This is a genomic window from Streptomyces sp. NBC_00019, assembly GCF_045041015.1.
Classification (GTDB): domain Bacteria; phylum Actinomycetota; class Actinomycetes; order Streptomycetales; family Streptomycetaceae; genus Streptomyces.
The window spans coordinates 7,727,518-7,785,188 of sequence record NZ_CP108302.1 but is presented as its reverse complement, the minus strand read 5'-3'; the positions used below and the strand labels follow the sequence as shown (position 1 = coordinate 7,785,188).

Below are 57,671 nucleotides of genomic sequence, written 5' to 3'. Positions count from 1 at the left end.
GAGGTCGGGAGATGGAGCGGCGACGCGTCCGTGAAGGGATTCGCGACCTGGCCCCTCGACACGGCCGGCGACGGCTGGAGCGTCGACAAACCCCTTCAGTCCCTGAAGAGGAACCGCAGCTACCACCTGTACGGCTGGACCCGCGACAACTCCTGGTCGACCGGCAACGTGACCTTCACCCCCGCGGATCTGGCCACCCTCACCCCCGGCCGGGTCCGCTACTGGAGCGGCGAAGGAGACGCTTACGAGACGGGCTCCGTCGAGGACTTCCGCTCCCGCGCCTGCCAGGGCCGATGACCGTCTCCCGCTGATTGCCCCGCACCGCTCCGGGTACCCGAAGCGCACCTTGTCGCAGGCCACAGCGGAGGAGGGGTCCATGGGCGGGTCGCAGCTGCCCGCTCCCGTCGTACGACGAGGGGCGACCGTCGACGCGAAGTCCCTGGAGGCCGCCCTGCGCGACCGTGTCGACGGCGAGGTCCGTTTCGACGACGGAAGCAGGGCCGCCTACTCCACCGACGCCTCCCACTTCCGGCAGACGCCGATCGGGGTGGTCGTGCCGCACACGCCCGAGGCGGCGGTGCGGGCGGTGGCCGTCGCCCGGGAGCACGACGCGCCCGTGCTGTCGCGGGGCGGGGGGACGAGCCTGGCCGGACAGTGCACCAACACAGCCGTGGTGATCGACTGGTCCAAGTACGGCAACAGGCTGGAGTCCGTGGACACCGAAGCCCGTACCTGTGTCGTCCAGCCCGGCATCGTCCTCGCCGAGCTCAATCGGCAACTCGCCCCGAGCGGGCTGCGGTTCGGCCCCGAACCCGCGACCCACGCCAACTGCACGATCGGCGGCATGATCGGCAACAACTCCTGCGGCGCCACGGCACAGGCGTACGGCAAGGTCGTCGACGGCGTCGCCCGTCTGAAGGTGCTGCTCTACGACGGCACCCGGTTCTGGTGCGGCAGGACGAGCGACGAGGAGTACGCCGAGATCGAGCGGCAAGGTGATCTACGGGCCGCCGTCTACCGGCAGTTGCGCGCCCTGCGCGACACCCACGCCGACGAGATCCGCCGCCGCTACCCCGACATCCCGCGCCGCGTCTCCGGCTACAACCTCGACTCCCTGCTCCCCGAGCACGGCTTCGACGTCGCCGGGCTCCTCGTCGGCAGCGAGTCGACGCTCGGCACCGTCCTGCGGGCGGAGCTGAAGCTGGTGCCGGTGGTGAAGGAACGCGCGCTGGTGGTCCTGGGGTTCCCCGGTATCGACCGGGCCGCCGACGCCGTACCGGAAATCCTGCCGTACGAGCCGATCGCACTGGAGGGCCTCGACTCCTACCTCCTGCACGACGAGCAGCTCAAGCACCTCAACCCGAAGGCGCGCGCCCAACTCCCCGAGAGGCAGGCCTACTTGATGGTGCAGTTCGGCAGCGACACCGTCGAGGAGGCGGACGAGCGGGCGCACCGGATGCTGGACGCGCTCCATGAGTCCGAGCACGACCCGGAGGTCGCCTTCCTCGACGATCCCGCGCACCAGGAGGAGTTGTGGCAGGTGCGGGAGGCCGGGCTCGGGGCCACCGCGCATGTGCCCGACCGGCCGGACACCTTCGAGGGCCGGGAGGACTCGGCGGTGCCGCCCGAGCGGCTGGGCGACTACCTGCGCCGACTGCGGGGCCTGTTCGAGGAGTTCGGCTACCAGAGCGACACGGGGCCGAGGCGGTACAGGACGCGCTCGACCTGTGCCTGGCCTGCAAGGGGTGCAAGAAGGACTGCCCGGCCGATGTCGACATGGCCACCTACAAGGCTGAGTTCCTGTCCCACCACTACAAGGGCCGTTGGTGGCGCAGGCCGCGCGCACATCTGTCCATGGGCTGGCTGCCCCTCCTCGCCCAGACCGTCGGCCGCGCCCGGCTCGGGCCGGTCGTCAACGCCCTCACCCACACGCCGCCGCTGTCGCGGGCGGCCGTCGCGGTCGCGGGCGTCGAGGACCGGGAGGTGCCGCTGTTCGCCGACCGGACACTGCAGCAGTGGTTCGCGGGGCACGAGCCGTACGGCGCCGGCGCCCGCGGCAGCGTCCTGCTCTGGCCGGACACCTTCACCAACCACTTCCACCCGCATGTCGGCCGGGCGGCCGTGCAGGTGCTGGAGCACGCGGGCTGGCGCGTCGAACTGCCCGACGAACCGCTGTGCTGCGGGCTGACCTGGATCTCCACAGGACAACTCGGCGTCGCCGAGCGGGTGTTGGGCCGTACCGTGCGCCGGCTGGCCGGGCATCTGCGCGAAGGCGGCCTCGTGGTCGGCCTGGAACCGAGCTGCACGGCCGTGTTCCGCTCGGACGCGGGCGACCTGTTCCCCGGCGACCCGGACGTACGGCGACTGCGCGCACAGACCGTCACCCTCGCCGAGCTGCTCACCGCGCACTCCCCCGGCTACGAGCCGCCCCAGGTGCCGGACCGCTCCGCGCGGGCGCTCGCCCAGGTGCACTGTCACCAGCACGCGGTCCTGGGCTGGGACGCCGACCGCGAGCTGCTCCGCCGCGCCGGGGTGGACGCCGAGCGGCTGGACTCCGGCTGCTGCGGACTCGCCGGGAACTTCGGCTTCGAGCCCGGGCATCTCGACGTCAGCGAGGCATGCGCGGAGCGGGTACTGCTGCCGCGTCTGCGGGAGGCGGACGCGGGCACGGCGTACTGGCCGACGGGTTCAGCTGCCGCACACAGATCCACGAGTTCGACAGCGGGGGCCATGAGGCGGTGCATCTGGCGGAGCTGCTGGCCTGTGGACTGCCCGGGCCGGCCGGCAGTGCGTACGGAGTCGCCCCCGACGCCCGGCCGACGGCTCCAGGACGCCGGGTGCAGAGCATGACGCTTGCGGCCGTGGGGCTGGCCGCGGCAGGGGCAGCGGCGGGAGCCGTACGCCGGTCGCGACGCTGAGGGCGAGGGCAGGCGGGAGACCACGCAAGGTGAACGCACGGCAACACGACACCGCACAGAGTTGGAACGAATCCATTTCTTGAACCATTCGTGTTTATGGGGGTAGGTTGACCCCCATGACTTCACCGCAGCCTCCGACCACCGCAGGGGATCTGCGGGGGGCCGGCCTGCGGGTGACGGCCGCCCGCGTCGCGCTTCTGGAGACCGTCCGCGCCGGTGACCACCTCGGGGTCGACGCCCTGACCTCCGGGGTCCGGGACCGGGTCGGCCACATATCAGTACAAGCCGTCTACGACGCCCTCCACGCGCTCACCGCGGCGGGACTCGTCCGCCGTATCGAGCCACCGGGCAGCCCCGCCCGGTACGAGGGCCGGGTCGGCGACAACCACCACCACCTGGTCTGCCGGGAATGCGCGGCTGTCGTCGACGTCGACTGCGCGGTCGGGCACGCGCCCTGTCTGACCGCTTCGGACGACCGGGGCTTCGCCATCGACGAGGCCGAGGTCATCTACTGGGGCCTGTGCCCCTCCTGTTCCACCGCCCGCAAGGCTTGAGCACCAAACCCCGGAAGGAATTACCCCTCATGTCCGAGAACAACGCCGCTGAAGGTAAATGCCCGGTCGCGCACGAGCGCGCCGCACACCCCACCCAGGGCGGCGGAAACCGGCAGTGGTGGCCGGAGCGACTCAACCTGAAGATCCTCGCGAAGGACCCGGTCGTCGCGAACCCGCTCGGTGCGGAGTTCGACTACGCCGAGGCGTTCGGCAATCTCGACCTGGCTGCCGTCAAGCAGGACATCGCCGAGATCCTGACCACCTCGCAGGACTGGTGGCCGGCGGACTTCGGCAACTACGGCCCGCTGATGATCCGGATGGCCTGGCACAGCGCCGGCACCTACCGCATCAGCGACGGCCGTGGCGGTGGCGGCCGTGGCCAGCAGCGCTTCGCGCCGCTGAACAGCTGGCCGGACAACGGCAACCTGGACAAGGCCCGCCGTCTGCTGTGGCCGGTGAAGAAGAAGTACGGCCAGTCCATCTCCTGGGCCGACCTCATGATCCTCACCGGCAACGTCGCCCTGGAGACGATGGGCTTCGAGACCTTCGGCTTCGCCGGCGGCCGCGCCGATGTCTGGGAGGCCGACGAGGACGTGTACTGGGGTCCCGAGACCACCTGGCTCGACGACCAGCGCTACACCGGCGACCGTGAGCTGGAGAGCCCGCTCGGCGCCGTTCAGATGGGCCTCATCTACGTCAACCCGGAGGGCCCCAACGGCAACCCGGACCCGATCGCCGCGGCCCGCGACATCCGCGAGACGTTCCGCCGTATGGCGATGAACGACGAGGAGACCGTCGCCCTCATCGCCGGTGGTCACACCTTCGGCAAGACCCACGGCGCCGGCCCGGCGGACAACGTCGGCGCCGACCCCGAGGCCGCCCCGATCGAGGCCCAGGGCCTCGGCTGGGCCAGCACCCACGGCACCGGCAAGGGCGGCGACGCCATCACCTCCGGTCTCGAGGTCACCTGGACCACCAAGCCCACCCAGTGGAGCAACGACTTCTTCGACATCCTCTTCGGCTACGAGTGGGAGCTGACCCAGTCCCCCGCCGGCGCCAACCAGTGGGTGGCCAAGGACGCTCAGGCGATCATCCCCGACGCCCACAGCGACTCCAAGAAGCTGCCCACGATGCTCACCACCGACCTCTCGCTGCGCTTCGACCCAATCTACGGTGAGATCTCCAAGCGCTTCCACGAGAACCCGGACCAGTTCGCGGACGCCTTCGCCCGCGCCTGGTACAAGCTGACCCACCGTGACCTGGGCCCGAAGTCCCTGTACCTCGGCCCGGAGGTCCCGGCGGAGACCCTGCTGTGGCAGGACCCGCTGCCGCAGGCCGAGGGCGAGGCCATCGACGCCGCCGATGTCACGGCCCTCAAGGCCAAGCTCCTCGACTCGGGTCTGACCGTCTCGCAGCTGGTGTCGACCGCGTGGGCGTCCGCGTCCACCTTCCGCAGCAGCGACAAGCGCGGCGGCGCCAACGGTGCTCGTATCCGTCTGCAGCCGCAGGCCGGCTGGGAGGTCAACCAGCCCGACGAGCTGGCCCAGGTCCTGCGTGTCCTGGAGGGCGTCCAGTCGGAGTTCAACTCCGGCGCCAAGAAGGTCTCCCTGGCCGACCTGATCGTCCTCGGCGGTGCCGCCGCGGTCGAGAAGGCCGCCAAGGACGCCGGTCACGCCGTCGAGGTGCCGTTCACCCCGGGCCGTGTCGACGCGACCGAGGAGCACACGGACACCGAGTCGTTCGCCGCCCTCGAGCCGACCGCGGACGGCTTCCGCAACTACCAGGGCAAGGGCAACCGCCTCCCGGCCGAGTACCTGCTGCTCGACAAGGCGAACCTGCTCGGCCTGAGCGCCCCCGAGCTGACCGCCCTCGTCGGTGGTCTGCGCGTCCTCGGCGCCAACCACGGCGGGACGTCCCTCGGTGTCCTCACCGAGACCCCCGGTGTCCTCACCAACGACTTCTTCGTCAACCTGCTCGACCTGGGTACGGAGTGGAAGTCGACCTCCGAGGACCAGAACCACTTCGAGGCCCGTGACGCCTCGGGCGCGGTCAAGTGGACCGGTACGCGTGCCGACCTCGTCTTCGGCTCGAACTCCGAACTCCGCGCGCTCGCCGAGGTCTACGCGAGCGACGACGCGAAGGAGAAGTTCGTGAAGGACTTCGTCGCGGCGTGGGTCAAGGTGTCCAACGCGGACCGCTTCGACCTGGTCTGAGCCCGATCCGAGCCTGATCCGATCACCGGGACGCCCCGGCCGGCCCTCACGGGTCGGCCGGGGCGTTCCCCGTTTCTCCGCAGGTGGGCCGCGCCCTCGTACAATTTGACTCCGAACGATCAAAGGAGCGTGCCTGTGCCCGGCCAGCGGTCCATCACCGAAGCGGAGAAACTGGCGGCGGCGAAGCTCGGGGGAATCCCGATCCACCGCGATCAGATGGCGGTGGTCGCCAACATCCACCGCGCCGCCTCGGCGGTACGTCAGCACCTGGAGAACTCCGTGCTGCGCGGCGCCGACCTCACCTGGACGGCGTTCGTCGTGCTGTGGGTGGTGTGGGTGTGGGGCGAGTCGGAGACCCGGCATGTCGCGGAGGAGGCGGGCATCTCCAAGGGGACGCTCACCGGGGTCTCGCGCACGCTGGAGGGGCGCGGGCTGCTGAAGCGGGCCGGTCATCCGTCCGACGGTCGCCTGGTGCTGCTCAGCCTCACCGAGGAGGGCGAGGCGCTGATGCGGCGGCTGTTCCCCGCCTTCAACGAGGAGGAGGCCTTCGTCGCCTCCCGCCTCACCGGCGAGGAGTGCCGCGACCTCGCCGACGGCCTGCGTCAGGTGGTGCTCCAGGTCGAGGAGAACGGCGAGGAACGCCGCCTGGAACTCCTCGACGGCGCGGAACCGGCGCCGAGGCGGAGCGGACGGCGAGCGAAAGGCTGAGCCACTGCGCCACTCGGCCACTCGCCGCGGCTAATGGCTGAGCCACTCCGCCCCCCAGCCTCTCCACCACCTCACGCCGCCGTGTACCCCAACTGCCGCCGCATATAAGGCGTCATCAGCGTCTTCGCCTTCGCCAGCACCGACGTCCGTCCTCCCAGCACCGCGCTCTCCCCGCCCGGCACCGGCAGCAGGGTCATGCCGTCGGCTGCCCCGAACGGGACGATGAGCGGGGTGCGGTGGATGGGCTTGTAGAAGCGGGGTTCCTTGCGGTGCTTGCCGGAACTCTGGAGATGGGCGCGGATGTTGTGGAACGCCAGGTCCGCCTGGGCCAGCGCGACGGGGGTGATCTTCAGCTCCGTGGCGTCGTTGACGTCGCCGACCGCGAAGACGTCCGGACGCCCGTCGACCCGGAGCGTGCGGTCGACCTTGACGTGTCCGGAGTGGTTCAGCCAGTCGCCGTGGCCGCCCAGCCGTAGCCAGAGCGTGTTGGGTGTGGTGCCGGTGGCCCAGAAGGAGAGGTCGGCCTCCATGACGTTGCCGTGCGCGTCGCGATAGGTGCCGAAGTCGAAGCCGGGCGACATGAAGGAGTTCAGCCGCACGTCCACGTCATGCGCCTCCAGCCAGGCCAGCGCCTTGCGCCCGGCCCGCTCACTGCCCGTGCCGTGCAGCAGCGCCGACCCGGAGTGGGCCAGGGTGACGCGGGCGTCCGGCCGGGCCAGCCGTATCTCCGCGCTGAGCTCCACGCCGGAGGGCCCGCCGCCGACCACGAGGACGTGCCCGGCACGGGCGACTGCCTGCTGATGCCCGGCGAAGGCCTTCACCGCCTCGTCCGGGGTGGTGCCGTTGAAGCGGGCCGGTTCGGGATAGTCGGCGCCGGTGGCGATCACCACCACGTCGTACGGCAGCCGCTCCCCCGTCGCCAGGACGACCTGCCGGGCCTCCGTGTCGATGCGCAGCGCCTTGCCCAGCACCACCCGGCCGCTGTTCAGCAGCCGGTCGTACGGGATGAACGGCGTCACCGACCACTCCGGCCGGATCCCGGCGCGCAGTGAGGCGATGCGGTGGAAGAAGACCTCCTTGCGGTCCACCAGCGTGACCCGCGCCGTGCCGTCCAGCTTTTTCGCCAGGCGGACTCCCGCGTAGCCGCCGCCGATCACCACTACGTCGCCGTCGCTCACACGACTCTCCTGTGCCTGTGGGGGGAAGTGAGCAGCGCGGCGCGTGGGCTCCGTCGCCCCCACTCGACTGGCGAAGAGCCTATCGCTTGAACTTTAAAGCTAACGGGTGAGGTATGTGTGCGTTCCGTGAAACGACGCGCTACCGCAGTGCTGCGACGAACTCCCCCAACCGGGCGATCCCTTCGCGCAGTTCCCCGGCGGAGGCCGCGTACGACAGGCGTACGTGCGTCTCCGCCGTGCCCACCCCGAAGTCCCGGCCCGGAGTGAGCGCGACGTGCGCCTCCTGGAGCGCTCTGGCGCAGAACTCCCACGAGGTGAGCCCGGTGCCGCTGACGTCGAAGTAGACGTAGAACGCCCCGTCGGGCGGCACGGGCACCGGCAGTCCGAGCTGTGCCAGGCCGTCGAGGACGAGCGCGCGCCGGCGCCCGAACTCGGCTCGGCGCTCCTCGCAGACGGCGAGGGAGTCGGGGGTGAAACAGGCGAGAGCGGCGTGCTGGGCGGGGGTCGAGGCGCACAGGAAGTAGTTCTGGGCCAGGCGTTCCAGCGCCGGTACGAGGATCTCCGGGACGACGCACCAGCCGAGCCGCCAGCCGGTCATGCCGAAGTACTTCGAGAAACTGTTGATGACGACGGCGTCGGGGTCGAACGACAGCGCGCTGCGCGGCGGCCGGTCCTGGTCGTCGTGGTCGCCGAGGTCGAGGTAGATCTCGTCGACGATCCGCCACGCGTCCCGCTCTCGGGCGAGGTCGCACAGCGCGGCGAGTTCACCCTCCGGGACCGAGGTGCCGGTCGGGTTGGACGGGGTGGCGACCATGATCCCGCGCGTGCTGTCCGTCCAGTGCGACCGCACGGAGTCCGCGTCCAGCTGGAAGCGGGAGGCCGCGCTGGTCGGGACGAGCGTGACCCGGGCGCCGAAGCTCTCCATGATCTGCCGGTTGCAGGGGTACGACGGGTCGCCGATCAGCACCTCGTCCCCGGCGTCGACGAGCGCGGCCGCGCCCAGCACCAGGGCGGCCGAGGCCCCGGCGGTCACGACGACACGGCCCGGGTCGACGTCGACGCCGTGCCGCTCCCCGTAGAACCCCGCGATCGCCTGCCGCAGGGACGGCATCCCGAGCGCCTCGGTGTAGCTCATGGGCCGCCCGTCCATGGCCGTCCGCATCGCCTCGACGACGGCAGGGGGTGCGCCGAAGTCGGGCTCCCCGAGGCTGAGCTTGACGACATGGTGGCCCTGGGCTTCCAGGGCGGCGGCATGCTTGCCGAACTCCATGGCGTAGAACGGGGCGACGGACTGGGCCCGCTGCGAGATCCGCATGCGGCGACCTCCGGCTCGACGAGGGACGGAACGCCCTCGACCCTAAGCGGTCACGAAGGGGGCGGGCCCGCGGGCCCGCCCCCTGACTGCCGTGCGACCGTCGGGCCCGATGTTCAGGCCCTGGCGTACTCCCAGCCGCCGCAGTCGTACGGGGTGCCGCTGGACCCGTCCTGGAGGCAGGCGCGGATCTGGAGGGTGGTGCCCTCCGGGAAGGACAGGTTCCAGTCGTGGGAGACGGCGTAGCCGTAGCCGTTGTAGTACGAGTGGGTGGCGGAGCTCGAGTTGTAGCGCCACTGGGCGGCCGTGCCGTGGCCGTCCTTGTCCATGTCGAGGGCGGTGAGGATTTCGCCGTCCTCGGCGAAGTACGTCATCGCGGTCACCTCGGACGAGATGATGGAGTTGGAGGCCTCGAAGACATTGCCGGCGGCCTGGGCCGGGGCGATGCCCAGGGCGAGCGCCGACGCGGAGGCCGCGGCGATCCCGAGAACGGTCGTCAGTCGGCGATGGGGCTTGCGCAAGACAGCGTTCCTCTCTTCGAACAACTGGTCGCGCCCGAACCTACCTCAGGGCAAAGGAAGTTGATCCTGAATTTCCGTGCCACCGGGCTAGGCGTCGGGCAGCGACGCCGCGAGGTGCTCCCACGCCGCGTGCACCTGTTCCCCCACGATCCCGAACTGTGTGACGACCGCGGCGCAGCGGCCGTCCGCGTCGTCTAGTTCGAGCGCCGAGGTCGGGCCGTGGGCCGCCGTGGAGCGGACGAGCCGGCAGGCCCGGACGCCCGCGAGGTCGATCTCCACCGAGCTCTGCGCGATCGCCGCGAACACGCGCCCGCCGGTGGTCCGGTCGGTGACGTGGACCGGGCCGGCGCATGCCTGCATGGCCGAGGGGGCGAACACCGCGACGCCGATCGGCAGCCCGACGGAGCAGACGTGGTCCAGCACCGCGGGCACGACATCGACGTCGATCTCCCGGTGCTCGCCCCGATACCGGTTGAACGCCGCGCGCCGGGCCGGCCCGCCGTCCGCGAGGATCGCGTCGAGCTGGGCGAGCTGATCGCCGTTCTCCCAGGCCGATACGTCACGGACCCGGGAAGGTGTCACGGCCGTCGACCCGGCGTGGACCGTGGGGGCGAGCCCGGCCAGCAGCCGGTCCCCGTCGGAGAGCAGCCGCCCCTCGTGCACGATCCGGCCCTGCGCGTCGAGCAGGCGCACGGCGACCGAGCCCTCGTCCCGCGCGACCACGGCCGTGTCCACACCGGCCGCGTCCAGACGCAGCGCGATCTCGCCCGGGTGCACGGCGAAGGCGTCGCCGCGCAGGCTCGGGACCGCGTAGCTGCCGGCCTGGTCGATGCGCGCGACAGGCCCTCCGGTGACGGCCTGGACGTACTGGAAGAGCGTCAGGCAGCGCGCCAGTTCCGGCATGCGTGGGTCGATCAGCCGAGCGCTGGTGTTGCGCCCGGGGCAGCTGCCCTCGAACGCGCAACCGTGCTGGTCCGTCATGCTCAGTACACGTCCCGTACGTAGCGCTTGGCCCGGCGCAGCTCCGCGAGGTACTCCGCGGCGTCGTCCTCCCCGCGTCCGCGCTGCTCGGCGATGACGCCCAGCAGGGCCGTCTCCACGTCCTTCGCCATGCGGGAGGCGTCGCCGCAGACGTAGAAGTGCGCGCCCTCCTCCAGCCACGCGTAGAGCTCCCGTGACCGCTCCCGCATCCGCGTCTGTACATAGATCTTCTCGGCCTGGTCGCGCGAGAAGGCGAGGTCCAACTCGGTGAGCACACCGCGCTTCTGGAGCTCGGTCAGCTCGTCCTCGTAGACGAAGTCGGTCTCGCGGTGCTGGTCGCCGAAGAACAGCCAGTTCCGTCCGGAGGCGCCGCGCGCGGCCCGCTCGTGGAGGAAGCCTCGGAAGGGGGCGATGCCCGTGCCGGGGCCGATCATGATCACGGGCGAGTCGTCGTCCGCCGGGACGCTGAAGGAGGCGTTCGGCTGGAGGTAGATGCCCACGGTCGAGTCCGCACCGACCCGATCCGCCAGATACGTCGACGCCACCCCCTCGTACCTGTCGTACCGCACGGACGCGACGGTGAGGTGGATGCTGCCCGGGTGGGCCAGCGGACTCGACGAGATCGAGTACTGGCGTGCCTGCAACGGCCGGAGGAACGGGAGCAGTTCGGCGAGGCCGGGTGCGGTCGGACCGGCGTCCCGGAGCAGGTCGAGCAGGTCCCGGCCCCAGAGCCAGGAGTCGAGGTCGCTGCGGTCGCCGTGGGCGACGACCGAGGCCAGCTCGCTTGAGGGCGCCCGCTCGACCAGGTCGGCGATCAGCTCCTTCGACGGCGTGCGGATCTCCCGTTCCGTGCGCAGGAGTTCGGCGGTCTCCTGGTCGCCGCTCGCGCCCAGGTGCTCCAGCAGCGCTCCGACCAGTGCGTCGTCGTTCACCGGTACGACGGCCAGCGCGTCGCCCGCCTCGTAGGTGATGCCGCTGTCGCCGAGGTCGAACTCGTAGTGGCGGATCTCCTTCGCGCTGTGCGGGGCGGACAGGAGCCGGTTGGTGGCGAGCCGGGACTGATACGGGGTGCGCTTGTTCCACTGGGAGCGGGGCTTCTTCGGTGCCTCCGCGGCGCCCGTGCCCTTCGCGCCGGTCTCGGCGGCGACCAGGTCGAGCACCGCCGTCGTCCACTCCCCCGCGGGCTCCTCGAAGTCGACGTCGCAGTCCACGCGTTCGTGCAGCCGGGTCGCCCCGAGCTGCTCCAGACGTGTGTCGATGAGCTTCGCGGCCTGGCAGAAGTCGTCGTAGCCGCGGTCGCCGAGCCCGAGGACCGAGTAGCGCACGCCCTCCAGGCGCGGGGCCGTGTCGGACTGGAGCGCCTCCCAGAACAGCCCGGCGTTGTCGGGCATCTCGCCCTCGCCGTACGTCGAGGTGACGACGATGACGTGGGACATCGCGGCGAGCGCCTCGGGGGTGACGTCGTCGAGGGCGGTGGCCCGGCCGCCGAGGCCGCGGGCGCGGGCACCGGCGACGATGTCGTCGGCCACGAGTTCGGCGTTGCCGGTCTGGGTGCCGATCAGTACGTCGATGGTCGCCGCGGGCGCGTCGGCGCCGGCACTGTCCCGGCGTCCGGCGGCCGCGATGCCGGCGATGAACCCGGCGAGCCAGGACTCCTGCTGGGCGGAGAAGGGCGCGTCGGCCGGGATGAGGGTTCCGGTCGGGGGCATGACGGTCATGCGGTCACCGCCTCGGTCGGGGCCTGCGGGGCGCGGCGGGAGGCGATGTCCTCCAGCGCGGCGTTCGCGAGCAGTTCGTCGAACCGGGCGGCGCGGACGCGACCGGCGTTCTTGGTGGTCTGGTGGATGATCCAGCCGTAGGTGCCGGGGGCGTCCACGCTGAGGTTGTTGCGCTGCTTGAGCGCGCGCTTGTAGTCGTCGAGGCGCTTGATCGCGATGAGGGTGGCGAGTTCGCCGTCGTCGAAGCGGTCCAGCGTGCCGCGCAGGTACTTCACCACGCGCTGCTTGACGAAGAAGTCCTCGGTGAGCACGAGGTTGCGCACGGCTTCGGCGATGCGCGGGTCCTCCGGGCCACTCGCGCCCGGCACCCGCTGGAGCGCGAGGTCCTGCGCGACGCCGAGCACCGTGTACGAGGACAGCAGCGAGAACATGTCGTCGCTGCCCTGGTCGCCGAAGGCCGGGGCCCGGCCGTCGAGCACGGTGCGGCGGTCGCGGTAGTCGACCTTGAACGCGCGGAGCTTGTCGGTCGCGATGGAGGTCGCCAGCTCGTCGAGGAGCTGGGACCGGGTCGCCGCGGCGAGGATCTCCGTGGAGTCCTGGTAGAGGAGCAGCGCGCGGGGCATCCCGCAGTACACGTGCTGCCGCTCGGAGTCCCAGTCGTGCAGGAGCCGGGCCGCCAGGTCGGAGCCAGTGGCCTCGACATGCCAGGCCAGCAGCAGTCGTACGGCCTCCTCGTGGAAGGCACCGCGCGCGGTGTCCGTCACCGGGAACACCAGCAGCGAGTCGGCGCTCACCCGTCCGGCCAGCTCGCCCGAGGGGTCGTACTGGTACAGGAACCCGCCGCTCATGCCGTTGCCGAGGCCCTTGCCGAAGCCGCCGAGGTTGAGCACGGTGCCGCCGGTCATGTACTCGCAGCCGAAGTCGCCGACGCCCTCGACGACCGCGGTCGCGCCGGAGTTGCGCACGGCGAACCGGTCACCGGCCTCGCCCTGCACGAACGTCCGCCCGCCGGTCGCGCCGAACAGCGCGAAGTTGCCGATGAGCACGTTGCCGCCGCGTTCGGCGCTGCCGCCGCCGGGAGCTCGGACGATGATCCGGCCGCCGCTCTGGCTCTTGCCGACGCCGTCGTTGGCGGTGCCGGTGTGTTCGAGGGTGATGCCGTCGTTGCAGAAGACGCCGTACGACTGACCGGCGGACCCCGTGGTGCGGATGCGGACCGCGTCGTCGACGAGGCGACGGCGGCCGCGGTCGTCGGTGGTGACGGCGGGTACATCCGAGGCGCTCTCATGGTTGAGCAGCCGCTCGATGTCGATGCTCAGCTGTCCGCCCACCGACTTGTCGCTGTTGCCGAGGCGGATGCCCTCGACGAGCAGGGACGGCTCGCGCCGGTCGAGGAGCGCCGCCCGCACCCGCTCGATGAGGGCGTCGTCGGTGGTGAAGTCCTTCTCCAGGTACTCCGGGTCCGCCACGACCTTCTCGGGCACGCTCGCCAGCAGCCGGCGCACGTCGAGACGTCCGACGCTCGCGGGGTGGTCCAGAAGCTGGAGCAGGTCCGTGCGGCCCCGGGCCTCGCGGAGGGACCGCAGACCGAGGCGGGCGAGGATCTGCCGTACGTCGTGGGCGATGTTGAGCAGGTACTGGGCCAGCGCGCGCGGGTCGCCCTCGAAGACCTCGGGGTTCGTGGTGAGTCCGGCGGGACACTTCACGTTGCAGTTCTTCGCCATGACACAGCCGAGCATCATCAGCGCGGTCGTGCCGAACTCGAAGCTGTCGGCGCCGAGAAGGGCCGAGGTGACGACGTCGCCGCCGGTCTGGTGCGCGCCGGAGCAGCGCAGGACGACCTTCTGCCGGAGCCCGTTCGCGACGAGCGCCTGGTGCACCTCGGCGACACCGATCTCCGCCGAACGGCCCGCGTACTTGAGGCTGGTGACGGCCGCGGCGCCGGTGCCGCCGGTGTTCCCGGCGACGTTGATGACGTCCGCGCCGGCCTTGGCGACGCCGACCGCGATGGTGCCGATGCCCTCCGAGGACACCAGCTTGACGATGACCCGGACCCGGGCGGCCTTGCAGTCGTGGATGAGCTGCGCTAGGTCCTCGATGGAGTACGTGTCGTGGTGCGGCGGCGGGGAGATCAGCTCGATGCCCGGGGTGCCGCCGCGCGCGGCCGCGATGTCGACGGTGACCTTCGGCGCGGGCAGCTGGCCGCCCTCGCCGGGCTTCGCGCCCTGTCCGATCTTGATCTCCAGCTCTTCGAGCATCGGGTCGGCGAGATAGCCCGCCCAGATGCCGAACCGGCCGGAAGCGAACTGCTTGATCCGGGAGCCGCGGATGGTGCCGTACCGGGTGTGGTGCTCGCCGCCCTCACCGCTGTTCGACATGCCGCCGACCATGTTCGTGCCGTGCGCGACGGCTTCGTGCGCGGTGGCCACGAGCGCGCCGTGGCTCATGGCGCCGGAGGCGAGGGACCGGGTGATCTCGTGCGCGGGCTGGACCTCGTCGAGCGGGACGCTGTCGGGGGCGCTGTCGCTGTCGAGGAGGGCCAGGAGGCGGGCTTCGGTGCCGACGGCGGTGACCTCGATGCCGTCGGCGCCCACAGCGAGGGTCTCGGCCTCGCCCAGGTGCGCGAGCCCCTCGGCGAGGGCGGTGTGGCGGTCCAGGTCCGGTGCGGCGAGGCGCAGTCGGAAGGTGCCCTGTTCCGTACGGGAGACGGCGATGCCCCGGACCGTGACGCTCGCGTTCCCGTCCGTCGAGAACCGGCCCAGCTCCCGGGCGAAGTCCTCGGCCGTACGCAGTCCGGTGACGTCGGCGGGCAGCGCGAGCACGTCCCGCAGCGCGGCCGGGCGGCGCGAGCGCTCCTCGTGCGTGGTCCGCAGGAAGGCGCGGTACCCGGGGGTGATCCGGAACGCGTCGATCTCGGCGTCGCTGAGCGCGTCGTACCCGGTGTTGCGGTACGCGGCGTCGGTGATGCCGAACGCGTCGTCGAGCTGGCCGAGGGTGAGCAGCCGGAGCGCGTCGGAGTCCTCGGGCTTCCCGAACTCCGGCCGCTCCTCGACCATGTCGCCGAAGCCGCGCACGGCCGTGACACCGAAGGAGTGTCCGGCGCCGTCCGACCGCTCCTTGAACAGCCCGAGCAGCGGGATCTGCTGCTCGCCCTGGACCGCACGGGCGCGCTCGTGCCAGTCCGTGGCGGCCTGCGCGATCCGGGCGAACCCGACACCGCCGACCGGAGCGTCCATGTGCGGGAAGGTCCGGGCGAAGACGTCGTCGCGGGTGTCGAGGTAGTTCGGTTCGAAGAACTCGCCGCCGATGTAGCTCTCGGCGGTGCACAGGCCGACCCGGCCCATGGTCTTGGCGAGGGACTTCTCGGCCGCCTTGCGGAACTTCGCCAGCGCCCGGTCGGTCGCGGTGATCTCACCGGCGGGGGCGGGCGCGCTCGGGAACTTCTCCTCGGCGCGCAGCCGCGCGCTGAGGCTGTAGACGGCGGAGGCGCCGAAGCCGAGCGCGGTCGCCACGTGGTGCGAGGACGCCAGCTGGCCGCTCTCCGCGACGAGCGAGACGCGCAGTCGCAGCCCGGTCTCGATGAGCCGCTGGTTGACGGCGGCGACGGCGAGGATGACGGGCAGCGGCGCGCGCGTCGAGGAGACGGCCCGGTCGGTGAGGACGGCGATGCCGCCCCCTTCGGACGCGAACCGCTCGACGTCGTCGCAGAGTTGGTGGAGCGCGGTCCGCAGGGCGTCGGCGTTGGCGGTCTCGTCCCCGGCCACCGGCTCGTAGAGCATGGCGAACCGCTCCAGCGGCACGATCCGCTGGTCCCGCAGCCGGACCATGTCGAGGTGCCCGAGCACGGGCGAGGACACGACGAGCTGGCGGCCGCCGCTGTGCAGGGTCCCGTCGGGCTTGGGGCCGAGCGCGACCCGCATGCTCATGCCGTCGGCCTCGCGGATGCTGTCCAGCGGCGGGTTGGTCACCTGGGCGAAGCGCTGCGAGAAGTACTTCGCCATGCCGCCCTCGGTGTCGCTGAGCGCGTTGATGGCGTTGCCGTAGCCCATCGCCGAGATCCGCTCCGACCCGTCGGCGAGCATCGGGTCGAGCATGAACCGGAAGCTCTCCTGGTTCAGCGAGTACGCCACGTACCGTCCGGCGAGGGTGAGGTCGCCGTCGTAGCCGAGCGTCGTGGTGCCGCGGTAGTAGTCGGGGGCGGGCAGGTCGTCGAGGTTCACCCGGGCGGAGGTGAGCAGGTCGCTGTAGGGGCGGCGCGCGGCGAGGGCGTCCAGCACCTCGCGGGTGCGCAGCCGGCGTCCGGTGCGGTGGTCGACGACGAGCATGCCGCCGGCCTCGATACGGCCCCGGTGCACGACCTCGTCGTCGGGGAAGGCGACCTGACCGGCCTCCGAGGCCACCATCAGGTACTCGGCGGTCTCGACGGTGCGCAGCGGACGCAGCCCGAGCCGGTCGAGGCGGGCGCCGACGACGTCGCCGTCGCTGAAGATGAGGGCGGCGGGGCCGTCGTTCTTCTCCTCGTACAGGGAGAAGTACTCGAGCATGTCCCTGGTGGCCGCGGGCAGCGTGCGGTCGTTCTCCCAGGCGGGCGGCATGAGGGACACGACGGCCTCGACGAGGTCCAGGCCGTCGTCGAACACGCGGCTCTGGAGGGTCTGGTCGAGCCGGCTGGAGTCGGACTGCCCCGGCGGGCGCACGATGCTCCGGGTCCGGGCCCGCGCGAGGGCCTCGTCGCTGAGGCGGTTCTTGCGGTCGGTGTTGAGCTCGCCGTTGTGCGCCATGAGCCGGAAGGGCTGGGCCATGGTCGGGTGCGGCTCGGTGTTGGTGGAGAACCGGGTGTGGAAGTAGAGCGAGCGCACGGAGTGCCGGGGGTCGACGAGGTCGCGGAAGTACCCGATGACCTCTCCGGAGTTGAGCCGCCCCTTGAGCACCTGGGTGCGGGCGCTGAGCGACAGCACGTACAGCCCCGCGTACGTCGTCCCGTCGGCATAGGCCACGGCCTCCACGGCGAGCAGGGCACGGTTGGCGGCCGAGTCGACGCCTTCGCGCTCCCAGCTCTCGGGCGCCCGGAACACCCACTGCACGATGGGCAGTTGGTACTGCTCGGCGGCGGGGCGGGCAACGGTGTGGTCAACGGGTACGTCGCGGACGAGGAGTACGTCGAAGCCCTGCTCGGCGATGCTCCGGCCCACGAGGTCGATGGCCGCGGCGCGGCGTTCGTCGTCGGCCGGCACGAAGCAGTTGGCGACGCCGAAGTGCCCGGCGCGCAGTTCCTCGCCGGTGATCGCGCCGAAGAACTCCACCGACAGGTCCACGTTCACGCCTGCGCCGTCCCCGACGCCCTCGGCGGACTTGCCGCCGCGGTGCGGGATGGTGCGGAGCGCTTCGTCGCCCTTGCGGATGACGTCATGGCTCGGTGTCCCGTCGAGCCGGGTGATGAAGCCGACGCCGCAGTCGCTGTGGTCGAGGGCAGGGTCGTAGAGACCGAAGGTGCTGTGATTCAAAGGGGCGTCCTGGGAGCAGCGAGTTCCGGCATCGGACGGCCAGGCTGCGTCGGTGAAGCGCTCGCCGCGGGCGGGGCCGGTGTTCCGGCCAGGGCCCTGAGTGGTGCGATTGTGAACGGTAAGGCTTACCTAACTTCTGCGCAAGTGTGCATCCTGCACATATGTCGGAGCCTCGTCCACGTCCCACGATCGTATGCGAAACGCGCCCGAATCCGCCGAGGCGTCCGCAGGATGGTCCTCGACGCCCCCTCGAAGCCCGACCGCCGTCGTCGACTCCTCCGGTGGCCAGCAGCACGCACAGCACGGCGAACACCGCCGCGCGCAGGCTACGCACCCCCAGGGACGCACTCATGCCACCCGATGCTGCCATGCGACCGAAGCCTCCCCCGCACCGCCCGTACCCGAGCGCCACCGCGGAGACCGGCCTACCGCAGGTTCGCCCCGTGTCTCACCGCGCCGCCGCCTCGGGTTCGTCCGTCGCGGACGGGTGGACGTATCTGTCCTCGCCGAACGGGGTGAACCACGAACCGAACGCGATGGGCGCGCCGCCGAGCCCGACCCCCACCGCGGACTCGTCGATCCCGTCCGTCGCGCCGTCGTAGAGCCACTCGTGGTCCATGTCCTCGTAGACGTTCCCGGCGAACGCGTCGAGAGCGGCCGACACCTCGTCGTCGAGCAGCCCGTACAGCTCCAGGGTCACGACGGCCTGGCTCAGGAGGAACCGCAGGGCGAGTTCCTCGGCGACACAGCTGAGCCGCTCGAAGCTCCCGTCGGTGAAGCGGGTGGTCATGGCGATCACCGTCACCAGGAAGCGGCGGGCGAAGCGGGCGTCGTACCGGAGCGCGTACCGGTCGGGCAGGCGCTCCAAGTGCCACAGAGGGCCCTCGCATTCCGCGACGGTGGCGTCCTCCTGCGTCAGGACCTGCACGTCCTCGAACAGCTCGTCCACCAGGACGTCGATCGCATGGACCAACGCACCGGCGGCGAGTGCGGCGCCTGCCGGCGAAACGGCGAACTCGTCATCGCCGTGCACCGTCCCGTCGACTTCCTCACCGGGCACACCGAACACGGCCGGTGGAAATGACCGCAGTTCAGCCGCCACCCCCAGCATCCGGCTCCGCACCGCGGCGGCTTTCGCCTCGCCGTCGTGCGCCTCCTCGGCACCTTCCGGTGTGGGACTCCCGGCGTGCCGCGCCTTGCGGGTGGCGGGATCGTCGGGCGGGGCATCGGGACCTTCGGCCGCGTCGAGGCTCTTCCTCGCCAGATCCTGGTGCAGCTCCACCTCGCATCGCTCGATCGTCCAGTCCGCCAACAGCTCGGACCGCTCCAGCAGTTCGTCCACGAGCGCCCGCACCGAGTCCTCGGCGAACTCCAGCGCCGCAGCGTCCACGATCACCTTCAGAAGCGCGCCACCGGGGTGGACGGCCACGATGGTGTCCAGCAGCTCGACTGCCACGCCGTCGGGCCCCTCGATCGCCCGGACGGAATCGAATCCGTCCTCGACGAGCGCCACGGCCCCGGCACGCTGAAGCGGGTCCATCTCCGGAGTGCCCTCCGGGATGCAGGTGTCCACTGTCACTACGTACGTCACAGGACCGAGCCTTACAGGAAAGCACCGTTCGCGCGACGCATTGGACCTGTCCGCGAGACGAACTCGGTCCGTGTGTCCGGCGAGGACCGCGACGCACCGTCCGTCACACCAGACGCCTGATCTCTCCGCGCACCCGGTAGAAGCCGCCCGAGGAGGAGTGCAACGCGTCCACCACATAGCGTGCGCCGGGCTGGCGTATCGCACGGGGGAACTGGACGTTCCAACTCGGCTCATAGCCCTCGGAGACCACATGCACACGCACTCGGCCTCCGTGCTCGACGCACTCCACGACGACTCCGCTCCCCGCCGCGGACACGGCGCTGACCGTGGCGACGGAGGCGGCGGTGGTCAGCGGTGCGTACGTCGGCAGGGCAGCCGCCAGTTTGACGTCCGCGGCGACCGGGACGGTACCCGACTGAGCGGCGTTGATCGCGGCCTCGCTCGCGTCGATGCAGGCGAGCGAGCCGTCCGTGGAGACGATGTACAGCCTCTCGTCGTGGTACTGCATGGAGAGCGCCGAGCCACCACCCGTGCCGAGCTTCCACAACCGGGCGCCGTCGGCGGTGAAGCAGTAGACGGAGGAGGCGGAGTCACCCGCGAAGACATACCGCCCGCCGGGGGAGGTGGCGCACGAGTACACCGCGGCATCGCACTGGTAGGAGGCCTCGACCCACCCCGAGGACTTCGCGAGCCGCTGCACGACCCGCCGCCCCGTCCCGGCGTAGACCGCGTCCTCCTCCTGCCAACCGAAGAGCACATTGCCGCTGGTCGCGGTGTGCCAGAGCTGGCCGGTGCCGTCCGCCGCGTAGGCCGTCACACCGGCGCTGTGCCCGTGGTACACGGCACGGTCGTCGGCCCGCACCATCCACCCTTGCTCCCCGGAGGAGTTGCGCGACCACTGGAGCTCGTCCTCGTGGTCGATGACCGTCAGGCCGCCGTTGCGGTCGGAGACGTTCAGCACGCCCGCGTGGATGTCCAGCCAGAAGATGTCCACCTCGGCCGCGATCTCGTAGGCGGCGAACGGCACCTTCGCCGAGAGGTCGTACACCCGGCCGTCGTCACAGCCCGCGTAGATCCAGAAGTCGTCCGCCACCAGGCACTTCACACCGTCGGGCAGGGAGTAGTGAGCCAGCACCTCACCGTCATGGCTCAGGTTGTACACACTGCCGTGCTGGTTGCCGACCCAGCAGCGGTCCTCGTCCACATGGATTCCGAACGCCGACGCGCCCGTACGGAACCGCCACAGCACCGGGGCGGTCGCCCGCGCCGTGGACGGAGCGGACGTCACCTGACGGCGCGTCACGGCCCGCGCCGCACGCTGCCCTTGCACAGCCGGCGCGTACCCCTTCCGCACCTTCTCGGCGATCTTCTTCGCCGCCGCCGCGTTCGCCTTCTCCACAGTCGGGAACGCGGAGGTCTGACGCTGCCCGTCCACACCGATCCGCCCGTACCGCACGGAGACGGTGGTCCCCTCGACGGTCACCTCATAGAACTTGTGGGCACCGCCGCTCTCCTGAGACAGCTCCAGATACGTCGTGCTCCCCGACTGTCGTCCCTGCGCAGCGGACACAGCACACCCCTCCCCAAGACCCCGGTCGACCGCGACGGCCGATCCCCAGTGATTCCAAAGTAGAGGTCACCACTGACAACGCCGCCCGCGACCGGATCCGGAGAGGGGAGGGCTTCCAGGACCGCGGTTCAGCGCCCCTTGGCGGCAGGCTCCAGAATCGCCACGCACTCCATGTGATGAGTCATCGGAAACAGATCGAACACCCGCAACGACCGCACCCGGTACCCCCCGTCCCGGAAGTACCCCAGGTCCCGGGCCAGCGCGGCGGGATCGCATGCGACGTACGCGATCCGCCGCGCCCCCAGCGCCGACATGTGCTCGACCGTCTTGCGTCCCGCCCCCGCGCGCGGCGGGTCCAGGACGATCAGGTCGACCTCGGTGATCCCGGTGCGCGGGAGGACGGACTCGACCTTGCCCTGTTCGATGCGGACGCGGTCGAAGGCGGCGAGGTTGTGCCGGGCGTCCTCCACCGCGCGCTTGCCGGACTCGATGCCGAGGACGGCGCCCTTGTCGCCGAGCCGGTCGGCGAGGGCGCCCGCGAACAGGCCCACACCGCAGTACAGGTCCAGCGCCATGTCGCCCTTGCGCGGCAGCAGGCCCTGCATGACCGCCGTGACCAACGTGTCGGCGGCCATCGGGTGGACCTGCCAGAAGCCGCCGCTGCCCACCCGGTGGGTACGGCCGTCGGCCCGCTCACGCACGAAGGCACGGCCGTGGACCCGGTGGATGCCGCCGTCGTGCTCCTCGACGCGCATGACGGAGACGGGCTTGTCGAGCTCCACGAGGGGGAGGCGGGCGCCCGGACGGGGTTCAAGGATCACCATGCGGTCCTGCGAACCCGTCGCGGCGATCGCCTCCACCGACGCCATCCCGGACCAGTCACGGTCCTCGATGCCCAGCTCGCTGACGCCCGGCGCCGCGATCATGCAGTGCTCGATCGGCTCGACTTCGTGCGAGCGGTGGCGGCGCAGCCCCGCGTTGCCGTCGGCGTCCACCGCGTACTGCACCCGGGTCCGCCACTGCGGCACCTGGCCCGCCGGGAGCTTGTCGCCCTCGGCCGGCAGCACGGTGCCGTCCCAGCCGGCCTCCTCGGGCGTGAGCCCCGCGAGCCGCTGCAGCTGCTCGGCGACGACCTCGCCCTTGAGCCGGCGCTGGGCCCCCGGCTTGGCGTGCTGCCAGTCGCAGCCGCCGCAGCGGCCGGGCCCCGCGTAGGGACAGGGCGCCTCGATACGGTCCTTGGAGGCTTCCAGGACCTCGACGGCGTCCGCGCGCAGGAACCGGGCGCCCTCCTCGCCGTCGGTCACCCGGGCCACGACCCGCTCACCGGGCAGCGTGTGCCGGACGAACAGCACCTGGCCGTCTGACGTACGAGCGATGCAGTGCCCGCCGTGCGCGACGGGGCCCACCTCGACCTCGTAGTCGACCCCCACCAGTGATTTCTTCGGTTCTGCCTGCATGGCGGGGAGACTCCACAACGATCGAGTGAGGGATGGACCACGGGCCGGGCCCACGGGATGGGCCGACAACAACCCACCACTCTACTTCGGCGTCGACGCCTCCTTCGCCCGCTCCTCCGCCGGCCCCCGCCGCACCGCACCCGGCGCGTTCCAGTCCTGCCGCTTGCGGGCCCGCTTCTTCGCCGCCTCCGACGACTGCAACTGGTACGGCACCGAGGTCACCATGACCCCGGGCGTGAACAGCAGCCGGCCCTTGAGCCGCAGCGCGCTCTGGTTGTGCAGCAGATGCTCGTACCAGTGGCCGACCACGTACTCGGGGATGATCACGGACACCGCGTCACGCGGCGACTCCTTGCGCAGCCCCTTCACGTACTCGATGACCGGCCGCGTGATCTCGCGGTACGGCGAGTCCAGCACCTTCAGCGGTACGTCGATCCCGCGCCGCTCCCACTCCTCGCGCAGCGCCTTGGTCTCCGCCGGGTCGACGTTGACACTCAGGGCTTCCAGCGTGTCCGAGCGCATCAGCTTGGCGTACGCCAGGGCCCGCAGCGTGGGGCGGTGGATCTTCGAGATGAGGACGACGGAGTGGACGCGGGAGGGTCGTACGCTGTCGTCGCTCGGGCCCTCGGGGGCCGCGATCTCCTCGGCCACCCGGTCGTAGTGCTTACGGATCGCCGACATCGTCGCGTAGAAGATCACCATGCCGAGCAGGGCGACCCAGGCGCCGTGCGTGAACTTGGTGACCAGGACGACGATCAGCACCAGGCCGGTGAAGAAGGCACCGAAGGTGTTGATGGCACGGGAGCGGACCATGTGGCGGCGCTTGGCCGGGTCCTTCTCGGTGGCCAGATGGCGGTTCCAGTGCCGGACCATGCCGGTCTGGCTGAGCGTGAAGGACACGAACACGCCGACGATGTACAGCTGGATCAGGCGCGTCGAGTCGGCGCCGTAGATCCACACCAGCAGTCCGGCGGCGCCGGCCAGGAGCACGATGCCGTTCGAGAACGCGAGGCGGTCGCCGCGGGTGTGCAGCTGGCGCGGGAGGTAGCGGTCCTGGGCGAGGATCGAGCCGAGCAGCGGGAAGCCGTTGTACGCCGTGTTCGCGGCGAGGAACAGCACCAGCGCGGTGGCCGCGGCCAGGACGATGAACAGGAAGCTGCCCTTGCCGAAGACGGCCTCGGCGACCTGGGAGATCACCGGGTTCTGGACGTAGTCGGAGCCGAGGGCGGCGCCGTCCTTCAGCAGGTCCACGGCCGGGTTCTCGGCCATGCGGACCTTGGTCACCATGGCCAGCGCGATGATGCCGCAGAACATGGTGACGGCGAGCAGACCCATCGCCGCGAGCGTGCTGGCGGCGTTCTTCGACTTGGGCTTGCGGAAGGCCGGGACGCCGTTGGAGATCGCCTCGACGCCGGTGAGGGCGGCACACCCGGAGGAGAAGGCGCGCAGCAGGAGGAAGACCAGGGCGAAGCCCGCCAGGCCCTGGTGTTCGGCCTTGATCTCGTACGACGCCGTCGGCGCCCGCATGGTCTCGTCGAGGATTAGTCCGCGGAACGCCCCCCACGCGATCATGATGAAGACGCCCACGACGAAGACGTACGTCGGGATCGCGAACAGCGAGCCGGACTCCTTCACGCCCCGCAGGTTCATCAGGGTGAGCAGGACGATCACGGCGGTCGCGCAGAGCACCTTGTGCTCGACGACGAAGGGCACCGCGGAGCCGAGGTTCTCGATGCCGGAGGAGATCGAGACGGCGACGGTCAGGACGTAGTCGACGAGCAGGGCGCTGGCGACGGTGAGGCCGGCCTTGGGGCCGAGGTTGGTGTTGGCGACCTCGTAGTCACCGCCCCCGCTCGGATAGGCGTGGACGTTCTGTCGGTAGGAGGCGACCACCGTGAACATCAGCACCACGACCGCTACGGCGATCCAGGGGCTGAAGTGGTAGGCCGACACACCCGCGATGGACAGGACCAGCAGCACCTCGCCAGGCGCGTACGCCACGGAGGACAGCGGGTCGGAGGCGAAGACGGGGAGGGCGATGCGCTTCGGCAGGAGCGTTTCCCCCAGCCGGTCACTGCGCAGTGCGCGCCCGATCAGAATCCGTTTGGGCACGTCGGTCAGTTTGGACACGACAGAACATCGTAGGCGTTCGAACGGGTGCCCAACCACCCGCCACCCCGCTTCTGCCCTCCGGGTGAAAACACGAGGCGTCCCGGCTGCGGATTCCGCAGGTGGCCGGATGCGCATGCCTATATGACAAAAACCCGCCTGCCGCCCGGGCAGTACCTGCCTCTCGACGCCCCCTGGAGGTCCCATGCACGCCACCGCAGAGCTGATCGGTGCCGCCGCCACCCTCGTCGGCCTCGGAATCCTGACATTGGCGAGTGTCCGCAGCATCAGCCGCCGCTGATCGTCCCGATCCCCGGGACAACCGTGCACAGGGGTGCCGCCGCCCTACCGTGCGTGTGTAGCTTGGGCGACGGTCTGAGACCCTGATGGGGCTGAGCAGTATCTCTTGACACCGGAAGGACGGTCGTGCACATCGTCATCATGGGCTGCGGCAGAGTGGGTTCCGCTCTCGCCCAGACCCTGGAGCAACAGGGGCACACGGTCGCCGTGATCGACCAGGACCCCACCGCCTTCCGACGACTGGGCTCCGGATTCGGAGGCCGGCGTGTCACCGGAGTCGGCTTCGACCAGGACACCCTGCGCGAAGCGGGCATCGAGGAGGCCGGCGCCTTCGCCGCCGTCTCCAGCGGTGACAACTCCAACATCATCGCCGCCCGGGTGGCCCGCGAGATGTTCGGTATCGAGAACGTCGCGGCCCGGATCTACGACCCCCGCCGCGCCGAGGTCTACCAGCGCCTGGGCATCCCGACGGTGGCCACGGTCCGCTGGACGGCTGACCAGATGCTGCGCCGGCTGCTGCCCTCGGGTGCCGAGCCGCTGTGGCGCGACCCCACCGGTGGCGTCCAGCTGGCCGAGGTGCACACCTCCGCCTCCTGGGTGGGCCAGCGGATCAGCCGGCTCCAGGAGGAGACGGGCGTCCGCGTGGCGTTCCTGACCCGCCTCGGCGAGGCGATCCTGCCCAGCTCGCAGACGGTGTTGCAGGAGGGCGACCTGGTGCACGTGATGATGCGCACCGACGAGGTCGACAAGGTCGAGGCGTCCTTCGCCAAGGGTCCCGAAGAAGAAGGCGGTCACTGATGAGGGTCGCCATTGCCGGTGCCGGTGCGGTGGGCCGCTCGATCGCGGGCGAACTGCTGGAGAACGGCCACGAGGTCCTGCTCGTCGACAAGGCGCCGACCGCCATCTCGGTCGAGCGCGTCCCCCAGGCGGAGTGGCTGCTGGCCGACGCCTGCGAGATCACGTCCCTGGACGAGGCGGCGCTGCAGCGCTGCAACGTGGTGATCGCCGCGACGGGCGACGACAAGGTGAACCTGGTCGTCTCGCTGCTCGCGAAGACGGAGTACGGCGTCCCGCGCGTCGTCGCCCGGGTCAACAACCCGAAGAACGAGTGGCTCTTCAACGAGTCCTGGGGCGTGGACGTCGCCGTCTCCACCCCGCGTCTGATGTCGGCCCTGGTCGAGGAGGCGGTGAGCGTCGGCGATCTGGTCCGGCTGCTCCGCTTCAGCCACGGTGACGCCAACCTCGTCGAGCTGACCCTGCCCGAGGAGTCGGCCCTGGCCGGCACCCAGGTCGGCGACGTCGAGTGGCCGCAGGACACGTCCCTGGTGACGATCATCCGCGGCACCCGTGTCCTCACCCCGACCCCGGACGACTCCCTGGAGGCCGGCGACGAACTCCTCTTCGTGGCCGCCCCGGCCCGCGAGGAGCAGCTGGAGGACCTGCTGTCGGTGCGTCGCGAGGACGCGACGAGCTGAGGTTTTCAGGCAGTACGACGACGGAGGGCGCCCTGACTGCTCAGGGCGCCCTCCGCGCATTCAGCCTGTCCGGCGTGGCACAGCCCCCAGGGACGGGAATGGGAAGGGGCGGCGGGGCGAAATCAGCCCGAGGCCCGCTCAGACCCAGCCGCGGCCTTCCGCTCCTCCTCCGCCTTCTCGGCCGCCTCCATCTCCGCGAACACATCGATGGGCGCCGGCGCCTTCGCCAGGAACACCCACGTCAGCCACACGGCCAGCAGGAACGGCGGGATCTTCAGCGCGACCAGCACCCAGCCCAGCTGTGCCGTGTCGGCCCACCAGTACAGCGGGAAGAGGATGGCGCACTTGGCGAGCAGGATCGCGCCCCACGCGTAACTGGCCTTGGCGTACGCCTTCTTGCGGCCCGGGTTGCGGGTGCGCCAGGAGAGGTTCTCCTTGAAGACCGGGCCGAGGATCAGACCGATCAGCGGGACCCCGCACAGCGTGGTGATGATGTAGGCCAGGCCCAGGCCCAGCGTGTAGAGCATGCCGGGCAGGTAGAAGTCCTTGGCGTTGCCCGTCATCATCGCGAAGACGACACCGAAGGCGACGCCGAAGACACCGCTGAAGGCGTGCTTGACGGTGTCCTTGGTCACCAGGCGGACCACGACCAGGGTCAGCGACACCGCGAGCGCGGCGATCGCGGACATGTGGAGGTCCTTGTTGATCGTGTAGATCGTGACGAAGAGGAGGCCCGGCAGCACCGTCTCCACCATGCCCCGCAGGCCTCCGAAGGCCTCGAACAGCGCGGCCTCGGTCACCGCCCGGGCGTCGTGCTGCTCAGTGTCTTCGGTCGGCTTGTCGAGCGACGTCACCGGCTACTCCCTACCGAGGGGTCTCAGTTCGTATTTCGGGTTGAACAGCACCCGGCGGCCCCGGCTCATCGAGATCCGGCCCGATGCGATCAGCTTGCGCCCCGGTTCGATCCCCACGATGGAGCGCCTGCCGAGCCACACCACGTCCAGTGCGGCGGAGCCGTCGAACAGCTCGGCCTCCAGCGCGGGGACACCGGCTCTCGGGCGCAGCGTGACCGTGCGCAAGGTACCAGTAACGGTCACGATCTGTCGGTCGTGGCAGTCACCGATCTTGATGCAGCCTGCGGTCTCGGCGTCCTCCCGCAGCTCCTCCGACTCCAGGTCCTCCTGGGACGAGGAGAGCCTGTCGAGCATGCGCCGGAACCGGCCCACCGGCTTTTCGGAACGCGGAACAGCACTCATATGTGAAGCGTACCGGGGTGCACTGACACGTTCGTACCCGCCGTACTAGCCCTCGAACCGATAGCCCATCCCCGGCTCCGTGATGAAGTGCTTGGGATGCGAGGGGTCCGCCTCCAGCTTCCTGCGCAGTTGGGCCATGTAGACCCGCAGGTAGTTCGTCTCGGTTCCGTACGAGGGTCCCCACACCTCCTGGAGCAGCTGTTTCTGGCTGACCAGACGACCGGTGTTGCGCACCAGCACCTCCAGCAGATGCCACTCCGTGGGGGTCAGGCGTACGTCCTTGCCGGCCCGGTTGACCTTCTTCGCGGCGAGGTCCACGGTGAACTCGTCGGTCTCCACCGTCGTCACGTCGTCCTCGCCCGGTCCGACCGGCTCGGCCCGCCGGACCGCCGCCCGCAGCCGGGCCAGCAGCTCGTCCATGCCGAAGGGCTTGGTGACGTAGTCGTCGGCGCCCGCGTCGAGGGCCTCGACCTTCTCGTCGGAGGAGTGCCGGGCGGACAGCACCAGGATCGGCACCCGGGTCCAGCCGCGCAGGCCCCGGATCACCTCGACGCCGTCCATGTCGGGCAGGCCCAGGTCGAGGACGACCACGTCGGGGTGGCGGGCGGCGGCCAGCTCGAGGGCGGTGGCACCGTCGTGGGCCGCGTCGACCTCGTACTTGCGGGCCTTGAGGTTGATCACGAGGGCGCGCACGATCTGCGGCTCGTCTTCGATCACGAGCACCCGGGTCATGTGGCCTGCCTTTCGGGTTGTACGACCAGTTGTGGCTCAGGCTGCGATCCTGCCGCCCTGAGCGTGAGGACCATCGTCAGGCCGCCGCCCGGCGTGTCCTCGGCGGTCAGCGTGCCGCTCATCGCCTCGGCGAAGCCACGGGCCACCGCGAGGCCCAGCCCGACCCCGGCGCCGCGCGGGGCGTCGCCGTACCGCTGGAAGGGCGCGAAGATGCGCTCCTTGGCCTCGTCGGGGACGCCGGGGCCACGGTCGACCACCCGGACCTCGACCCGGTCGGCGATGGCGCTGGCGGACACCAGGACGGCCGCGCCGGGCGGGCTGTACTTGACGGCGTTCTCGACGAGGTTGGCCACGGACCGCTCCAGCAGCCCCGGGTCCACGGCGACCATGGGCAGCGTCTCGGGAATGTCCAGCTCCACGCTGTCCTCGGGCACCCCGCCCAGCGCCATGGGGACGACCTCGTCGAGGTCGATCTCCCGGATCAGCGGGGTGACGGTGCCGGTCTGGAGCCGGGACATGTCGAGGAGGTTCCCGACGAGGTGGTCGAGCCGGTCGGCCCCTTCCTCGATGCCCTCCAGCAACTCCGCCTGATCCTCCTCGGACCACGCCACGTCATCGGACCGCAGGGAGGACACCGCCGCCTTGATCCCGGCCAGCGGCGTCCGCAGATCATGGCTCACTGCGGCCAGCAGTGCCGTGCGGATCCGGTTGCCCTCCGCCAGCGTGCGGGCCTGGTCGGCCTCCTCCTGGAGCCGCCGCCGATCCAGCGCGACGGCCGCCTGCGCGGCGAAGGCGGCCAGCACCCGGCGGTCCTCCGCGGGCAGCACCCGCCCGGTCAGTGCGAGGGCCATGTGGTCGCCGACCGGCACGTCCACGTCCGCGTCCTCCGGCCGCTCCACCGGGCGCCCGAGCCCGGCCCGGCCCGCGCAGGTCCACGGTTCGACATCGCTCACGCGCTCCAGCAGGGCCGCCGACTCCATGGCGAAGGTCTCCCGGACCCGCTCCAGAAGCTCCTCCAGACCGGTCTCGCCGCGCAGCACGTTGCCCGCGAGGAAGGAGAGGATCTCCGACTCGGCCCGCAGCCGCGCCGCCTGGTGAGTACGCCGGGCCGCGAGGTCGACCACCGAGGAGACCGAGACACCGACGCCGACGAAGATCGCGATGGCGACGATGTTCTTGGGGTCGGCGATGGTCCAGTGGTGCAGGGGCGGTGTGTAGAAGTAGTTCAGCAGCAGGGAGCCGACCGCGGCCGAGGCCAGCGCGGGCGCCAGTCCGCCGAGCAGGGCGGCCGCGACCGTCACGGTCAGGAACAGCAGCATGTCGTTGGCCAGGCCGAGGTCGACGGTGTTGAGCAGCACGGCCAGGACCGGCGGGCCGGCCACCCCGACCGCCCAGCCCCAGATGATCCGGGCCCGCCCGAGCCGCGCGCCCCGGGCGACGGGCAGTCCGCGCCCCTTGGCGACCTCGTCGTGGGTGACGATGTGGACGTCCAGGTCGGGTCCGGACTCGCGGGCGACCGTGGCGCCGACGCCGGGGCCGAAGACGTACTGCCAGGTCTTGCGGCGAGAGGACCCGAGGACGATCTGGGTGGCGTTGGCGCCGCGTGCGAAGTCGAGCAGCGCCGCGGGTATGTCGTCGCCGACGACGTGGTGGAAGGTGCCGCCGAGGTCCTCGACGAGGGTGCGCTGGACAGCGAGTTCCTTGGGCGAGGCGGCGGTGAGTCCGTCGCTGCGGGCTATGTACACGGCCAGCACTTCCCCGCCGGCGCCCTTCTCCGCCAGCCGTGCGGCCCGCCGGATCAGCGTCCGGCCCTCCGGACCGCCGGTCAGCCCGACCACGATCCGCTCGCGCGAACCCCAGATCTTCGACACCCGGTGCTCACTGCGGTACTGCTTGAGGTACTCGTCGACCCGGTCCGCCACCCACAGCAGCGCCAGCTCCCGCAAAGCGGTGAGGTTCCCGGGCCGGAAGTAGTTCGACAGCGCCGCGTCGACCTTGTCGGACCGGTAGACGTTGCCGTGCGCCATCCGCCTGCGCAGCGCCTGCGGCGACATGTCGACAAGCTCGATCTGATCCGCCCGCCGCACCACCTCGTCCGGCACGGTCTCGCGCTGCCGCACCCCGGTGATCGACTCGACGACGTCCCCCAGCGACTCCAGATGCTGGATGTTGACGGTCGACACCACGTCGATCCCGGCCGCGAGGAGCTCCTCCACGTCCTGCCACCGCTTGGCGTTGCGGGAGCCGGGGACGTTGGTGTGGGCGAGTTCGTCCACCAGGGCGACGGCGGGGGCGCGGAGCAGTACGGCGTCCACGTCCATCTCGGTGAAGGCGCTCCCCCGGTACGCCAGCTCCCGGCGCGGGATCCGCTCCAGGCCGTGCAGCATCACCTCGGTGCGGGGCCGACCGTGGTGCTCGACGAACGCCACCACGCAGTCGGTGCCCCGCTCGATCCTGCGGTGCCCCTCGGACAGCATCGCGTACGTCTTGCCGACGCCCGGTGCCGCACCGAGGTAGATCCGAAGCCTGCCGCGTCCCATGGGTCCCATTGTCTTCCGGTCATTACTGCCTGCGCAGCGTCGACCTTACGGCCAGCAATTGCGGCAAATGGGACGGAGGGGTGCCGCCGGGGTCGTCTTTGACGCAACCCTTACGGCACACCCGCGACGGCTGGACCTCCACGGTCTCCCCGTCTAGACCTCGACGATCTCCCCGTCGCCCAGCTCCAGCACCCGGTCGGCGAGATCCAGCAGGGTCGCGTCGTGCGTGGCGACCAGTGCGGTGACGTTCTCGCTGCGTACGACGGCCCGCAGCAGCTCCATGACGGCGTGCCCGGTCTCCGCGTCGAGCTGGCCGGTCGGTTCGTCGGCGATCAGGAGCGAGGGGCTGTTGGCGAGGGCGCGGGCGATGGCGACGCGCTGTTGCTGGCCGCCGGAGAGCTCGGTGGGCCGCTGTGCCGCGTGGTCGGCGAGGCCCACCAGGGACAGCAGCAGCTCGACGCGCTCCTCACGCGCGCGTGCCTCGGCCCGGCGCAGCCGCATCGGGACGCCGACGTTCTCGGCGGCGGTGAGGATCGGGATGAGCCCGAAGGACTGGAAGACGAAGCCGATGCTGTCGCGGCGCAGGGCGAGCAGCCCGTCCTCGTCGAGCCCGGCGAGGTCGCGGCCGTCGACCTCGATGCGCCCCTCGTCCGGGGTGTCGAGTCCGCCGACGATGTTGAGGAGCGTGGTCTTCCCGGACCCCGACCGCCCCTTCAGGGCGACGAGTTCACCGCGGGGCACCTCCAGGGAGACCCCGCGCAGGGCGTGGACGACGCCGGCTCCGCGCCCGAAGGACTTGTGGACGTTCTCGACCCGCACCATGGTCTCGGTGACCACCTGGCTCATCTGCCACTCCCCCGTGAAGCCTTCGACCGGGCGCCAGTATCCCCACCGGACGCCCGGCCGATCAACGGTTTCAGCTCAGGTTGTCCCCGTGGGTGAGGGTCTCCCAGGCCACGAACAGGTTGTTGCTGCCGGCCGGGCGGTTCCGCTCGGTCAGCGTCTGCGTGTTAGTCATGCCCATGCCAAGCCTGTTGTGCAGGGCGTTGTAGCCGACCTCGGTGACCGGCCCGAGGCCCGGATGCAGCGACCCACCGCACAGCCAGCTCGGCACGGCCGCACCCAGCTCGTACTTGGCCTGGAACCCGAGCGCCTGCCGCAGCCGCTCGCCCACGTCGGTGCCGTACAGGTCCTGCCCCTGAATGCGGCTGGTCTCGGCGACGTGCGAGATCGCGGAGATGCCGTACCCGGTGTGCGTGAAATCGCGGCAGGTCTCCTGGGTGAGGCCGGTGACGAAGGTGGACTGCCCCTGCCAGTACTTGACGACCTTGTCCCGGGTGTCGAGGTTCTGGCTCGGCACGGTCTTCGGCAGATCACCGTCGGAGGCGAGATAGACGTAGGCGGCGGTGCGGCTGCGGAACTTCGCCATGGCCTTGTCGTACGACGTCCCGTCCTCCAGGAAGACGGAGATGCCGACGGCGGCCTCCATCATCGACAGCTCCCAATTGCCGTTGGAGTTGGAGCCGTTGACGATCTCCGGGAGGTAGACGTTGCGGAGCATGGTCGCGAAGCGCCCGGAGTTGGCCCAGCCGCCTGTGTACGTGTGCTTGATGATCTCGGCCGCCTTCGGCCAGGAGGAGCCGGCCCAGCCGGTCTGGAGGGGCGCGTTGCTGTTGGTGTGGTCCGTGATGACAGCCGACCAGGCGTCCATCAGCTGGATCGACTTCTTCGCGTAGCGCTCGTCGCGGGTGATGTACCAGGCGAGCGCCTGCGTGTACGCGGCTATGGCGTCCTCGCGCTCGTCGGTGCAGCCGTAGTTGGGGTTCGAGTACGAGCCGCACTCGACGACCGCGCGGGGCTTGGGCGTGCGGTTCGGATCGGCGTATCTGCTCGCCATCATCTGGTCGTAGGCGCCCTTCCAGGGCTGGGCGCCGGCGTTGACCTTGGATCGGGCGAAGTCCAACTGCCCCTTGGAGACGGTGACTCCGGGGTGGGTGAAGGTGGTGGGAGCGGCGTCGGCGGGCCAGGCGAGGGCACCGGCGACGAGCGCGGCGACGGCAGCGAGGAGAGCGGTTCTGCGCATGCGTGGGGGCCTTCCGTTCTCGTATATGAACGTGAAGCGCCTTTATGAACAGACGCGTTGGCCGGAGACAGTAGGTACAGACCAATGCGCCGTCAAGACTGCACGCATGCGCAAGGGCCGCATCCTCAATGGGATACGGCCCTTGTAGTGCCCTAAAGGGGCGCGGGGAACTGCGCGACAAGCCACGACGGATCCGCAGGCGACTGACCACCCTCGCGGCTCTCCCGCGAAGCGCCTAGCGGACCTCGGTGATCTCCGGGCCGCGCTGGAGCTGGCCCATGCCGCCGGAGAAGCGGGAGCCCTCCTGTTCCTGCTGCTGGACACCCTCGGGGACCATCTGGGCGTCGTTCGGCAGCTTGAGGACGATCGGGTCGCGAGGGGCCATCGGGCCCTCGCCGCGGACCACGACCGTGTCCCGGAAGATCTGCTCGAGAAGACCCGCGGCCTGCGGCTGCACCGCGCCCTGGCCCGAGATCACACCGCGCAGGAACCAGCGCGGACCGTCCACACCGACGAACCGCACGACCTGGAAACCGCCCGTGCCGTCCGGCAGCTGCACCGGCACCTGGGCCCGCAGCTCCCAGCCCAGCGGACCCTCGACCTCATCGACGATGCCGCCCTGCTGAGTGATGCCGGTGGCGATCTCCTCGCGCACCTCGCCCCAGATGCCCTCGCGCTTGGGAGCGGCGAAAGCCTGCAGCTGGACGGCGCTGTCGCGCAGCACGACGGTCGCCGCGACGATCGCGTCACCCGCGACCTCGACCCGCAGCTCCATGCCGTCGACGCCGGGCACGAAGAGTCCGCCCAGGTCCACGCGGCCCTCGCCGGGCTCGCGCACCTCGGTGTCGTCCCAGGGCCCGTCGGGCCGCGGCTCGGGCTCGAGCCTCACGCGCTCACGCGCGCCGTCCTCGTCGTCCGCCTCAGTGTCGACACTGTCGACGACCTGCTCGGCCTCGCCGGCCGCGTCCTCGGCGGCACCCTTCTTCTTGCGACGTCCGAACACGTCACTGTCCTTCCCGGTCGGATACGACCGAAGCGTATCGATTCCCACCCGTTGTGCCGCCGTCGGCGGCCTGACCGCTTGTGCTGCTCGCCCCGGCCACCGCGGCATGACCTCCGGTGGACCCGAAGCCCCCTTCGGCCCGCGCCGAGTCGGGAAGTTCCGCGACCTCCTGGAAGCGGACCCGTTCGACCTGCTGGACGACCAGTTGGGCGATCCGGTCGAAGCGCTCGAACCGCACCACCTCACGCGGGTCGAGATTCACCACGATCACCTTGATCTCCCCACGGTACCCGGCATCAACCGTCCCTGGGGCATTCACGAGAGCGACACCGCAGCGGGCGGCGAGGCCGGATCGGGGGTGCACGAAGGCCGCGTACCCCTCCGGGAGAGCCACAGACACCCCGGTGGGCAGCACGGCCCGCTCGCCCGGCTTCAGTTCACGGCTCTCGGTGGTGCGCAGATCGGCTCCCGCGTCGCCGGGGTGCGCGTACGACGGAAGCGGTACGTCGGGGTCGACGCGCCGGATCAGCACGCTCAGGGATTCACGACTCACGGGTTCACCTCGAAGGCACGGGCACGCCGGACCTGGTCCGGGTCGTCCATGGCGGCCCGGATCTCCTCCGGGCGGCCGTTGTCGATGAAGTGGTCGACCTTCACCTCGACGAAGAGCGCCTCGGCACGGACGGCGACGGGCCCGTCGGGGCCGCCGATCCGTCCGGTGGCGGTCGAGTAGATCTTCCGTCCCGCGACGGCCGTCACCTCGGCCTCCAGATACAGCACCGTGCCCACCGGGACGGGCCGCGCGAAGTCGGTCTCCAGCCGTCCGGTCACCGCGATCGTCCGCAGCAGCCAGTTCAGCGAGCCGAGGGTCTCGTCGAGGGCGGTCGCGAGCACGCCGCCGTGCGCGAGGCCCGGTGCGCCCTGGTGGGCGGGCCGCACGGTGAACTCGGCGGTGACCGAGACCCCTTCGCCGGCCCGGGCCTCCAGGTGCAGTCCGTGGGCCTGCTCGCCGCCGCAGCCGAAGCACTGGCCGTAGTGCGCGCCGAGGAGCTCACCGGGTGCGGGCGCGTCGGGGTGACGCACCGGCTGCACGGCGTCGGCGGGAGGCTGAAGAGCTGCGGAACTACCACTCACAGCCGCAGACCTTACCCGCGCGTCGGCCTTCCTCTCACACCGTGCCAAGCTTGGCTCCATGCAGCTCTCCGCCGCCCCCTACGAAGAACGCCTCACCGCCCCCCGCTCGTGGTGGCTCATCTCGTTCCTGGTGGGGGTTTCCTTCGCTCTGATCCTGTTGCCGTTCGGCACGCTGCCGCTGCTCGGCGGCCTGGTCGGCGGCACCGCGGTCGCGGCCGTCGCCGCCAGCTCGTACGGCTCGCTCCGCATCCGCGTGGTGGGCGGCTCGCTGATCGCCGGCGAGGCGAAGATCCCGGTCACGGCACTGGGTGCGGCGGAGGTACTGGACGCGGAGGAGGCTCGCGCCTGGCGCACGTACAAGGCCGACACCCGCGCCTTCCTGCTGCTGCGCGCCTATATCCCGACGGCGCTGCGCGTGGAGGTCACGGACCCTCAGGACCCGACGCCGTACCTGTATCTGTCGACGCGGGAGCCGGAGCGGCTGGCGGAGGCGATCAAGCAGGCGCGGGACTCCGCCTAGAACGTTCGCGCGAGGTTTCACTCCGCGCGGACCCGCTTTCTCACGGGTCCCGGAATCTCACGGAACTCTTACCGGGTTCCGCGGCCCTCGCCGTGTCCCCGCCCGAGTTCCTTCGCGATGTCCCCGATCTCCAGGGGATGCGCCGGCGCCTCCAGCGGCGGGAGCGCGTCGAGTGCCTCCCAGGGCACCTGGATCTTGCGCAGGTCCGCGCGGATGCGTGCCGCGAGCTTCTTGGTGTCTCTGCGGTTCATGACCGCGCCCACGGCCGCGCCGACCATGAACGGCATCAGGTTCGGCAGGTTCCGGACCGTCCGCTTCATGATCTGCTGCCGCAGCTGCTGCTTCATCTGGCCGCTGAGAGCGGAGTTGATCGTCGACGGCTTGGTCACGTCGATGCCGCGCTCTCCCGACCAGGAGTTCAGATACGCGGTGCTGCGGTCCTTGAGGCCACCCGGCGGTCGCACGCCGTAGACCTCGTGGAGCTCGGCGATCAGCTTCAGCTCGATCGCCGCGACCCCGGTGATCTCCGCGGCCAGCTCCGTCGGCATCGCCGGCGGGACAGGCAGCATCGCCGCCGCGCCGACCCCGGCTCCGACGGTCGAGGAGGCGTTCGCGGCGCCCGCCACGAGTTTGTCGGCGAGCTGCTCGGGCCCGAGGCCCGGGAACTGCCTGCGGAGCGCCTGGAGGTCGCGTACGGGGATCCGCGGGGCGATGTCGATGATCCGGTCGGCGAGGTACGCCAAGCCCGCCCTGGCGCGGCTGCCGCCTTTGCGGACGCCTTCCCCGACCTTGTCGCGCATCACCGCGACCCGTCGCCTGGCGACGGGCGCGGGATGGTCCGCGGGCGCCGGGAGGTCACCCCGGGCGGCCGCGGGTTCGAGCGAGGCTCCCGTACCTGATGAGCCCCGCTCGTCGTCACGCGCACCGTGAGGGCCGTCGGACGGCCCTTGGTCCGCTCCCGGCAGGGGGGAGCGGCGCTTCCAAGGAGGGGTCGAGCCAGTCACGGCCGACCCGTCCTCAGTCGCAGTCGCGGCAGATCGGCTGACCGTTCTTCTCTCGGGCCAGCTGGCTGCGGTGGTGCACCAGGAAGCAGCTCATGCAAGTGAACTCGTCCTGCTGCTTGGGCAGTACCCGGACGGCCAGCTCCTCGTTCGAGAGGTCCGCTCCAGGCAGCTCCAGGCCCTCGGCGGCCTCGAACTCGTCGACGTCCACTGCGGAGGTCGACTTGTCGTTCCTCCTGGCCTTCAGTTCTTCAAGACTGTCCGAGTCGACGTCGTCGTCGGTCTTGCGTGGGGTGTCGTAATCCGTTGCCATGTCGCTCTCCCCCTCTGGGTGTCTGCGGTGTCTCCAGCGCACGTAACGCGTGAGAGGCCGGACTTGTGCCCGACCCGAGGCGGAGATTTTGCCTCACATCAAGGTCTGTTACTCAATCGACACCCAACCGGACTCCTCATGAGTGATCGGCTGGGATGGCGATGGGGACCGTACACGGTCCGAATGCCGCACTTCAAAGGCGTCTCACCGTGTACTTCCCGTGATCAAGCCCCTCGAAAACCCGGACTTTCCCGGCTTTCCGACAGCATTCCTGATCACTGACAGTAGATGGCCGGAAATTCGCCCTTGTGATCGATCACACACGGGGCGGCTCGACGAGTGCCCAGAAAATTCCGCGCAAAGCGAACATCCCCGTGTGTCGGCGACATGATCTCAGATCGGCAGGGTGACCCGCATCACGAGGCCTCCCCCCTCGCGCGGCTGTGCGTAGATGTGCCCGCCGTGCGCCCGGGCAACCGAGCGGACGATGGACAGTCCGAGACCGACACCCTTGTCGCTGCCGGTGCGATCGGCGCCCCGGAGCCGCTTGAACGGCTCGAAGAGGTTGTCGATCTCGTACGCCGGAACGACCGGGCCCGTGTTCGACACGACCAGAACCGCCTGACCGTGCAGGACCTCGGTGGTGACCTCGACCCAGCCGTCCTCCTGCACGTTGTACCGCACGGCGTTCTGAACGAGGTTCAGCGCGATCCGCTCCAGCAGCACGCCGTTGCCCTGGACGACCCCGGACTGCCGCTCGCCGCGGATCACGACGCCCTTGGCCGCAGCCTCCGCGTGCACCTGGTCGACGGCCTGCTCAGCGACCTCGGCGAGGTCCACGGGCTTGCGTTCGATGATCTGGTTGTCGCTGCGGGCGAGCAGCAGCAGACCCTCCACGAGCTGCTCACTGCGCTCGTTGGTGGCCAGCAGCGTCTTGCCGAGCTGCTGGAGCTCCACCGGGGCGCCCGGGTCGGAGAGATGCACCTCGAGCAGCGTGCGGTTGATCGCGAGGGGTGTTCTCAGCTCGTGCGAGGCGTTGCCGACGAACCTCTGCTGGGCCGTGAAGGCCCGCTCCAGGCGCTCCAGCATGTCGTCGAAGGTGTCGGCCAGCTCCTTCAGCTCGTCGTCCGGGCCGTCCAGCTCGATCCGCCGCGCCAGGTCCGAGCCGGCCACCGCGCGTGCGGTCCGGGTGATCCGGCCCAGCGGCGACAGGACCCGGCCGGCCATGGCGTACCCGAACGCGAAAGCGATGATCGCGAGGCCGAGAAGGGCGAGGAGAGAGCGGCTGAGGAGGTTGTCGAGGGCGTGCTGGCGCTGCTCGTTCACACACTCGTTGAGCGCGTGGTTGAGCTCGGCCGCCGACAGCTGGGTGGACACGATGTTGCAGTTCTCGCTGGACACCGTGCCGGTGACGACCTTGAAGGGCAGGTCGCTGCCGACGTTCAGCGCGTTCGCGGCCAGCAGATAGATGATCGACAGCAGCAGGATGCCCGCGATCAGGAACATGCCGCCGTACAGCAGCGTGAGCCGTATGCGGATGGTCGGGCGCAGCCAGGGGAACGGCGGCTCGACCCGCCGCGGGTCCCAGGTGGGCTTCGGAGGCGCCCCGGGGGGCGCGGGTGCGGCGGCCACGGCGGATCAGATCCGGTAGCCGGAGCCGGGCACGGTGACGATGACGGGCGGCTCGCCCAGCTTGCGGCGCAGGGTCATGACGGTGACCCGGACGACGTTGGTGAACGGGTCGGTGTTCTCGTCCCAGGCCTTCTCCAGGAGCTGCTCCGCGGAGACGACCGCGCCCTCGGAGCGCATCAGCACCTCCAGGACGGCGAACTCCTTGGGCGCGAGCTGCACCTCCTTGCCGTCCCGGAAGACCTCGCGGCGGTTCGGGTCGAGCTTGATGCCGGCGCGCTCCAGGACGGGCGGCAGCGGCATGCTGGTGCGGCGGCCGAGGGCACGCACGCGTGCCGTCAGCTCGCTGAACGCGAAGGGCTTGGGCAGATAGTCGTCGGCGCCGATCTCCAGGCCCTCGACACGGTCGCTGACGTCGCCGGACGCCGTGAGCATCAGCACGCGCGTGGGCATGCCGAGCTCGACGATCTTGCGGCAGACGTCGTCGCCGTGCACCAGCGGGAGGTCACGGTCGAGGACGACCACGTCGTAGTCGTTGACGCCGATGCGCTCCAGGGCGGCCGCACCGTCGTACACGACGTCGACGGCCATGGCCTCCCGGCGCAGTCCGGTGGCCACCGCATCGGCGAGCAGTTGCTCGTCCTCGACGACGAGTACGCGCACGTCGCTTGTCCTTCCTGTGTCCACCCGCGTAGCGCTGTCAGGGCACGCGAGCAGGGGCCTTGGTGAGTGTGTTGACCTCCATCCTGCCCTTTTCGGCCATAAGTCGGCTGTAAGGCGGGGAAGGGCCGTCTGAAGGCCAGGTGTGAGCCCGGGTGAAGGTCAGGTGTGAAGCCGGGGAATGCGAGATTTTCTCGTCGGGTTGAGGTTTCCGTGGAAGAGAGCGCGGGGAGGACGGCTTTACACCCCGCGATCACGCTCTGCATGTGCCGCAGCACCATGCGGCACGCCGCAATCCGCTTTCCGCAGAGCGGGCGTGGGTGTCCGGCGCCGCCGCCGCCCAGCAGGGCAGCGCTGGGCATCTGCTGGAGGCGTGATCGCCCCTTCCGAACGGCACACCCCCGTGCCACCGACCCACGACCCAGGACGAGGGGGCGCAGCATGGACGCATTCACCGCAGGACTTCTGCAGCGCATAAGGGCGACCGAGACCGACCTGACGCGGGCTCGCAACGAGGGCGACGACTTCCTCGTCGAGGTGGAGCAGGGCGAGCTCGAAGACCTGCGCCGCCTAGCCGCCGAGCATGGCGTGGAGGTCAGCGCATAGCGTCTGATCGGCTTTTGAGCACGACCGTGGGCCCCGGTGAATCCAGCACCGGGGCCCACTGGCTTGCGTTCTGTCGGTGCCCGTCAGTCGTGCCAGGCGCCGAAGTCCTCCAGAAGCTGCTGAAGGGGCTCGAAGACGCCCGGGGTGCCGGCGATCGCCAGATCCCGTGCGGGGCGCTCTCCGGGGCGTCCACCGGTCAGGGCGCCCGCCTCCCGGGCGATCAGGTCGCCCGCCGCGAGGTCCCAGGCGTTGAGGCCGCGTTCGTAGTAGCCGTCGAGGCGGCCCGCGGCCACGTCGCACAGGTCCACCGCCGCCGATCCGCTGCGGCGGATGTCCCGGAGGAGCGGGATCAGCTTCTGGGCGACCTCGGCCTGGTGGGCCCGGACCTTCAGGACGTAGTTGAAGCCCGTCGAGACCAGGGCCTGGTCCAGGGGTGGTGCCGGGCGGCAGGCCAGCCTGCGTTCGCCGTCCCACGCGCCCGTGGCCCAGGCGCCCTCGCCCTTCACCGCGTGGTATGTCTCGCCGCGCATCGGGGCCGCCACCACTCCGACGACCGTCTCGCCGTCCTGCTCGGCCGCGATGGAGACGGACCAAGTGGGCAGTCCGTAGAGGTAGTTGACCGTGCCGTCGAGCGGGTCGATCACCCAGCGGATGCCGCTCGTGCCCTCGCTGGAGGCGCCTTCCTCGCCGAGGAAGCCGTCGTCGGGGCGGTGGGAGGCGATCAGGTCGGTGATCAGTTTCTCCGCCGCGATGTCCATCTCGGTGACGACGTCGATGGGGCTCGACTTGGTGGCGGCCACCGCCAGGTCGGCCGGGCGGCCGTCCCTCAGGAGGGCGCCGGCCTTGTGGGCGGCCTCCTGGGCGAGCCGAAGCAGTTCCGTGTGCAGAGGGGCGGTCACGGGGTTCCTCACGCGTAGGGGCTGTCGGCGCCCGCGGCGGCGGGGTGGGGGGCACGGGACGGGCAGCAGCCGACCGGGCAGAGGTTGTGGCTCGCGCCGAGTGCGCCGAGGGCGCAGGGCGTGACCTCCTGGCCGCGCTCGACCGCGGACCGCTCCAGGACCAGGTCGCGGATCGCGGCGGCGAACCGCGGGTCGGCGCCGACCGTGGCCGAGCGGCGCATCGGCAGCCCCAGCTCCTCCGCCTTGGCCTTGGCCTCCGTGTCGAGGTCGTACAGGACCTCCATGTGGTCGGAGACGAAGCCGATGGGGGCGATCACCACCGCGGGGGCGCCGGACGCGTGGCGCTCCTCCAGGTGGTCGCAGATGTCCGGCTCCAGCCACGGGATGTGCGGGGCTCCCGAGCGGGACTGGTAGACGAGCTGCCAGGGGCGGTCCACGCCGGTGCGCTCGCGGACCGCCTCGGCGATCAGCCGCGAGACCTCCAGGTGCTGCTCCACGTACGCGCCGCCGTCGCCGTGGCCCTCGACGGGGCCGGAGGTGTCCGCCGACGCGTTCGGGATGGAGTGGGTCGAGAAGGCGAGGTGCGCGCCGTCCCGGACGTCCTCGGGGAGGTCGGCGAGGGACTGCAGAACGCCCTCGACCATGGGCTCCAGGAAGCCCTCGTGGTTGAAGTAGTGCCGCAGCTTGTCGATCCGGGGGAGCTCGACGCCCTCGGCCTCCAGCGCCGCCAGCGAGTCGGCGAGGTTCTCCCGGTACTGGCGGCAGCCCGAGTACGAGGCGTACGCGCTCGTGGCGAGGACCAGGATGCGGCGGTGCCCGTCGGCGACCATCTCGCGCAGGGTGTCCGTCAGGTACGGGGCCCAGTTGCGGTTGCCCCAGTAGATCGGCAGGCCCAGGCCGTGGTCGGCGAAGTCCTTGCGCAGGGCGTCCAGCAGGGCGCGGTTCTGGTCGTTGATGGGGCTGACCCCGCCGAACAGGAAGTAGTGCTGCCCGACTTCCTTCAGGCGTTCCTTGGGGATGCCGCGCCCTCGCGTCACGTTCTCCAGGAACGGGACGACGTCGTCCGGGCCCTCCGGGCCGCCGAACGAGAGCAGGAGCAGGGCGTCGTAGGGGGTGGCATCGAGCGCGTCTCGCATGGGTCGATCCTGTCATCCGGTACTGACAGCCGGGAAACGGCGGGGTGACGGACGGAGTTCCGGGACCGGCCCGCCAGGTGCATTAGGGTCACCTAACTCGTAAGCTGTATCCGACGCCTTCACGCCTTACTGGACTGTCGGCATCCACAGCCGATCCCGTCCGACCGGAGGCCCTCGTGCCGAGCCCCTACCTCGCCCTGTTCGCCGTCCCCGGCAGCAAGGGTTTCTCCGCCGCGGGGTTCCTCGGCCGGATGCCGTTGTCGATGATGGGCATCGGCGTGGTGACCATGGTCTCCCAGCTCACCGGGCGGTACGGGCTCGCCGGCGCGCTGTCGGCCACCATGGCGCTGGCCGCGGCGGTGGCGGGCCCGCAGGTCTCGCGGCTGGTGGACCAGCACGGGCAGCGGCGGGTGCTGCGCCCGGCGACGCTGATCGCGCTCGTCTCGGCGGCCGGGCTGCTGTTCGCGGCGCACTACAGGTGGCCCGACTGGACGCTGTACGTGTTCAGCGCGGGCATCGGGTGCGTGCCGAGCATCGGCGCGATGATCCGCGCGCGGTGGGCCGCGCTGTACGGCGGGACACCGCAGCTGCACACCGCGTACTCGTTCGAGTCGGTGATCGACGAGGTCTGCTTCATCTTCGGACCGATCATCTCGATCGGGCTGTCCACAGCGTGGTTCCCGGAGGCGGGGCCGCTGCTCGCGGCCTGCTTCCTGGCGGTCGGCGTCTTCTGGCTGACCGCTCAGCGCGCCACCGAGCCCGCACCGCACCCGCGCGAGAAGCACGGTGACGGCGGCAGCGCCCTGCGCTCCCCCGGACTGCAGGTCCTGGTGGCCACCTTCGTGGCGACCGGGGCCATCTTCGGTGCGGTCGACGTGGTCACCGTGGCCTTCGCCGACGAGCAGGGCCACAAGGGCGCCGCCAGCATCGTGCTCGCCCTGTACGCGGCGGGCTCCTGCGCGGCCGGCCTCGTCTTCGGGCTGCTGCACTTCAAGGGGGCGCCCGAACCTCGCTGGCTGCTGGGCATATGCGCGATGGCCGTGAGTATGATCCCCCTCCTACTGGTCGGAAACTTGCCGTTTCTGGCCGTGGCGCTGTTCCTTGCGGGCCTGGCCATCGCTCCCACGATGATCACCACGATGTCCCTCATCGAGCAGCACGTACCACGCGCGCAGCTGACCGAGGGCATGACCTGGATCAGTACCGGGCTCGCGGTCGGGGTCGCACTCGGCTCCTCCGCGGCCGGCTGGGTCATCGACGCGGCAGGGGCGCGCGCCGGGTACGGGGTTCCGGCGGTGTCCGGGGCCGTCGCGGTCGTGGTCGGTTTTCTGGGGTACCGCCGGCTCAAGGGGCCGGCTCCGGGTCGGGGAGGCACCGTTGAGCAGCACAGCGAGCGGGAAGAACGGCACGTGGCGTAACTGGGGTGGAAACGTCGCCGCCCGTCCCGCGCGGGAGGTCACTCCGGCCTCGGTCGAGGAACTCGCGGACGCCGTACGGAAGGCGGCCGCCGACGGCCTGAAGGTGAAGGCCGTCGGCACCGGGCACTCCTTCACCTCGATCGCCGCCACCGACGGTGTGTTGATCCGCCCTCAACTGTTGACCGGCATCCGCGACATCGACCGCGAGGCCGGGACGGTCACCGTGGAGGCCGGGACCCCGCTCAAGAGGCTCAACATGGCTCTCGCGCGGGAGGGCCTGTCGCTCACGAACATGGGCGACATCATGGAGCAGACCGTCTCCGGCGCCACCAGCACCGGCACGCACGGCACGGGCCGTGAGTCCGCTTCGATCGCCGCCCAGATCAAGGGCCTGGAACTGGTCACCGCCGACGGCTCGGTGCTCGCCTGCTCCGAGAAGGAGAACCCCGAAGTCTTCGCCGCCGCCCGCATCGGCCTCGGCGCGCTCGGCATCGTCACCGCGATCACCTTCGCCGTGGAGCCGATCTTCCTGCTGACGGCTCGCGAGGAGCCGATGCCCTTCGACAAGGTCCTGGCCGACTTCGACGAACTGTGGGCCGAGAACGAGCACTTCGAGTTCTACTGGTTCCCGCACACCGGCAGCACCAACACCAAGCGCAACAACCGCAGCGCGGGCCCGGAGAAGCCGGTGCCGCAGATCCAGGGCTGGATCGAGGACGAGTTCCTCTCCAACGGCGTCTTCCAGGTCGCCCAGTGGGTCGGCCGCGCGGCTCCCGGGACGATCCCGACGATCGCCCGGATCTCCAGCAAGGCCCTGTCCTCGCGGACCTACACGGACATCCCCTACAAGGTCTTCACATCACCGCGCCGGGTGCGCTTCGTGGAGATGGAGTACGCCGTCCCGCGCGAGGCCGTCGCCGAGACGCTGCGCGAACTGAGGACCATGGTCGAGCGCTCCGGCCTCAAGGTCAGCTTCCCGATCGAGGTGCGCACCGCGCCGGCCGACGACATCACCCTGTCCACGGCCTCGGGCCGCGACAGCGCCTACATCGCCGTGCACATGGTCAAGGGCACGCCCTACCAGGCGTACTTCACCGCCGCCGAGCGCATCTTCACCGCGCACGAGGGGCGTCCGCACTGGGGCAAGGTGCACACGCGCGACGCCGAGCACTTCGCCGGGGTCTACCCCCGCTTCGGCGAGTTCACCGCGCTGCGGGATCGGCTTGATCCTGATCGCCGGTTCCAGAACGACTACTTGCGGAGGGTGTTGGGGTCGTAGCGTCCCCGGACCTACTGGGCGTCGGCGTCGGGCTGGATGCCGTACCTCTGTCCGATCACGTGCCGGTCGAAGTGGGCGTGCCGCCACCGGACTTCGAGGACGACGAGGAGTCCGCGATAGACAGACCCTTCGGTGAACTCCCCTGAGGGTGGGGGCGTCTGGTCCGACACCGTCTCAGCAGGGACCGTCGCCTCGCGAAGCTGTTCGCCGGTGCGGGACGTTCAGATCGATCCACTTTCCCCGATATCGGGCCTTCCACGCACTCCTGGATCTTGCCTGCCTTTCCCGCACTTGACCAACCAACTGCACGAGAAAAGGACGTACGCACGAAACCAATAGTTCCGTTTCTGGTGATTCCGTGAAGTACGCCACGTTCAAGATCCGCAAATTCGCGCGAGAGGCCGTCAAGTCCGGTCTGTTGCCAGAAGTTGGGCGGCGCGCCAATCCACGCACGTGGTCCAAATGGAGTACTGTTGCGAGCCCTGGATCCGGTCTCCCGCCAGGGCGTCCGCGACTCCAAGGACCGCCAGGAGGGGGCTAGTTGCACAGGGTGACGGAGTTGGTCACTTAGCGTTGCGAATAGGTAACCGTGCCATAACGGCGATCCAGGGCCCGTGCCCGACACGCCGGGCAACTCGGCAAGGTTGTGGCAGGCTGCACCCGGGCAGGTCACACTCGACTAGCGGAAGCAGCGACGCACGTGACGTCGGCAGGCACCACCCGGGAGGTCCCCATGCCCGAACTGCGTGTCGTGGCCGTCTCGAATGACGGCACACGGCTGGTGCTGAAGGCTGCGGACAGCACGGAGTACACGCTTCCGATTGACGAGCGTCTGCGCGCCGCGGTACGCGGCGACCGTCCCCGCCTCGGCCAGATCGAGATCGAGGTGGAGAGCCATCTCCGCCCCCGTGACATTCAGGCACGTATACGTGCCGGTGCGACGGCCGAAGAGGTCGCGCAGATGGCCGGCATCCCCGTGGACCGCGTACGCCGTTTCGAGGGCCCTGTGCTCGCGGAGCGCGCGTTCATGGCCGAGCGGGCACGCAAGACACCCGTCCGCCGCCCCGGCGAGAACGCGGGTCCCCAGCTCGGCGAGGCCGTCCAGGAGCGCCTGCTGCTGCGCGGCGTCGAGAAGGACACCGTCCAGTGGGACTCGTGGCGCCGCGACGACGGCACCTGGGAAGTCCTGCTGGTCTACCGGGTCGCGGGCGAACCGCACTCGGCGAGCTGGACGTACGACCCGCCCCGGCGGCTCGTCCAGGCCGTCGACGAGGAGGCGCGCTCGCTGATCGGCGAGTCCGACGACCTCGCCGTGCCGGAGCCCAGCTTTCCGTTCGTCCCGAGGATCGCGCGGCTGCCGCGCGACCGTCCGCTGGACCGTGCCCTCGAACGGGGCCCGAGCCTGCCCGTGCCGACGCCCGATCCGGTCGAAGAGGCCACGGCCGAGCGGGACTCGCTGACCAGCCTGCTGGAGGCGGTGCCGAGCTTCCGGGGCGACCTGGTGGTTCCGGAGCGCCCGTCGGAGCCCGCCCCGCCCATGGAGGAGCCCCCCGCCGAACCCGAGGCGGAGGAACCCCCGGCCCCGGCGGCCTCGGCCGGCTCGGCCTACGCGGACGTCCTCATGCCCCGTTCGGTCGGCAGCCACCGCGACCGCCTCATCGGCTCCACCGACCGCCAGGCCGAGGCCGACGGCGTCCGTCCCGGCCGCCGCGCGGCCGTCCCGAGCTGGGACGAAATCGTGTTCGGCACGCGCCGCAAGAAGCAGGAGTAGTCGCTCGTACGGCTGTGGAGACGGCCGTACGAGGATGAGGGCCCGCGCCGTTCGGCAGCGGGCCCTCCGGCTTGCGCGACGGGGGTACGGCCGGGCGGCGCGGCCACGCCTTCAGCCGCCTGGCTGCGGGCATTCATGCCCGAAGAGGGCGGCAGCCAGGCCGCGCGAGCCGCCCCCACTCAGCCCCCGCGCCGGGTCACTGAGGGTCCGGGCCCAAGGCGACCGGCCGAGACGGATCCGACGACCACTCCGACCACGAACCGACGTACAGCGCCGCCGGAATCCCCGCGACCGCCAGGGCCAGCACCTCGTGCGCCCCGGAGACGCCCGAACCGCAGTACACCCCGACCTCGGAGCCGTCGCCCGCCCCGAGGGCCTTGAAGCGCGCGCCCAGCTCCTCCGCGGGCAGGAAACGCCCGTCCGGCCCCACGTTCTCGTTCGTCGGCGCGGACACGGCGCCCGGGATGTGCCCGCCGACCCGGTCGATCGGCTCGACCTCACCCCGGTACCGCTCCCCCGCCCGCGCGTCGAACAGCACCCCGGACCGCGCCAGCGCCGCCGCCGCGTCCGCGTCGAGCAGCCCCGCGGGTCCCGGCATCGGTCGGAAGTCGCCCTCGGCGCGAGCGGGACCGGGCACCGACGACTGCAGGGGCCCCTCCCACGTCGGCAACCCGCCGTCGAGGACCCGCACGTCCGGGTGACCCGTCCAGCGCAGCAGCCACCATGCGCGGGCGGCCGCCCAGCCCTGTCCCCCGTCGTACACGACCACCGGCGCGGCGGCCGACACACCCGCCCGGCGCATCGCGGCACCGAACTCCGCGACATCGGGCAGCGGATGCCGGCCGCGCGCACCGGCGGCGGAGGCAAGTTCCCTGTCCAGGTCGACGAAGACCGCGCCGGGGATGTGCCCGGCCGCGTACTCGGCGCGGCCGTCGAAGGGCGGTTCTCCGGCCGCTTTGGCCACGCTCAACTGCCAGCGGACGTCGAGCAGTACCGGCGGGTTCTCGCCCGCCAGTTCGCTCACGAGTTCGGATGCGGAGATGATGGCGTTCATGGCCACCATCCTTGCGCACGGGGTGGCCGCATCGCCCATGTCCGGCTACTCTGCTCCGCCGGGCAGGCCCGATCACGAGGCGTACGGGATCGGGCACATGCTGTACAGCCGATCGACACCTGTGGGCAATCGCGCAGAAACGGACGGGAAACCGCACACCGGGCATTCTGCTGACACGGGCCACGGAGCGGCGGCGCGCCCGGAGCGCGCCGTGCCACGGGTGGTGCGAGCATCGGCACGGGGTTCCGGAGAGCGGCGGCGACACGGCCGCCGCGAGGGGTCGAGGAGAGAGTGACGATGACCGGCGAGACGCACACCCCCGGCACGCCCTGCTGGGTGAGCCTGATGGTGCACGGACTGACCACGACCCAGGACTTCTACGGCGAACTGTTCGGTTGGGAATTCCAACCCGGTCCCAAGCAGCTCGGGCCCTACGTCAGGGCCCTGCTGGACGGCGAGGAGGTCGCCGGAATCGGCCAGCTTCCGCCCGACCGCCACCTCCCGGTCGCCTGGACGCCCTACCTTGCCTCGGACGACGTCGACCTGACCGCGGAGACGGTACGGCTGTGCGGCGGCACGGTCGGGGTCGGCCCCCTGGACGCGGAGGACGCGGGCCGGCTGGCGATCGCTTCCGACCCCTCCGGCGCGGTCTTCGGCATCTGGCAGGCGGGAGCGCACCGCGGCACGGGCATCTCGGGCGTCCCCGGCACACCGGCCTGGCACGAGCTGATCACCTTCGAGACGGCGAGCGTCACCAAGTTCTACGAGACGGTCTTCGGCTACGAGGAGGAGCCGGTGGTCTCCGCCGACTTCGACTACGTCACCCTCCATATCGCCGGCCACCCGGTTGCCGGAATCCACGGCGTCGGCAACTCCCTCCCCCGCGACCGGGGCCCGCACTGGATGACGTACTTCGAGGTGGCCGACACCGACGAAACGATCTCCCACCTCACCGCCCTCGGCGGCCACATCCTGAAACCGGCCCACGAGAGCCCCCACGGCCGCGTGGCGACGGTGGCGGATCCGGAGGGGGCACGCTTCTCGGTGGTACAGGGACCTCGCTGAGGCTCGGGCCGCCGACGACGTAGGCGAAGGGACCGTCACCCCGCACGCCTCAGCCCCTCCGCCTCGGAACCGGTCGATCCATAGGCGCCGCGGTGGAACAGCAGTGCCTCTTCCCGTTCTCCCGCGATGGCGGCCGTGACGCGGCCGATGACGATCAGGTGGTCGCCGCCGGCGTAGGTGCCGTCAACGGTCGCTTCCAGCCAGGCCGTTGCGCCGGACAGACGTGGGGAGCCGTTGCCCAGGAGGCACGAGTAGGGGATGCCGGCGAAGCGGTCGGTGTGGCGACGGGCGAAGGCGCTGGCCGTGTCCTGCTGGTCCGCGGCGAGGACGTTGACGCAGAACGTGCCGGCTTCTCGGACCAGCGGCCAAGTGTCGGAGGACCGGGAGACGTTGAAGGCGATCAGCGGCGGGTCCAGGGACAGCGAGGTGAAGGACTGGCAGGTGAATCCCGCCGGGCCGGTCGACGTCGTGGTGGTGATGACGGTGACGCCCGTGGGGAACCGGCCGGCGACGGATCGCAGGAGGGCGGGGTCGATGATCGGTCTGACGACGGTCATCGGCCGTCCAGGCCCAGGGAGCGGGAGCGGAGCACCGGCCAGGCGACGAAGGACAGTGCCGCCATCACGGCGAAGTAGTGCCAGGTGCCGCTGTCGAGCAGCGCGCCGCCGAGGATCGGCCCGGCGAAGAAGCCCAGGTAGCGAAGTTCCAGCGCACCGAAGAACGCTCCCTTCTCCGCGTCGGGCGCGAGACGGTGGGTGACGAGGTCGGCCATCGGCATCAGGAGCGCCTCCCCGACGGTCCAGGCGAGCACCCCGGCCAGCAGGACCCACAGCCGACCGTCCGAGGTTCCCCAGCAGAGGAAGGCGACGGCGAAGCCGCTACAGCCCACCCCTGCCTGCGCCGGGAGCGTGGCGCGTCGGGCGAGCCATGCCGCCGGCCACTGGTAGGCGAAGCCCAGGACGGCGTGCACGGCGAAGACCACCGCGAACAGCGTCGGGGCGCGGTCACCGGACTCTTCCTTGAGGTAAAGGGGGATCACCGATTCGAGCTGGGCGAAGACCAGGGTGATCAGGACGGCCGAGACCAGCACGAGCCGGAACCGCCCGTCGCGCAGGGAGTGCGTCCATGTCCAGCGCCCCTGACGGGCGGCCGGGACGCGGACGTCCAGCACCCGCAGGGAGTCGCGTCGCGCGTGGACCAGCAGCACACAGCAGGCGAACATTGCCGCGGAGACGGCGAAGAGGGCCCGGTGGGAGACGCTGTAGGCCGCGGCGCCCGCGAGTGGGCCGAGCGCGGCGCCGGCCGACACGGTCATGAACCGTAGGCGGAAGACCAGTTCGCCGCCCTCGCCCGCGGCGAGGCTCATCAGCTTCTTCAAGGACGGCCCGACCAGCATCAGGGCGCCGCCCAGGCACACGATCAGGGGCAGCACCAGCACCGGGGCGGTGACCGTGGCGAGGGCCGCGGCCAGCAGCGTGTAGAGGACGAGGCCGGCGCGCAGCAGGCTCCCGGCCCCGGCGCGGTCGGTGATGGCTCCGCCCGCCAGCGCCCCCACCGCACCGACCAGGGCGATGGAGCCGGTGAAGGCGCCGATCGCGGCCGGCGGCAGTGAGGTGATGTCGGCGAGGTAGAGCGCCAGGAAGGGCATCATGCCGAAGAAGGCACAGGAGTTGATCAGCGAGCAGAGTGCCAGGACGCGGACCGTCCGGTCCCCGATGAGGTCCGCGAAGCCCGCCTGGCGCACCTGGGTGGTCGTCGTCATCGCAGGGCCCGTTCCGTCTCCGCGCGCATCTGCGCCCACAGCACCTTGCCGGCCTCGGTGAACTCCGCCGTGGGCTCGCCCTCGATCTCGTCCAGTCCCTTGGCGAGCAGATCCGCGTTCTGCCGCGTCAGTTCACGGTGGATCTCCAGACCGGTGCGGTCGTACGCGCGGCGGTGGAACGCGGTGATGCGGGCGAACGCGTGGGCGGCCATGAGCATGCCCCACAGGGGGCGCGGGTCCTTGCGTACCGGGGAGTTGAAGGTCGCCCCTTCCGCGACGGTCACCAGCGGGTCGAGTTCCAGGAGCAGCATCAGCCGAAGGTGTGAACTCTCGTGCAACAGGTGCTCGGCGGTGTAGTGGGTGGCGCTGAACGGCTGAGCGGCCTCCGACAGGAACACCGCGCCCATCAGGATCGCCTCGGTGAACGAGGAGTGGAACTCGGAGGCGTAGGGAACGACCACCCGGGTGTAGGCGCGGATCTCGGTGGCGAGTTCGGGCCACACGTCCTCGATGAGGGCGAAGGCCCGGGAGAGGTCGGTGATGTCGTCCTCGCCGATCTCCCGTACGGCGAGGTCGGAACGGGGGTAACCGGGCTGCGGCTCATGGGAGTTCATCGAGGTGAAGTGGCGCGCGATGAAGGGGCCGGCGTTGTCGATCTCGATGTCGGTTCCGGCGATGACCGGTCGTCGCACGCGCCGGGCGTTCCCCAGCCGGGGGTCGCCCGCACCGTGGATGTAGGAGGCGGGCACGGCGGCGGCGCCGTCGCGGACGGTGCCGTCGCCGTCCTCGCGGATCACCAGCCGGTGCACTGGGGTGTCGAAGACCAGGTGGTGGCGCGTCTGGGGGAACCGCACCTCGGTGACGGGCGCGGCCAGCCGCAGTACGGTGCCCGCGGGGTCCGCGGTGGGGCCGGTGGCGTGGGGCAGGGCGACGAACCGCGCGAAGTGCGTCGACCAGACGCGGATGAAGTCGGCGTCCTTGCGCTGGGCCGCGAGCATCAACTGCCGCCACAGGTAAGGGAAGACCGGATGGGACAGGAGCCGGTGGGCGGAGTCGTCGTCCAGCGCCGCGAACCGCTGCCCCCACAGGGTCAGTTCGGCCTCGGTCGGCTCGCCCGCGAGCTGCCCCAGACGCTTGGTCACCCGGGGGACGGAGGCGCGGAGCTTGGCCACGTAGGCGGGCAGGACGGGGTCGTCGTCCCCGGCGAGGGCCAGATGGCCGCCGAGGAAGTCGGTGGTGGTCATGGTGAGGTCCTGTTCGGGGAGAGTGACGACGGTGCGATGTCCGGCAGGCCGCGGCGGCGGAGGAAGGGCTCGATGCGCGGCTGGTCCAGGCCGGTGAGCTCGTGGAACATGGCCATCGCGGCACGGGATCCGCCGGCGGCGAGCATCGTGCGGAGCGCCTCGCCGCTCGCGCGGGTGAGGCCGCCGCGCTTCTCCAGCGCCTCGACCAGGTTCGCGGCGATGATCTCGGACCACAGATAGGCGTAGAAGCCCGCGCCGTAGGGGCCGTGGAAGACGTGGTCGAAGTAGCCGGAGCGGTAACGCGGCGGAATCTCGGGCACCTTGTCCAGCCCCCAGCGAGCGGCGCCCCGCGCTTCGATCCGCGCGGCGTCCCAATCCGCGTTCCCGCCCTGGTCGTCGGGTCCTTCGGGTCCGCCGGGGAGCGTGTGCCAGGACCAGTCCACCGCGGCCGCGCCCAGGATCTCCACCAGCAGGTGCACTCCGCCGGTGCTGTGGCGCTCGCTCACCTGTTTGATCCACTCCGGAGGCAGCGGCTGTCCGGTGCGGTGGTGCCGGGCGTAGTGCTCGAGGAGTTGTTCGTCGAACGCCCAGCTCTCGTGGACCTGGGCGGGAGCCTCGGAGAAGTCGCGGGGGACGCCGGGGGCCGAGTGCGCCGGGTAGCGGACGTCGGAGAGCAGCGCGTGCAGGGCGTGTCCGAACTCGTGGAAGAGGGTGATGACTTCGGGCATGTCGAGGAGGCAGGGGCGCCCGGCGCCGGGCGGGGTGAGGTTGAAGGTGTTCACCACGACGGGCCGGGTCGCGGTGGTGTGTGCCTGGGGGCGCAGGATCCCCGTCCATGCGCCGCCTCGTTTGCCGGGCCGGGAGAAGACGTCGATCAGGAAGAGGCCCACCGTGCCGGCGTGTTCGTCGGTGACCTGGAAGACGCGGGCCTCGGGATGGTGGGCAGTGAGGTCATGCCGTTCGGCGAACTCGAGGCCGTACAGGAGGCCGGCGCTGTGGAAGAGGCCGCGGGTGATGACCGCGTCCAGCTCGAAGTGGGCGCGGAGTTCGTCCGCGGTGGGCCCTTCGGCGCCGTTCTCCCCTCCGTCGCCCGAAGGTCCCGCGGCCGCGTGGTGGGTCCAGTCCCAGGCGCGGATCCGGTGACCGGCCCTGGCCCGTAGGGCGCGGCGTTCGGTGTGTGCCGCGTGCAGGAGCGGCTCCGCCAGCCGCCGGAACATCGCCTCCACGGCCTCCGGGGTACCCGTCGTCTGGTCCTCGGTCGCCCACGCGGCGTACGACGGGTAGCCCAGGATGCGGGCCTGGCGGGCGCGTAACCGGGCGATCCGGGCGGCCCGTTCCTCGTTGTCCGCCCCTCTCCCGAGCGAGCGTTCGAACAGTGTTCTACGGGTGTCCCGGTCCCGTAGCTGCACGAGCGCCGGCTGGCTGGTGGACGAGGTGAGCGGCAGGACGTGCCAGGGCTCTGGCCTGCCTCGGCTCGCGGCCTCGTCGGCCGTGGCCGCGAGCCGGTCGGCGGGCAGACCGCGCAGGGCGTCGGGTCCGGGTACCGCCAGGGCCTGACGGTGGGTGTCCTCGATCAGGGTCTGCCGGTAGGCGGCGCACTGCCGGGAGAGCTCGCGGTTGACCTCGCCGAGTTCCCGGGCGGCTTCGGCGGGCAGCATGGCGCCCACCCGCCGCATGCGGCGCCACCAGTGCACGGTCAGGGCCCGGGACTGGGGGTCGGTGATCCGGTCGCGCCCGGCGTGCACCGCGTCGATACGGGCGACCAGGCGCCGGTTGCGGACGATGCGCCCCTCGTGGCGGGAGAGCAGGACGGCGATGTCCTGCTCCAGGCCGGTCAGTGCCGCCTCGCCGCCCGCGGTCACCTGGTGGGTGAACGCGTCGTGGATGTACTGCACCCGGGTGCCGGAGAACTCGAGCGCCTCGACGGTGTTGGCGAGGTCCGGCGGCGCCGGGTCGGCGGCGATGGCGTCGACCCGGGCCTCGCGCTCGGCGATGGCCTGCTCCAGCGCGGGCCGGTAGTGCCCGGGGCGGATGTCGGCGAACGGCTGCATCCCGTGCGGGGCGGGAGGCTCCAGAAGCGGGTTCGGACTCATCGGGGCGCCCGCATCCGTACGGCCAGCTCGTCCACGGCCCACTGGCGCAGCGGGGCGAGCCCGCCGTCGGTGCTGATGTCGCGCAGCAGGATCAGCGGGGACAGCGCCTGCCGGTCGAGGGAGGCCGACGCCACCAGGGCACCGTGGGCCTGGTCCGGCTGCTCCAGCCGCAGGGAGCAGCGGGCGGCCTGACAGTGGGCGTAGGAGGCGTACGGCGCACCCAGCCCGGCGGCGGTGCGGTACGCCTCGCGCGCCTCGACGACCCGGCTCTCCCCCATCAGGAAGTCGGCCAGCCGTACGTGCGCCTTGGGGTCGAGCGGGTCCCACTCGGTCATCCGTCGGTAGAACCGCTCCGCGCCCTCGATGTCCCGTCGGGCCTTGGCCGAACGCCCTGAGGTCTCGAGGACGGGGTGGACGTTCTCCAGCGCCAGGAGTCGGGCATCGCCGTCCGCGAGCGCCACGGCCTCCAAGGCGTATTTCTCCGCCAGTTGCAGCTGCCGGTCGACCTCCGCGTGGTCGCCCTCGAAGAACGGGATGAAGGCCACTCCGCGCCAGTAGATGGAGGTGTGCAGCGGCTCCATCTCCACGCCGGCCCGGTCGGCCACCTCGTCGGCGGCGGCCAGCCAGTACCGCATGTCGGCCAGTGCCTTCTGCTTCTCACCCTTGGCGCACAGCACGATCATGTGGGCGGCGGCCCCGTACCGTACGGCCGGGTCGAACGCCTCGGTGCGGGCGATGGTCTCCATGACACCGCGGGCCCGCACGAACGCCGCGGCCGCGCTCCGGGCGTCCCCGGCGAGCTGTGCGTCGGCGTTGTGCCGGAAGTAGGCCAGCCGCAGGGCGTCCAGATCGCGGCCGGCCGGGTCGGTGGGGACGAGGGCCGCGATGGTCTTCCAGAAGCCGAGCTTGGCCAGCGCGGTCACCAGGCGGGACCGGTCGCCGGTGGACAGCCCGGACCAGTTCTCGGTCAGGGCGCACAAGTGCTGCCAGCGGGCCGACCTCAGGGATACGGGCAGGTCGCGGGGGTGGTCCGGGTTGGGCCGGCCGGGCTCCTCGGTCTTCAGCGCCTGCCTCAGCAGTCCGAGCGAGGCGATCTGGTGGACGGGTACGGGCAGGTCCTGGGCGAGGCGGCGGCCGACGTCGGCGGTGCACTGGGCGTGCAGGGGGCCGCCGGGGCTCTCCAGGTCGAAGTAGGAGGCGAGGAGTTCGCGGGACCGAGGGGCCGGCTCCGGTTCGAAGGTTCCCCTCGGCGGCTCCTGCATCGGGGGCAGGTCGCCGACGCTTCCCTTGGTCCGCAGAAACTTCTCCACCGCCGGCTCCTCCGTCGTGGTCCTCTGCCGTTGATCGGCTGTCGTCGATCAGCTGTCGTGATCCGCTGGGTGTGCGCCACGAAGCGTGATGGCCGCAAAGGGAGTTCGCCCTTTGCGGCCATCGCGAGCCCGCCTGGTCGCCAGGAGGGCAGCTCGCCTGATGTCGGAGATCAGACGGCCGGGGCGTAGTAGGCCACGCCCGAGACCGTGAGACCGAACTCCTCGGCCAGCTCGTCCGTCTCGACCTCGACCTCGGTGATCTGCTCGGCGTCCATGTCTGAACCTCCTGTTGTCGACTGTGGCCCCTGGGGTTTTCGGGGACAGGTCAAACGTAGGAGGGGCTTCTCGAAGATCCGCCGAGCATTGCTGGAGATCGATTCGAGAGACGGTCAGGGCATGCGTGAGCCGGGACGGACAAGGAGGTGACCGCCGTGCCGGGTCCTCAGACGGTGGTGACCGGCAGCACGTCGGGGGACAACGCCGCCGCCCGTGCCGGGGCCGCGGTCATCCGGCGGCGGTGATGGCGACGGCACAGGACCTCGTACCCGATCGCTTCCGCCTGGTTGACGTCCCCCACGACCACCTGAGCGCCTTCCACGACCATCTCGCCCCCTATCGTGCGGGCGTTGTGCGTGGCGCGGGCGCCGCACCAGCAGAGGGCCTCGACCTGCAACACCTCTACGCGGTCGGCCAGTTCCACCAGGCGCTGGGAGCCCGGGAACAGCTTGGAGCGGAAGTCCGTCGTGATGCCGAAGGCGTAGACGTCGAGGCCCAGGTCGTCGACGACGCGGGCGAGTTGGTCGATCTGCCCGGGGGCCAGGAACTGGGCCTCGTCGGCGATGACGTAGTCCGCGCGGCCGCCCTGGGAGAGGTGGTCGACCAGGTAGGCGTACAGGTCCTGGCCGTCCTCGACCTCCACCGCGTCCGTGACCAGGCCGAGGCGGGAGGAGAGTTTGCCCTCGCCCGCGCGGTCGTCCCGGGTGAAGATCATGCCCTGCAGGCCGCGCGCGGAGCGGTTGTGCTCGATCTGGAGAGCCAGGGTCGACTTCCCGCAGTCCATGGTTCCGGAGAAGAACACCAGCTCGGGCATGGGGAGTTGAACACCTTTCGGCAACGGAGGGCGGCAGAGGGAGGTTTCAGGAGCGTACTTCGAGCAGCGGGACCAACTGCTCCGCGGGGGTCATCGAACCGTGGTTGCCGACCATCGCCGACTCCTTGGGCTCCCGCTCGGACGCGATGATCAGGACGTCGTCCCGCGCGGCCGCGACCACATCGCCGAGGCGCGCGTAGACCCGGTCGTCGACCTGTGGGCCGAACCAGCCGGCCGCGATCGCCTCGTCCCGCGAGGCCACCCAGAACTGCTCGCCGAGCACCTCGCGCCAGCAGGTCAGGACGTCGTTCCCGGCGCCCGGTACCGCGTAGATGTGGCGGGCCCGGCCCTCGCCGCCCAGCAGGGCGACCCCGGCGCGCAGCTCCCAGTCCTCGTCGAAGTCGATGCGGTGCTGCTCGTCGAAGGGTATGTCGACCATGCCGTGGTCCGCGGTGACGTAGAGCGCGCTGCGCGGTGGGAGTTGTTCCGCGAGGCGCTGCACCAGACGGTCCACGTGCATGAGCTGGCCGCGCCAGGTGTCGGAGTCGACGCCGAAGCGGTGTCCCGCGCCGTCGAGTTCGGCGTAGTACGTGTAGACCAGCGCGCGGTCGGCGGCGGCCAGTTGCTCGGCCGCGAGGTCCATGCGGTCCTCGCCCGCCAGCCGGCCGAGGAACTTGCCGCCGCTCAGCGCGACCTTGGTCAGCGGGGTGTTCTCGAAGGTCGGTGAGGACACCTGCGCCGCGTGCACGCCCGCGTCCTGGGCGAGCTGGAAGACCGTGGGGTACGGCTGCCACACACGCGGCGAGGTCCACGGCTGCCAGCGCAGCTGGTTCATCAGCTCGCCGGTGCCGGGGTTGCGCACGGTGTAGCCGGGCAGTCCGTGCGCACCCGGCGGCAGTCCGGTGCCGACGGAGGCGAGGGAGGTCGCGGTGGTCGCCGGGAAGCCGGCGGTGATGGGCCGGCCGGTGCCGCCGCGCGAGCCCGCGAGCAGCGAGGCCAGGTAGGGGGCCTCGTCCGGGTGCGCCCGCAGCTGCTCCCAGCCGAGGCCGTCGATCAGGAACACGCAGTTCCGGTCGGCGGGGGTCAGCTCGGTGATCGTGGCGGTCGTGCCGGGTACGCCCATGCCGGCGGCGAGCGTGGGCAGGAGGTCGGCGAGGGAACCGCTGCCGTATTCGGGCAGCGGTGCGGAGTCGACGGCCAGTGGTTCCGGGTAGGACTCCCAGGCGGTGAGCTGGGCCATCAGTGTGCGGTGTCCGCGGTCGCCTCGGAGAGGGACTGGGCGAAGGCGAGGGTCTGGCGGACCGTCTCGGGGCCGTCGCCGGCCTCGCTGACCCGCAGACTGAGGTCGTCTGCGGTCGAGTTGCCCGTGTAGCCGTGGTCGGCCTCGCAGTTGGGGTCGCCGCAGGCGGCCGGCTCCAGGTCGATCCGGGAGACGGCGCCCCAGCCGATGGTCAGCACGACCTCGCGGGGCAGGGTGCCCGGCTGGTACTGCTCCGGATTGGCGACCACCCGGCTGAGCACGACCGACGAGATCCGGCCAAGCTTCACGGACTCCGTGGACGTCGTGGCGTACGGCGTCGGGGAGGTGCTGTCGGCGGCCTGCTCGTCGGTGTGGCTGACGATGAAGCGGTTGCCGGTGAGGACGAGCACGGTCACATGCCGCCGCACCTCGTTCTGGTCGAACGTCGTCTCCTGGTGGACCAGGTACGACCGGATGGGCTCGCCGCCCACAGCGGCCTCCACCGCCTCGGCCACGAGGGCCGGGTAGTAGCCGCTGCGCTCGATCGCCGCTCGCAGCCCCTGGGTCGTCGTACTGGTCTTGGCCATGACCCCCATCCTACGGGGGACCACTGACTGCGAGGCACCGCTCAGGGGTGTTCTCAGTACGCGGGCAGGGTCCGCGGGCCGAGGTCGTCGCGGGCGGGCGGGGGTGCCAGGCGTACGGAGGCGCCGAGGACGCTCAG

At 70.9% G+C, this 57,671-nt stretch carries 48 protein-coding genes and 1 pseudogene (2 of these 49 only partly in view); 13 read left to right on the top strand and 36 right to left on the bottom strand.

All coding sequences use genetic code 11. The annotated features are described in order from the left end of the window. From OHU89_RS36605 to OHU89_RS36585, 5 genes and pseudogenes are all read left to right on the top strand, one after another. Window positions 1-297, top strand: the 3' portion of a protein-coding gene (locus OHU89_RS36605) for a hypothetical protein (protein ID WP_405649238.1). Its footprint begins 213 nt before the window's first position; 297 of the gene's 510 nt are visible here — the last part of the coding sequence; its start codon lies off the left edge, out of view; its stop codon occupies window positions 295-297. A 79-nt stretch (window positions 298-376) separates the two neighbouring features. After that, window positions 377-2,918 (top strand): annotated as a pseudogene (locus OHU89_RS36600) (FAD-binding and (Fe-S)-binding domain-containing protein). A gap of 116 nt (window positions 2,919-3,034) precedes the next feature. Then, a complete protein-coding gene (locus OHU89_RS36595; protein WP_266887021.1) occupies window positions 3,035-3,472 on the top strand; it encodes a Fur family transcriptional regulator in 438 nt (145 codons plus the stop codon). A 29-nt stretch (window positions 3,473-3,501) separates the two neighbouring features. Further along, window positions 3,502-5,685 carry a catalase/peroxidase HPI gene (gene katG, locus OHU89_RS36590; protein ID WP_266887023.1) on the top strand — a complete coding sequence of 728 codons (2,184 nt, stop codon included), beginning with the start codon at window positions 3,502-3,504 and terminating at the stop codon, window positions 5,683-5,685. 135 nt (window positions 5,686-5,820) lie between these two features. Beyond that, on the top strand, window positions 5,821-6,393 hold the full coding sequence (locus OHU89_RS36585) for a MarR family winged helix-turn-helix transcriptional regulator (RefSeq protein WP_266887025.1): 573 nt from the start codon (window positions 5,821-5,823) through the stop codon (window positions 6,391-6,393). Window positions 6,394-6,464: 71 nt separating this feature from the next. Here the strand turns inward: OHU89_RS36585 and OHU89_RS36580 are convergent, their stop codons facing one another. From OHU89_RS36580 to OHU89_RS36535, 10 genes are all read right to left on the bottom strand, one after another. Further along, window positions 6,465-7,571, bottom strand: a complete 1,107-nt coding sequence (locus tag OHU89_RS36580; RefSeq protein ID WP_405649237.1) for an NAD(P)/FAD-dependent oxidoreductase — start codon at window positions 7,569-7,571, stop codon at window positions 6,465-6,467. Between the two features lie 139 nt (window positions 7,572-7,710). Next, window positions 7,711-8,886 carry a pyridoxal phosphate-dependent aminotransferase gene (locus OHU89_RS36575; RefSeq protein WP_405649236.1) on the bottom strand — a complete coding sequence of 392 codons (1,176 nt, stop codon included), beginning with the start codon at window positions 8,884-8,886 and terminating at the stop codon, window positions 7,711-7,713. Between the two features lie 113 nt (window positions 8,887-8,999). Further along, window positions 9,000-9,404, bottom strand: coding sequence for a hypothetical protein (locus tag OHU89_RS36570; protein ID WP_405649235.1), 405 nt, complete (start codon window positions 9,402-9,404; stop codon window positions 9,000-9,002). An 87-nt stretch (window positions 9,405-9,491) separates the two neighbouring features. After that, window positions 9,492-10,385, bottom strand: a complete 894-nt coding sequence (locus tag OHU89_RS36565) for a hypothetical protein (protein WP_405649233.1) — start codon at window positions 10,383-10,385, stop codon at window positions 9,492-9,494. A 2-nt stretch (window positions 10,386-10,387) separates the two neighbouring features. Then, a complete protein-coding gene (locus OHU89_RS36560) occupies window positions 10,388-12,103 on the bottom strand; it encodes a sulfite reductase flavoprotein subunit alpha (RefSeq protein WP_405649232.1) in 1,716 nt (571 codons plus the stop codon). Continuing rightward, window positions 12,100-17,607: a glutamate synthase-related protein gene (locus OHU89_RS36555; protein WP_405649231.1), complete on the bottom strand. Its 5,508-nt coding sequence runs from the start codon at window positions 17,605-17,607 to the stop codon at window positions 12,100-12,102. The genes OHU89_RS36560 and OHU89_RS36555 overlap by 4 nt, the downstream gene beginning before the upstream one ends. A gap of 448 nt (window positions 17,608-18,055) precedes the next feature. Continuing rightward, a complete protein-coding gene (locus tag OHU89_RS36550) occupies window positions 18,056-19,198 on the bottom strand; it encodes a hypothetical protein (RefSeq protein WP_405649230.1) in 1,143 nt (380 codons plus the stop codon). A gap of 103 nt (window positions 19,199-19,301) precedes the next feature. After that, window positions 19,302-20,768, bottom strand: coding sequence for a WGR domain-containing protein (locus OHU89_RS36545; RefSeq protein ID WP_405649229.1), 1,467 nt, complete (start codon window positions 20,766-20,768; stop codon window positions 19,302-19,304). Window positions 20,769-20,896: 128 nt separating this feature from the next. After that, window positions 20,897-22,225, bottom strand: coding sequence for a class I SAM-dependent RNA methyltransferase (locus OHU89_RS36540; protein WP_405649228.1), 1,329 nt, complete (start codon window positions 22,223-22,225; stop codon window positions 20,897-20,899). Between the two features lie 81 nt (window positions 22,226-22,306). Further along, window positions 22,307-24,355, bottom strand: a complete 2,049-nt coding sequence (locus OHU89_RS36535) for an APC family permease (protein WP_405649227.1) — start codon at window positions 24,353-24,355, stop codon at window positions 22,307-22,309. Window positions 24,356-24,760: 405 nt separating this feature from the next. On the opposite strand from OHU89_RS36535, the gene OHU89_RS36530 reads away from it, so the two are divergent. Together OHU89_RS36530 and OHU89_RS36525 are read left to right on the top strand one after the other, a co-directional pair. Then, window positions 24,761-25,432 carry a TrkA family potassium uptake protein gene (locus OHU89_RS36530; protein ID WP_046257105.1) on the top strand — a complete coding sequence of 224 codons (672 nt, stop codon included), beginning with the start codon at window positions 24,761-24,763 and terminating at the stop codon, window positions 25,430-25,432. After that, entirely contained in the window at window positions 25,432-26,109 is a 678-nt protein-coding gene (locus tag OHU89_RS36525; protein WP_405649226.1) for a potassium channel family protein, read from the top strand. Before OHU89_RS36530 ends, OHU89_RS36525 begins: the two co-directional genes overlap by 1 nt. Before the next feature lie 122 nt (window positions 26,110-26,231). On the opposite strand, the gene OHU89_RS36520 is transcribed toward OHU89_RS36525, so the two are convergent. The 9 genes from OHU89_RS36520 to OHU89_RS36480 all read right to left on the bottom strand — a co-directional run bounded on the left by OHU89_RS36520 (window position 26,232) and on the right by OHU89_RS36480 (window position 34,857). Beyond that, window positions 26,232-26,963, bottom strand: coding sequence for a DUF3159 domain-containing protein (locus OHU89_RS36520; protein ID WP_266887055.1), 732 nt, complete (start codon window positions 26,961-26,963; stop codon window positions 26,232-26,234). Window positions 26,964-26,966: 3 nt separating this feature from the next. Then, window positions 26,967-27,365 carry an OB-fold nucleic acid binding domain-containing protein gene (locus tag OHU89_RS36515; RefSeq protein ID WP_046257102.1) on the bottom strand — a complete coding sequence of 133 codons (399 nt, stop codon included), beginning with the start codon at window positions 27,363-27,365 and terminating at the stop codon, window positions 26,967-26,969. A 45-nt stretch (window positions 27,366-27,410) separates the two neighbouring features. Next, window positions 27,411-28,097 carry a response regulator gene (locus OHU89_RS36510; RefSeq protein ID WP_266887057.1) on the bottom strand — a complete coding sequence of 229 codons (687 nt, stop codon included), beginning with the start codon at window positions 28,095-28,097 and terminating at the stop codon, window positions 27,411-27,413. Next, entirely contained in the window at window positions 28,094-30,637 is a 2,544-nt protein-coding gene (locus tag OHU89_RS36505; protein WP_405649225.1) for an ATP-binding protein, read from the bottom strand. Before OHU89_RS36505 ends, OHU89_RS36510 begins: the two co-directional genes overlap by 4 nt. A 153-nt stretch (window positions 30,638-30,790) precedes the next feature. Then, the gene (locus tag OHU89_RS36500; RefSeq protein ID WP_405649224.1) at window positions 30,791-31,483 is read right to left on the bottom strand and encodes an ABC transporter ATP-binding protein; all 693 of its coding nucleotides are present in this window, start codon (window positions 31,481-31,483) and stop codon (window positions 30,791-30,793) included. A 70-nt stretch (window positions 31,484-31,553) separates the two neighbouring features. Then, window positions 31,554-32,720: an alginate lyase family protein gene (locus OHU89_RS36495; protein WP_405649223.1), complete on the bottom strand. Its 1,167-nt coding sequence runs from the start codon at window positions 32,718-32,720 to the stop codon at window positions 31,554-31,556. A 235-nt stretch (window positions 32,721-32,955) separates the two neighbouring features. Further along, the gene (locus OHU89_RS36490) at window positions 32,956-33,723 is read right to left on the bottom strand and encodes a DUF3710 domain-containing protein (protein ID WP_307024912.1); all 768 of its coding nucleotides are present in this window, start codon (window positions 33,721-33,723) and stop codon (window positions 32,956-32,958) included. A gap of 1 nt (window position 33,724) precedes the next feature. Continuing rightward, complete coding sequence (gene dut / locus OHU89_RS36485) at window positions 33,725-34,276, bottom strand: dUTP diphosphatase (RefSeq protein ID WP_405649222.1); 552 nt, start codon at window positions 34,274-34,276, stop codon at window positions 33,725-33,727. Then, window positions 34,273-34,857 carry a PaaI family thioesterase gene (locus OHU89_RS36480; RefSeq protein WP_266887069.1) on the bottom strand — a complete coding sequence of 195 codons (585 nt, stop codon included), beginning with the start codon at window positions 34,855-34,857 and terminating at the stop codon, window positions 34,273-34,275. Before OHU89_RS36480 ends, dut begins: the two co-directional genes overlap by 4 nt. 58 nt (window positions 34,858-34,915) lie before the next feature. Between OHU89_RS36480 and OHU89_RS36475 the strand changes: the two genes are divergently transcribed. Continuing rightward, window positions 34,916-35,377 (top strand): DUF3093 domain-containing protein, encoded by a 462-nt coding sequence (locus tag OHU89_RS36475; protein ID WP_405649221.1) that lies wholly within the window; start codon window positions 34,916-34,918, stop codon window positions 35,375-35,377. A gap of 68 nt (window positions 35,378-35,445) precedes the next feature. Here OHU89_RS36475 and OHU89_RS36470 read toward each other — a convergent pair whose 3' ends face one another. From OHU89_RS36470 to OHU89_RS36455, 4 genes are all read right to left on the bottom strand, one after another. After that, entirely contained in the window at window positions 35,446-36,381 is a 936-nt protein-coding gene (locus tag OHU89_RS36470) for a hypothetical protein (protein ID WP_405649220.1), read from the bottom strand. A 13-nt stretch (window positions 36,382-36,394) separates the two neighbouring features. Beyond that, complete coding sequence (locus OHU89_RS36465; protein ID WP_005481602.1) at window positions 36,395-36,691, bottom strand: DUF4193 domain-containing protein; 297 nt, start codon at window positions 36,689-36,691, stop codon at window positions 36,395-36,397. Between the two features lie 393 nt (window positions 36,692-37,084). Beyond that, window positions 37,085-38,323: a sensor histidine kinase gene (locus tag OHU89_RS36460; protein WP_405649219.1), complete on the bottom strand. Its 1,239-nt coding sequence runs from the start codon at window positions 38,321-38,323 to the stop codon at window positions 37,085-37,087. A 6-nt stretch (window positions 38,324-38,329) separates the two neighbouring features. Next, entirely contained in the window at window positions 38,330-38,983 is a 654-nt protein-coding gene (locus tag OHU89_RS36455) for a response regulator transcription factor (protein WP_046257092.1), read from the bottom strand. Between the two features lie 438 nt (window positions 38,984-39,421). On the opposite strand from OHU89_RS36455, the gene OHU89_RS36450 reads away from it, so the two are divergent. Continuing rightward, window positions 39,422-39,586, top strand: a complete 165-nt coding sequence (locus OHU89_RS36450; RefSeq protein WP_199924513.1) for a hypothetical protein — start codon at window positions 39,422-39,424, stop codon at window positions 39,584-39,586. A gap of 83 nt (window positions 39,587-39,669) precedes the next feature. On the opposite strand, the gene OHU89_RS36445 is transcribed toward OHU89_RS36450, so the two are convergent. Together OHU89_RS36445 and OHU89_RS36440 are read right to left on the bottom strand one after the other, a co-directional pair. After that, window positions 39,670-40,485 carry an inositol monophosphatase family protein gene (locus tag OHU89_RS36445; protein ID WP_405649217.1) on the bottom strand — a complete coding sequence of 272 codons (816 nt, stop codon included), beginning with the start codon at window positions 40,483-40,485 and terminating at the stop codon, window positions 39,670-39,672. Window positions 40,486-40,493: 8 nt separating this feature from the next. After that, on the bottom strand, window positions 40,494-41,621 hold the full coding sequence (locus OHU89_RS36440; RefSeq protein WP_405649216.1) for a ferrochelatase: 1,128 nt from the start codon (window positions 41,619-41,621) through the stop codon (window positions 40,494-40,496). A gap of 176 nt (window positions 41,622-41,797) precedes the next feature. On the opposite strand from OHU89_RS36440, the gene OHU89_RS36435 reads away from it, so the two are divergent. Beyond that, the gene (locus OHU89_RS36435; protein WP_405649215.1) at window positions 41,798-43,039 is read left to right on the top strand and encodes an MFS transporter; all 1,242 of its coding nucleotides are present in this window, start codon (window positions 41,798-41,800) and stop codon (window positions 43,037-43,039) included. Next, window positions 42,999-44,318 (top strand): D-arabinono-1,4-lactone oxidase, encoded by a 1,320-nt coding sequence (locus OHU89_RS36430; protein ID WP_405649214.1) that lies wholly within the window; start codon window positions 42,999-43,001, stop codon window positions 44,316-44,318. The genes OHU89_RS36435 and OHU89_RS36430 overlap by 41 nt, the downstream gene beginning before the upstream one ends. A gap of 11 nt (window positions 44,319-44,329) precedes the next feature. Here OHU89_RS36430 and OHU89_RS36425 read toward each other — a convergent pair whose 3' ends face one another. After that, window positions 44,330-44,488: a hypothetical protein gene (locus OHU89_RS36425; protein ID WP_405649212.1), complete on the bottom strand. Its 159-nt coding sequence runs from the start codon at window positions 44,486-44,488 to the stop codon at window positions 44,330-44,332. 563 nt (window positions 44,489-45,051) lie between these two features. Here OHU89_RS36425 and sepH point away from each other — a divergent pair. Continuing rightward, window positions 45,052-46,089: a septation protein SepH gene (gene sepH / locus OHU89_RS36420; RefSeq protein WP_405649210.1), complete on the top strand. Its 1,038-nt coding sequence runs from the start codon at window positions 45,052-45,054 to the stop codon at window positions 46,087-46,089. Window positions 46,090-46,285: 196 nt separating this feature from the next. On the opposite strand, the gene OHU89_RS36415 is transcribed toward sepH, so the two are convergent. Beyond that, window positions 46,286-47,143 (bottom strand): sulfurtransferase, encoded by an 858-nt coding sequence (locus OHU89_RS36415; RefSeq protein WP_405649209.1) that lies wholly within the window; start codon window positions 47,141-47,143, stop codon window positions 46,286-46,288. 297 nt (window positions 47,144-47,440) lie between these two features. Between OHU89_RS36415 and OHU89_RS36410 the strand changes: the two genes are divergently transcribed. Next, window positions 47,441-48,208, top strand: a complete 768-nt coding sequence (locus OHU89_RS36410) for a VOC family protein (protein ID WP_405649208.1) — start codon at window positions 47,441-47,443, stop codon at window positions 48,206-48,208. A 35-nt stretch (window positions 48,209-48,243) separates the two neighbouring features. Here OHU89_RS36410 and OHU89_RS36405 read toward each other — a convergent pair whose 3' ends face one another. The 9 genes from OHU89_RS36405 to OHU89_RS36365 form a co-directional block, all read right to left on the bottom strand. Then, entirely contained in the window at window positions 48,244-48,765 is a 522-nt protein-coding gene (locus OHU89_RS36405; protein WP_405649207.1) for a flavin reductase family protein, read from the bottom strand. Then, entirely contained in the window at window positions 48,762-49,970 is a 1,209-nt protein-coding gene (locus OHU89_RS36400) for an MFS transporter (RefSeq protein ID WP_405649206.1), read from the bottom strand. The genes OHU89_RS36405 and OHU89_RS36400 overlap by 4 nt, the downstream gene beginning before the upstream one ends. Further along, on the bottom strand, window positions 49,967-51,214 hold the full coding sequence (locus tag OHU89_RS36395; protein WP_405649205.1) for an aKG-HExxH-type peptide beta-hydroxylase: 1,248 nt from the start codon (window positions 51,212-51,214) through the stop codon (window positions 49,967-49,969). Before OHU89_RS36395 ends, OHU89_RS36400 begins: the two co-directional genes overlap by 4 nt. Further along, entirely contained in the window at window positions 51,211-53,307 is a 2,097-nt protein-coding gene (locus OHU89_RS36390) for a M3 family metallopeptidase (RefSeq protein WP_405649204.1), read from the bottom strand. The genes OHU89_RS36395 and OHU89_RS36390 overlap by 4 nt, the downstream gene beginning before the upstream one ends. After that, the gene (locus OHU89_RS36385; protein WP_405649202.1) at window positions 53,304-54,617 is read right to left on the bottom strand and encodes a hypothetical protein; all 1,314 of its coding nucleotides are present in this window, start codon (window positions 54,615-54,617) and stop codon (window positions 53,304-53,306) included. The genes OHU89_RS36390 and OHU89_RS36385 overlap by 4 nt, the downstream gene beginning before the upstream one ends. A gap of 442 nt (window positions 54,618-55,059) precedes the next feature. Further along, window positions 55,060-55,707 carry a thymidine kinase gene (locus tag OHU89_RS36380; protein WP_266887105.1) on the bottom strand — a complete coding sequence of 216 codons (648 nt, stop codon included), beginning with the start codon at window positions 55,705-55,707 and terminating at the stop codon, window positions 55,060-55,062. Between the two features lie 46 nt (window positions 55,708-55,753). Then, window positions 55,754-56,947, bottom strand: coding sequence for an alkaline phosphatase family protein (locus OHU89_RS36375; RefSeq protein ID WP_405649201.1), 1,194 nt, complete (start codon window positions 56,945-56,947; stop codon window positions 55,754-55,756). Continuing rightward, the gene (locus OHU89_RS36370) at window positions 56,947-57,534 is read right to left on the bottom strand and encodes a DUF5998 family protein (RefSeq protein WP_266887109.1); all 588 of its coding nucleotides are present in this window, start codon (window positions 57,532-57,534) and stop codon (window positions 56,947-56,949) included. The genes OHU89_RS36375 and OHU89_RS36370 overlap by 1 nt, the downstream gene beginning before the upstream one ends. A gap of 53 nt (window positions 57,535-57,587) precedes the next feature. Continuing rightward, window positions 57,588-57,671, bottom strand: the 3' end of a protein-coding gene (locus OHU89_RS36365) for a GNAT family N-acetyltransferase (RefSeq protein WP_405649200.1). Its footprint extends 2,727 nt past the window's final position; the window shows 84 of its 2,811 coding nt (coding positions 2,728-2,811); its start codon lies beyond the right edge, outside the window; it ends in the stop codon at window positions 57,588-57,590.

What these genes read in the sequence shown, in the direction of transcription:
- OHU89_RS36595 (WP_266887021.1), top strand. Translation starts at nt 3,035, where the DNA reads ATGACTTCACCGCAGCCTCCGACCACCGCAGGGGATCTGCGGGGGGCC.
- katG (WP_266887023.1), top strand. Translation starts at nt 3,502, where the DNA reads ATGTCCGAGAACAACGCCGCTGAAGGTAAATGCCCGGTCGCGCACGAG.
- OHU89_RS36575 (WP_405649236.1), bottom strand. Translation starts at nt 8,886, where the DNA reads ATGCGGATCTCGCAGCGGGCCCAGTCCGTCGCCCCGTTCTACGCCATG.
- OHU89_RS36565 (WP_405649233.1), bottom strand. Translation starts at nt 10,385, where the DNA reads ATGACGGACCAGCACGGTTGCGCGTTCGAGGGCAGCTGCCCCGGGCGC.
- OHU89_RS36560 (WP_405649232.1), bottom strand. Translation starts at nt 12,103, where the DNA reads ATGACCGTCATGCCCCCGACCGGAACCCTCATCCCGGCCGACGCGCCC.
- OHU89_RS36540 (WP_405649228.1), bottom strand. Translation starts at nt 22,225, where the DNA reads ATGCAGGCAGAACCGAAGAAATCACTGGTGGGGGTCGACTACGAGGTC.
- OHU89_RS36525 (WP_405649226.1), top strand. Translation starts at nt 25,432, where the DNA reads ATGAGGGTCGCCATTGCCGGTGCCGGTGCGGTGGGCCGCTCGATCGCG.
- OHU89_RS36515 (WP_046257102.1), bottom strand. Translation starts at nt 27,365, where the DNA reads ATGAGTGCTGTTCCGCGTTCCGAAAAGCCGGTGGGCCGGTTCCGGCGC.
- OHU89_RS36510 (WP_266887057.1), bottom strand. Translation starts at nt 28,097, where the DNA reads ATGACCCGGGTGCTCGTGATCGAAGACGAGCCGCAGATCGTGCGCGCC.
- OHU89_RS36505 (WP_405649225.1), bottom strand. Translation starts at nt 30,637, where the DNA reads ATGGGACGCGGCAGGCTTCGGATCTACCTCGGTGCGGCACCGGGCGTC.
- OHU89_RS36500 (WP_405649224.1), bottom strand. Translation starts at nt 31,483, where the DNA reads ATGAGCCAGGTGGTCACCGAGACCATGGTGCGGGTCGAGAACGTCCAC.
- OHU89_RS36495 (WP_405649223.1), bottom strand. Translation starts at nt 32,720, where the DNA reads ATGCGCAGAACCGCTCTCCTCGCTGCCGTCGCCGCGCTCGTCGCCGGT.
- OHU89_RS36475 (WP_405649221.1), top strand. Translation starts at nt 34,916, where the DNA reads ATGCAGCTCTCCGCCGCCCCCTACGAAGAACGCCTCACCGCCCCCCGC.
- OHU89_RS36465 (WP_005481602.1), bottom strand. Translation starts at nt 36,691, where the DNA reads ATGGCAACGGATTACGACACCCCACGCAAGACCGACGACGACGTCGAC.
- OHU89_RS36450 (WP_199924513.1), top strand. Translation starts at nt 39,422, where the DNA reads ATGGACGCATTCACCGCAGGACTTCTGCAGCGCATAAGGGCGACCGAG.
- OHU89_RS36440 (WP_405649216.1), bottom strand. Translation starts at nt 41,621, where the DNA reads ATGCGAGACGCGCTCGATGCCACCCCCTACGACGCCCTGCTCCTGCTC.
- sepH (WP_405649210.1), top strand. Translation starts at nt 45,052, where the DNA reads ATGCCCGAACTGCGTGTCGTGGCCGTCTCGAATGACGGCACACGGCTG.
- OHU89_RS36415 (WP_405649209.1), bottom strand. Translation starts at nt 47,143, where the DNA reads ATGAACGCCATCATCTCCGCATCCGAACTCGTGAGCGAACTGGCGGGC.
- OHU89_RS36410 (WP_405649208.1), top strand. Translation starts at nt 47,441, where the DNA reads ATGACCGGCGAGACGCACACCCCCGGCACGCCCTGCTGGGTGAGCCTG.
- OHU89_RS36405 (WP_405649207.1), bottom strand. Translation starts at nt 48,765, where the DNA reads ATGACCGTCGTCAGACCGATCATCGACCCCGCCCTCCTGCGATCCGTC.
- OHU89_RS36400 (WP_405649206.1), bottom strand. Translation starts at nt 49,970, where the DNA reads ATGACGACGACCACCCAGGTGCGCCAGGCGGGCTTCGCGGACCTCATC.
- OHU89_RS36395 (WP_405649205.1), bottom strand. Translation starts at nt 51,214, where the DNA reads ATGACCACCACCGACTTCCTCGGCGGCCATCTGGCCCTCGCCGGGGAC.
- OHU89_RS36390 (WP_405649204.1), bottom strand. Translation starts at nt 53,307, where the DNA reads ATGAGTCCGAACCCGCTTCTGGAGCCTCCCGCCCCGCACGGGATGCAG.
- OHU89_RS36380 (WP_266887105.1), bottom strand. Translation starts at nt 55,707, where the DNA reads ATGCCCGAGCTGGTGTTCTTCTCCGGAACCATGGACTGCGGGAAGTCG.
- OHU89_RS36375 (WP_405649201.1), bottom strand. Translation starts at nt 56,947, where the DNA reads ATGGCCCAGCTCACCGCCTGGGAGTCCTACCCGGAACCACTGGCCGTC.
- OHU89_RS36370 (WP_266887109.1), bottom strand. Translation starts at nt 57,534, where the DNA reads ATGGCCAAGACCAGTACGACGACCCAGGGGCTGCGAGCGGCGATCGAG.